The following is a 56,739-nucleotide window of genomic DNA, read 5'->3' on the forward strand; positions in this document are numbered from 1 at the left end:
AGCGCAGGAGGCGGAGGTTGCCACCGATGTGCAAGATGGCACTGCTCCGGTTGTTGCAGCCGCCGCTGGCTTGGGCAAAACAGCGATAAACGATGCCTCAGCCGATCAGCAGGACAATATCTTTGACGGCGACTATATCACTCTGGGCGTTGGTGCGCTGTATAGCCCCAGCTTTCAGGGCTCCGATGACTATGCTGTATTTCCCGCACCAGCCGTTGTCGGACGCATTGAAGGCATTAATTTTGTCAGCCGTGGCACCGGCATTTCCGCTGATCTGTGGACCAATGAAGAACGACGCAATGTTGACGTTATCCTGGGTCCGGTGGCCCGGCTACGCTTTGACCGCACCTCGCTGGGAAGCATCAATGATCCGGTGATTGAGACACTGGGCGATGTTGACCTGCCGCTCGAGCTGGGCATCAGCGCCGGGGTACAGCTCTCCAATGTGCTCACCCCTGTCGACACAATCGCGGCGGCTATCGAGGTCAAGCATGATGTTGTCGGCGCACATAATGGCCTGATCATTACCCCCAATATCACCTATTTTACCGCGCTCAGCCAAGGCGTGGTGGTCAGCGCCACGATATCAGGTGAAATTGTCAATGATGACTTCGCCGACACCTATTTCAGTATCGATGCCGCCGACAGCCTCGCCAGCGGCCTGCCGGTTTATCAGGCCGAGGGCGGTCTGAAAAACATCACCAGCCTGCTGCTTGTCGGCTTTGATCTTGATGGCAATCTCGCCAATGGCGGCTTCGCACTCTTCGGTGCGGTCAGCTATCAGCGCATATTGGGCGATACCCGCGACAGCCCGATTATTAGCGTCAGAGGTGACGCTGACCAATATGTCGGCGCTATTGGCATTGGATATACTTTCTGAAGTTCTCACAAACAAAAAATGTTAGGGAACCGTTTGTTCAGCAGTTAGTTATTGAACGGAGCGTAAGCGAACCCCAATCGAAGTCATCCTCATTCCCCACAATATAAGGATTTCAACCATGGCCCTTTCGAAGCCGAAGAATTTGCGTGGTCCAAAGTTTAGCAAAAGTAGCAGCTATGTCGCCATTGCGGCTACTGCGCTCTGCATCACTAGCCCGGCTTTAGCCGAGGATGAAACAGCGCCCCCCGAATTTCAGCAGGATGAGACGATAACCCCGGTAAATGTTGCTGATACGGTCATGTTCGCGGATCAGTCTGCGGACCCAATCACCGGTCTAAATCCCGCCACGCTGGATGCCATGGCCAGCAAGGCCCAGCAGCAGGGTCCGCTGACCAAAGAAGAAATCGAAATGATGAAGAATCTGGCGACATCTGTGTTCGCCGGAGACTTTCTCACCATTGGTGCCGGTGTCGGCATGGTACCGAGCTATCAGGGGTCAGACAATTATGTCCTTTTCCCCGCGCCGCAAATTGTTGGCCAGGTTGACGGCTTTCAGTTCGCCGCTGTCGGCCCCGGCCTCTCGGTTGACCTGATCCGCGAAAAGCCGCTGGACCGGATCAACATCATCGCCGGTCCGCTGATCCGCGGTAACCTGAACCGGGTGATCCGCTCACAGATCAATGACCCGGTTGTCGAGGCACTGGGGGATCTGGATGTGGCGATTGAAGTCGGTGGCCGCTTTGGCGTGGGTATAACCGGTGTGCTCAGCCGCTTCGATACGCTCAGCTTCACCACCAATGTCGCCTTTGATGTCGCCGGCGCGCATGGCGGCATGGTCGTCACGCCATCAATCAACTATCGCCGCCCGATCGGGAAAGCGACCTTCTTCCGCGCCAGCGTCTCCACCGAATGGGCCGATGGTGACTATACTGATTATTATTTCGGTATTGATGGCGCAGGCAGCATCGCCAGCGGCCTGCCCACCTTTACTGGCGGTAGCGGCTTTAACAGCGTCTCGGGCAATATTCTGCTGACCCATGACCTATCCGGCAATGCTTTTGATGGCGGTTGGGGCGTCTTCGGACTGGTCAGCCTGAGCCGCCTGCGCGAAGATGCTGCCGCCTCCCCGATCACCAGCATCCGTGGTGACGCTGATCAGGCCATTCTTGCCGGCGGGGTGACCTATACGTTCTAGGTTCAGGACCAATTAAACAGCCCCTCAATCTAGGCCATTACTCTGTCCTGGATTGAAGCAGATGTGAACAGCCATGGACAGCCGCAATAAATCCTCGTAACCCGCAGTAAATAGAGTTTAGCGGGTGGGGACAGGCGCAAGTAATGGCGGAAAATTATAATCTGACAGCCTTGCTGGCACTTGCCTTTGGTGCCTATGCGCTGGCTGCGGGCTTTGGCATGTTGCGTCATCCGCGCTGGGGCATGGGCATGATTGACGAGTGCGAACGCTCGGCGGCGCTGCGTTTTCTCGTCGGTATTGTGGTCTTTGTTTTGGGGACAACACTGGTGCTGGTGCATCCCATGGGCGACCATTGGCTGTCCATCCTGATCACCGTGCTCGGCTGGATCATCCTTGTCGAAGGGCTGGTATTGCTCGCCTTTCCCGGCCTGATCTGGCCGATTGCCAAGGCGATGCTGGCCTCAAGCAACACCATCTATGCGCTGGCGGCCATGGCTATTGGTATATTCTTTATCGTCGCCGCCTTCACCACCGGATTGCCGTTGCCTGTCAAAGGATAATGCCGGTCTGATCGGCTTCGGGATGATGCGGCTCATCGGGCCATAAGTCATTCGCATAAGCCGCGGGCATTGGGACCAGCATCCGGTATTTGATCATCGTCAATGCCATTTGCTATCCTCCCTCTTAACAACCAACGCAGAATGATGAGTCGGAGCATATCGATTCACACAATATGGGAGAGGCAAAGATATGGCGCAGCAGGCAGAGTTACAGGAGCAGGTAGCCGATAATCATGTTGACGTACTGATTGTTGGTGCAGGGATATCAGGGATCGGCTCGGCCTATCATCTGCAGCAGCAATGCCCCGGCAAGAGCTACGCCATATTGGAGATGAAGGACAGTTTTGGCGGCACCTGGGAGACGCATAAATATCCCGGTGTCCGTTCGGATTCCGATCTCTATACCTTTGGCTATCGCTTCAAGCCCTGGGTCGGCGCACCCATCGCCAGTGGCGAAGAAATCCTGAAATATCTGGGCGAGGTGATCGAAGAGAACGGCATTGATCAGCATATCCATTATGGCCACCGTATCACTGCATGCAAATGGAGCAGCGCGGATAATCTGTGGACCATAGAAGCGACCCGATCGGACGGCACCGATACCGTCTTCACCGCCAATTTCCTGTGGATGTGCCAGGGCTATTATGACCATGAGAACCCCTATATCCCCGATTGGGAGGGCCTTTCCGACTATCAGGGTGATTTCATCCATGCGCAGCAATGGGACCCGGACTATGACTATGCGGGCAAGCGCATAGTGGTGATCGGATCGGGCGCGACAGCGGCGACGGTGATCCCTGCTTTTGCCGAAAAGGCGCAGCACGTCACCATGCTACAGCGCTCCCCCACCTATTTCTTCTGCAGCGAAAACAAAAATGAACTGGCGGATCGCTTGCGCGAAGTCGGCGTCGATGAGCCGACGGTTCATCGCTGCGTCCGCGCGCAGGTGATGTTTGATCAGGATGTCCTCACCCGCCGCGCGAAAGAGGAGCCGGATGTCGTGTTTGAGGAGTTGAAAGCGCTGATCCGCGAATTTACCGGCAAGCCCGATTTCGAATTTGAGCCGCATTTCACGCCGCGCTATCGTCCTTGGCAGCAGCGTCTTGCCTTTTGCCCCGAAGGCGATGTCTTCAAGGCGGCGGTTGATGGCAGGCTGACGGTCGTCACCGACACGATTGACCGCTTCACCGAAAAAGGCGTGCGCACCAGTTCGGGTGAAGAGCTTGAGGCGGACCTGATCGTCGCGACCACGGGTTTTCAGCTTTCGGTGATGGGCAATATTCCCTTTGAGGTCGATGGCGAGGCGGTCGACTGGCATGAGACGCTCACCTATCGCGGCATGATGTTCACCGATATCCCCAATCTCGCCTGGGTGATGGGCTATTTCCGCGCCAGCTGGACCTTGCGGGTCGACATGCTGGGCGATTTTGTCTGCCGCCTGCTCAACCATATGGACGCCAAGGGCGTACAACGGGTCAACGTCGCACCGCGCGCCGAAGATGCCGATATGCAACTCCTCGACTGGATGGATGAGGATGACTTCAACCCCGGCTATATGCAACGCGGCATGCACCTGATGCCCCGGCGCGGCGCGAAGCATGAGTGGATGCACAATCAGGACTATTGGGCCGAGAAGGACGAAATTCCGTATATTGACCTCGATGGCAGCGAGTTTCTCTATGACGGCAAACGCGCCAGCAGCGCGGCGGAACCGGAAGTAGCAGCGGCTGAATAGGCCCAACAACGCCATTGCCCATCCGTGTCTTTTCGCGTAAACCCATGCCATTCCCCGGGGGGCCTGTATGCGATGACAGGCTGAGAGCGGACCATCCGCGACCCGTTGAACCTGATCCGGCTAACACCGGCGGAGGGAGGGAGCGGTTTAAGCCTTAATACCCTTGGCCCAAAAACCGTCCTTGCTCCGCAACCTGATGGAGCAAGACATATGGCAGATATCCCCGCAAAGACCGAAGTCAACGTCACCACCGGACCCATTCGTGGCAGCCGCAAAATCCATGTCGCCTCGCGCGGTGAACATTGCGTCCCCGTGGCGATGCGCGAGATTGATCTGGAGCCCAGCAGCGGTGAGCCGCCGGTGCGCGTTTATGATACCTCAGGGCCATACACCGACCCCGATGCGCATATCGATATCATGGCCGGTCTGCCCGCCTTGCGCCGCGACTGGATTATGGGCCGCGAGGATGTCGAGGAATATGATGCCCGCGAAGTAAAGCCCGAGGATAATGGCCAGCTCGGCCCGGATCGCTCGGGCGGCGTGCGCCCCTTCCCCAATGTCGTCCAGCGGCCGTTGCGCGCCAAGTCCGGCATGAATGTCACCCAGATGCACTATGCCCGCAAAGGCATTATCACGCCGGAAATGGAATATGTCGCCGAGCGTGAAAATCTCGGCCGCGCCCAGATGAAGGACCACATCCGCGATGGCGAAGATTGGGGCGCTGCCATCCCCGATTTCGTCACGCCCGAATTTGTCCGCGATGAGGTCGCCAAGGGCCGCGCCATCATCCCCAACAATATCAACCACCCGGAATCCGAGCCGATGGCGATTGGCCGCAATTTCCTGGTCAAGATCAACGCCAATATCGGCAACAGCGCGGTCGCCAGCGACGTCGCCTCAGAGGTCGACAAGCTGGTCTGGGCCATCCGCTGGGGCGGCGACACGGTGATGGACCTTTCCACCGGGCGCAACATTCATGACACCCGCGAATGGATCATCCGCAACTCGCCCGTGCCCATCGGCACCGTGCCCATCTATCAGGCACTGGAAAAGGTCGGCGGTGTGGCCGAAGACCTGACCTGGGAGATTTTCCGCGATACCCTGATCGAACAGGCCGAACAGGGCGTTGATTATTTCACCATCCATGCCGGTGTGCGCCTGCCCTATGTGCCGCTGGCGGCGAAGCGCGTCACCGGCATTGTCAGCCGCGGCGGATCGATCATGGCGAAATGGTGCCTGGCGCACCACAAGGAGAGCTTCCTCTACGAGCATTTTGACGAGATCAGCGAAATCTGCGCCGCCTATGACATCGCCTATTCGCTCGGCGATGGCCTGCGCCCCGGCAGCATCGCCGATGCCAATGACGAGGCACAATTTGCCGAGCTCTACACGCTGGGCGAGCTGACCAAGCGCGCCTGGGCGCAGGATGTGCAGGTGATGATCGAGGGCCCCGGCCATGTGCCGATGCACAAGATCAAGGAGAATATGGAGAAGCAGCTTGAGGCCTGTGGCGAGGCGCCTTTCTACACCCTCGGCCCCCTCACCACCGATATTGCGCCCGGCTATGACCATATCACCTCGGCGATCGGCGCGGCGCAGATCGGCTGGTACGGCACCGCCATGCTCTGCTATGTCACGCCGAAGGAACATCTCGGCCTGCCCGACCGCGATGATGTGAAAGTCGGCGTCGTCACCTACAAACTCGCCGCCCACGCCGCCGACCTCGCCAAGGGCCACCCGGCTGCCAAGGTCCGCGACGATGCGCTGTCAAAGGCCCGCTTCGAATTCCGCTGGCGCGACCAGTTCAACCTATCGCTCGACCCGGATACGGCAGAGGATTATCACGACCAGACGCTACCCGCAGAAGGCGCGAAAACCGCCCATTTCTGCAGCATGTGCGGCCCGAAATTCTGCTCAATGAAAATCAGCCAGGAAGTGCGCGAGTTTGCAGCGAATAATCCCAATGGCGTGCTAGGCGACTCCCCCCTCCCGCCTGCGGGAGGGGCCGGGGGCGGGTTAGATGACTCACGCAAAGACGCAAAGACGCTAAGTGAAGGCGAGGCGCAAGCGGGCATGGAGGAGATGGCCAAAGTCTATAAGGACAAAGGACAGGAGCTGTATCTTCCGGCAGACGCCGTGGATAACGAAACACCATAAACCACCACATCTCGTCATGCCGAACTTGGTTCAGGATGACGAGTAAAAGGGGCTTAGGAGGTCGTCTTGCCAACCGTGCTGCGGATCAAAGGCTATCGCTTCTATTTCTATAGCCATGAGCCCAATGAGCCGCCGCATATTCATGTGGATGAGGGGAGCAACGCGCTAAAGGCCTGGCTGGAGCCGGTTTCACTGGCGCGCAATATCGGCTTTCGCCCGCATGAGATTAATGGCATATTGAAGCTGGTCGAGGAAAACCGCACCGCACTGCTGGAGGCATGGCATGAGCATTTTGGCTAAAGTCAGCGATGAACGCGTCGCCAATGTCCAATGCACCGATGACAGCCTGATCGTCGACCTGATGGACGGGCGGACCATATCGGTCCCTCTGGCATGGTATCCCCGCCTGCACAGCGCAACGCCCGAGCAACGCGATAACTGGGAAATAGCAGGCGGCGGCTATGGCATCCACTGGCCGGATATTGACGAGGATTTAAGCACCGAGGGCTTGCTCAGAGGAGCGCCAGCGCCGAGGGCTGGGTGAGTTTACTGTATTTAGTGAACTGTCACCATAGCTTGAAGATCAGCCAGGAAGTGCGCGAGTTTGCGGCGAATAATCCAAATGCCGAACTGGGCACCATCCCGACAAGCGCGAAAGAGGCGGCCCGGGGTATGGAGGAGATGAGCAAGCTGTATAAGGAGAAGGGTGAGAAGCTTTATTTGCCGGAAGAATGACTGAGGGGTTGCCCTCAGTCAAACGCTCAATCAGTACCAAAAAGATCACCCTGCGCGGGAGGAACATCAGGAAACTTTTTTCCAGTCATGACCTCAGAGACCCGTCCCTGATTAATGCCGAACATCGATGCGATCTGATGGTTGTAAAGGCCTTTATTAAGTTTCAAATAGCGGATTTTTGCAGCCATTTCACGTGTAACAGGCGGAGAAGACTTAGGTTTCATTTTTCAAGTTCCAACATAGTAGCACAAAGGATTTGTGCTTTCATATGCGGGAGTCATCCAATGTCTTCCGTTTGTCCTTTCCACATATCATGACTTTAGCCTTTCTTCTTGGGAGGAATATGTGCAGTAGATGCAATAGTAGGAAGCATAGGGAGGTTAAGATTTGCCTCAGAAGAAAAACGAGATACGAGCGCCCTAAAGTAAGGATAAGCCGCAAACATACCTACAGTGCGGCAAAAAGCTCTCGCCGCTTCTTCTTTGGCGCCTACCTTAGTGCGATAGAATACTGCATATTCAGCTGCGCATTTTGCTGCATGCTTACGGCCATCTTTAGCGGTGAAATGATATTCGAAGATTCCTGCTACACTTCCTCCGTCTCCGTTGAAAGAGCAGTGTAAAAGTTTCCAACCATATTCAAGTTTCCAGCTTTCCCTATTTTGGAGGCATTCGGGATTCAAGTTAAAAGCACTTTTTTGAAGTATAATACCTTCTAGAAGTGCGCTCTTAGCAACTTCATTATATTCGTCGGACGCGAACCCACTAGAAGGCGCTTGGGCAGCTACTTCTCTAGAAATGTCATTCATTACGCCGCGACCCCATATCTTGCATTGACATCTCGGGTGGCGGCCAGACTCAAGAAAACGTTATCGTTTGCGTGAACTGCGTCTTCACTCAAATCCAGCGCTTGGAGTTCGCACCACTCACCAGGCCGCTTCGAGCCCTCGGTTTCTGGAAACTCGGATCGTCCAGCAAGATAATGTTCAAGGCAATCTTCGGATCCCACGTATGATACGACCGCCTCTTCACCGAGGGCAAAAAGTGCCCTTGCCCAAAGCCTAATCGTGAAATTTTTGCATTCATCAGAAAAAAGCTGCGTGACACGCGAACGCGAAACACCCATTGCTCTCGCCAAATCAGCGCGTGTCATGTCCTTCTCGTTCAAAAGCTCCTGAAGAAGGCCTTGAGCTTCCACAACAAGCGCTTCCTCGGCAAAAATAAGCCGTTCATCCTGGTTGTTGCTGTGAGCCATAATCATTCCTTTTCTCTTTCTAGTTCATCAAGAAGCGCATCTGTGCGCTGCTTTGCACGATCCAAAATCGGGCCTGCTTTATCCTGTTTTTTGGCACCATCTGCATCGATAATTATAAATGTTCGCACTCCTTTTATTTTTTCTTCAAATCCGTAAAGGCGCACCTTGAAAACCTTAAACGCTTGAACCAGCTCTTTATGTTTAGATGTGCGACCTTCGTTTGTGTTCATCATCTGTGGCGTTAGCGGTTTGTTCCGGCACCACCTCTTAAAAACAGCCTTAAGCCTAGCTCTTGGCCTCGTTTCGAACTTCTTGAATTCCTTGTGAGCACGTTTTGAAATCACAATCCTAGAACCCGTACACGACTCGAGTTCAACGAACTCTTGAACCAATACCGAATCAGTCTTTCCGTGTACCATAAGTCACATTGTTAACATATCTATTAACACATACAACCGGTTTGATGCTACCTCATCAATACTATTCGAGTCATAAGTAGGACAGTGAAAACCAGGCTTGATAGTGGAATCTTGGCCCTTGCAAATTGCATTTTCTGGTTGGAAAGGTAACTGGTCTAATTGGGTAACGTCACATTCGAAAGTTTATGAAATTACGCTGACCGCTTTCCTACATCGCCAAAAAACGGCATAAAATGGCGGATGACAGACACATCATCCCCCACCCCCTCGCTCGATCCACTCGCTTTTGACCCGTTCCGTGATGACACGGCGGAGGCCTATGTGCCGCCTTTGCCGCCGCTCGATCAGCCACCGCCTACACGCAAACAGCTATGGGCTTCCCGGCAGTGGACACCGAAAAAGATGATGGCCTTCCTCTCCATGCTCTCGGCCACCCATTCGGTGAGCGCGGCGGCGAAGTCGGTGAATATGTCGCGCCAGTCGGCGTACAGACTACGGGCCAAATTGAAGGGGCAGCCTTTCGATATCGCCTGGGAGACGGCGTTTCGCCATGGCTATGATGAACTAGCGCAGGCCGCATTGGAGCGCGCGCTGCATGGGGTGGAGATGCCGGTTTATTATCAGGGGGAGAAAGTCGGCAGCTATCGCAAATATGATGAGCGACTGACCATCGCGCTGCTGTCGATGCGCAGCAAGACCGAGATGCCGCTGCTTGGCCGCTATCGCGTCGCGGCGGAGTGGAATAGCGAGAATTGGGAAGACCTGCTCGAACGGATCGAGCGCGGCGGCGAAGAATGGAATTGGGGCCCCGATGCCTCTCCCATGAGCGACGATGCCCGGATCGAGTGCGGGATTACGGCGACATGGCGTAATTGATGTAGTCACCCTCCTTGTAGGAACGAAGTCATGCATGGTGCATGCTTCAAGCAAGGAGGATGACCGATGACGATGTATGCAGGTTTGGACGTATCTGACAAGGCGACACATATCTGTGTGGTGCGAGATGATGGCGAGATTGTTCGCCGTGATGCGGTAGCGAGTGATCCGGAGGTTCTGGCCAAATGGCTGGAGCGCCATGCTGGCGGTGTCGCGCGTGTGGTATTGGAGACCGGCCCCTTGGCGGTGTTTTTATATCATGGGCTGAAAGAGCGTGATGTGCCGGTGCTGTGTATCTGTGCACGTCATGCCAAGGGAGCGTTGTCGGCGCGGGTCAATAAATCGGATGTGCATGATGCTGAAGCGCTGGCGCATCTGGCGCGCACCGGATGGTTCAAACAGGTGCATATCAAGCAAGAAGGCAGCCATATCGACCGGGCGGCGCTGAAGATCGGGGGCCAGCTGGTGAGCAGCCGCAATGCTCTTGCCAACCAACTGCGCGGGATGCTCAAGCTGTTTGGTTTAAAGCTGGGCCGGGTGACAACCCCGGGCAAGCGGCGCGAACGGTTGCAAACACTGTTTGGCCAGCGCCCTGATCTGCGTGTGGTGTTTATGCCGCTGGCCGAGATGATCGAAGCGCTTGAGGCGCAGCTATCGCGCAATGCCAGACTGCTTGATGCCAGGGCCGCTGCTGACCCGGTGGCGGGTCGGCTGATGAGTGTCCCCGGCGTCGGGCCGATAACGGCGTTGACCTTTATCACCAGCATAGAAGACCCTGAGCGCTTTACCCGCAGCGCGAGCGTGGCCGCTTATGCCGGACTGGTGCCGCGCCGCAGCCAGTCGGGCGAGCGCGATCATAAAGGGCGTATCTCCAAGGCCGGTGATCCGATGCTCAGAAGCGCCCCTGCGCCCTGCAGCACTGGGGCAAAGCCCTGGCCCAGACCAGGGGCCTGAAACATGCCAGAGTGGCGCTCGCACGCAAACTGGCCATACTGCTGCATCTGCTGTGGCAGAAAGACACACAGTTTAGCTGGGCCGATCCGGCCAGCGGGCAATGACACTATGACCATATGATATGCCACGAAACCGGTGATCTCGGAAAAACTGTGGAAGCATCACTATGTGATGACTTCGCCGGTGACATGGAGACACCAACTCTAAACGCCTGACCGCGATCATGAGAATGCCTGCAAACCCATGGTCAAAGCCAGCAGCATATCTCGAAGACAACCATCGGCTAGCAGGCAAGCAAACAAGGCAGATATATGTTATCAATTAGACAACAGTTTACTGAATCCCCAAATTACTCAATTCTGAGGGTCACGCAGTGGTACTTCGGGGACAATTTTTGATAGTTACTCTCCCGTTTGAGCGCACTCACCACGAAACTGTCTCTCAAATACCCAAAACACCCCTGTATCAGCCCCTTGCCAAACCCATGCTGTATCACTACCTTAACACAGTACAAGATTTTGCAACGCGTTTCGCTTGAACCGTGTTTCATTTGCGCGCATTGTGCGTTGCAACCGGGTGCATAGAGAGGGACGGAAGAACGACATGGCCACGAACACAACAACGGCAACCGACGAGATCAGCCTCGATCTGCAGGCGCCCGATCCCGTTCCTGTTGTCGCGCCGGAAAAGGCAGCCGGGCTGGTTCCGGTCACCGATGAGCAGAAATCCAAGCTGGAGCAGAAGGTTGACGGCTTTATCACCGACCTGATCGCGCAGGATGCCAATTCGCCCGAATTCGGCAAGCGCGTCGACCAGCTGACCAATATGGGCCGCAAGGAAATCGCCGAAGCGGCGGGCCAGTCGAACCGTTTTCTGGATCGTCCGGTGCGGGCCATGGATGAGAATCAGGGTGTGGGTGCTGATCTCGCCGAGCTACGCCGCACGGTCGAAGACCTTGACCCTGGCAAGAAAGGTGACCTGCTAAGCCGGCGCAAGATTTTCGGTATTATCCCGTTTGGCAACAAACTACGTAATTATTTTGATAGCTACACATCCAGTCAGGACCATATCCAGTCGATCCTCGCCAGCCTGGCCAGCGGGAAAGATGAGTTGCTCATGGACAATGCCGCGATTGATGTTGAGCGGCAGAATCTCTGGGCCGCCATGGGTCGGTTGGAGCAGATGATCCATATTTCCAAGACCATGGATGCACGGCTGGAGGATGCCGCCAATGATCTCGACGCCACCGATCCGGCCAAGGCCAAGGCGATCCGCGAGACCGCGCTGTTCTATGTCCGCCAGCGGACACAGGATTTGCTGACGCAAATGGCGGTGACGGTGCAGGGCTATCTCGCGCTTGATCTGGTGAAGAAGAACAATGTCGAGCTGGTGAAAGGCGTTGACCGCGCCAGCACCACCACCGTTGCGGCCCTGCGCACCGCGGTTACCGTCGCACAGGCACTGGTCGGTCAGAAGCTGGTACTCGACCAGATTACCGCGCTGAACAGCACCACGGCAGGCCTGATCGACAGCACCGGTGACATGCTGAAGAACCAGACGGCGCAGATCCACGAACAGGCTGCGTCATCAACTATCCCACTGGAAACACTGCAACGCGCGTTCCAGAATATCTATGACACCATGGATCATATTGATGACTTCAAACTGAAGTCGCTGGAGACGATGAAAGAAACGGTCAACACGCTGTCTGATGAGGTTGAGAAGTCGAAAGGCTATATCGCCCGCGCTGAAGGTCAGGCTCAGGCTGCTGCGGCACCGGAAGTTGAGTCCATCTTGACCTCGTTGGAGAATTGATCCGCTGATGGCTACGTCAGACGAAATCATGGCCGATGCGCAAAATGCGCTCAACAATGTGCGCTATGCCCGCTCTATCGGCACCAAGTCCAAGGCACTGAAACGCAAGCATTGGTGGGGCAAGGCGGGCCGCATTGCCATTGCCGCTGGCGTGGTGATTGTCGGCGCGGGCATTATCGGCGCGATTATTGACGGCATTGGCATTTTGGGGGTTCTGGCAACCGGCCTCGCCATCGCGGCGACGACCCTCTTCTTCAGCCAATACCCGAAAATGCCGATCCCCAAGGCGGAGGACCTGTTTCGCGAAAATCTCGATGTGCTGGCGGGCAAGACAGAAATATGGCTCGAGCATCAGCGCCCGGCCCTGCCCGCACCCGCCGTGCCGCTGATCGACAGCATTGGCGTCCAGCTCGACCAGCTCGCGCCGCAATTGCAGCAGCTTGACGAGAAAGAGCCCGCCGCAATGGAAGTGCGCAAGCTGGTTGGCGAACATCTGCCCGAGCTGATCAACGGCTATAAGCAAATCCCGCCGCATCTGCGCAAGGAAGAGCGCAATGGCTCAACCCCGGATGAGCAGCTGGTCAATGGCCTCGGCGTCATCCGCAACGAGATCGACACCTTCACCCGGCAGCTGGCCAATGGCGAGCTCGACAAGCTGGCGGTGCGTGGCCGCTTCCTTGAACTGAAATACCAGGGTGCAGACGGCGGCTCCGACGGATAGCCCGATACAATTATTAACGTAATTGACGCCAATGCAGATTCTTGTAAACTATTCGCATGCCCTCTTGAAATAATTGTTGTTCACCCCATATTCATCTTATAGTAAGGGGAAATAATGAGCGCATTTTGGTTTGCTTCCGAAAATCTGTTTTTCACTGGCAGCCTGTTTGTCATGCTTCTTCTTGGAATGTTCCAGGCTATTGGCCTGGGCGATCTGTTTGGCGATGCTGACTTTGAAGTAGCAGATATTGATGTCGCTGATTTTGATGGAGAAATAGGGGGTTTCAGTGACGGGCTGCTTGGTCTTTTGGGACTGGGCAAAGTACCGCTGATGATTCTCCTCATTGTTTTACTTACGATATTCGGCCTGGTCGGCCTGGTCGGTCAAATGCTGATCGAAAGCCTGACCGGCTCCTATCTCACACCATGGCTGGCGATTCCGGCAACGGCGGCGATCGCCCTGCCGCTCACTGGCGCAACGGTGCGGCCCCTGGCGAAAATCCTGCCGCGCGACGAAACCACGGCGATCAGCCGCGATGCGCTGATCGGGCGGTTTGCCACTATCGAGATAGGCAAGGCCGAAACCGGCTCTCCGGCACGGGCGCGGGTGATCGACATGCATGGCCAGAAGCATCTGGTGATGGTCGAGCCCGACAATGCCGGTCAGGTGCTGGAACAGGGCGAGGAAATCCTGCTGGTGCGGCGCGAGAAAACGCTGTTCCGCGCCATCAGCCGCGGCGGCAAGAAGCTGCCAAGCCTGGAAAGCTGACCCACGAGACCAGAATGCGCACGACATGACAAAAGTTTACCTGTCGTCATGTCGCTTACAAAACACTGGCCTATAGAATGATCCGAAAGGCGCGAGTCCCCGGGGCCGGGAAATGCTGCGCCGCATAGAACAGAAAGAGAGAAGAGAAAGACATGAGTGACTTGCCTGAAGGGTTAATCAATATCGGCGTCATCGGCCTTATGGTGGTGGCCGCGCTGGTTTTCATCATCATTACCATCACCCGCCTATACAAGCGCGCGACCAAGGAAGTCGCCTTTGTCCGCACCGGCTTTGGTGGCGAAAAAGTCGTGATGAATGGCGGCGCGCTGGTGCTGCCGGTGCTGCACGAGACCATGCCGGTGAATATGAACACGGTGCGTCTGGCGGTGGAACGCAAAAATGCCGACGCGCTGATCACGCTCGACCGGTTGCGGATTGACGTGAAAGCGGAATTCTATGTCCGCGTGCGTCCCGATGCGGAGGCGCTGGCGATGGCGGCGCAGACACTGGGCCTGCGGACGATGCATCCGGAATCGCTGAAGGATCTGGTCGAGGGTAAGTTTGTCGACGCGCTGCGTTCGGTCGCGGCGGGCATGTCGATGAACGAACTGCACGAACAACGCGCTGACTTTGTCCAGAAGGTGCAGCAGGTCTCCTCGAACGATCTGGCGATGAACGGCCTGGAGCTGGAATCGGTCTCACTCACTGGCCTTGACCAGACCAGCATTGAGCATTTCAACGCCAATAACGCCTTTGACGCCGAAGGCCTGACCAAGCTGACCGAGCAGATCGAACTGCGCAAAAAGGCGCGTAACGATATCGAGCAGGAAACGCGGGTCCAGATCGAGACCAAGAATCTCGAAGCCGACCAGCGCTCTTTCGAGATCAGCCGTGACAATGAATTTGCCCGACTGGAACAGGAGCGCGAGGTTGAGGTGCGACGTGCGGCGCAGGCATCGGATGTTGCCAAGGAACAAGCCGTGCGCAACCGTGAGGCCGAAGAAGCCCGCATCGGTGCCAAGCAGAAGATTGACTCAACGCAGATCGAAGCAGACCGCGCGGTGAAAGAGGCCGAGATTGCGCAGCAACAGGCGATCGAGATTGCGCGGCAGGAACAGCAGATTGCGATCCAGAATAAATCGCGCGAGGAAAGTCAGGCCAAGGCCGAAGCTGATGAGGCACGGGCCAAAGCGGTCGCCGCCGAGGAGCAAGTGGCCACATCACGTGAAACCGAGGTGGCCGATCGTCTCAAGCGGATTGAGCTGATCGAGGCCAGCAAACAGGCCGAGCGTGAGGCGATTCAGGTCAAGGTCGAGGCCGAAGCCGAGAGAGAAGCAGCGACCAACAAGGCCGCTGCCATCCGTCTTGCCGCTGAGGGTGAAGCCGAAGCCGAAAAGCTGCGCGCCGAAGCTGCGCGGGTGCGCTTCGAAGTCGAAGCCGCGGGTCAACGCGCTGTCAATGAAGCCGCAAACATCCTGTCATCGGATCAGATCTCGCTGCAGACCAAATTGGCGCTGCTCAATGTGCTGCCCGAAGTGGTGCGCGAATCCGCCAAGCCAATGGAAGCAATCGACTCGATCAAGATCGTTCAGGTCGACGGCATCACCCCCAATGGCGGCGGCAATGGTAGCGCAGCCAATGGCGCAATCGCGGGCGGCGGCAGTGGCAATCTGGCCACCGATGCGGTCAGCGCCGCCCTCGCCTATCGCGCCCAGGCGCCGGTGATTGACGGCCTGATGAAGGAGCTTGGTCTGGATGGCGGCTCCTTGAACGGCCTGGTCGCCACAGGCAGCGATAGCGGCAATGACAATGGTGGCGATGCGTCTGGCAATGGTAGCATCACCGAAGGCGGCAATGATGCAGTGCTTCCCGGCAGCAATGTTGCTGCATCGGCCAATGGCAAACCGGCAGGCCCCAAGCCGACGCCAAAGAACCCATCACAGGATCGGCCATCGGCCTAGAGTGATCGAGGCACTTATGGGCGCGCAGAGCAAAAGCTTTGCGCGCCCTTTGTTTTGGGAGCGCTTGTCATCACCCACCCGCAACGCTAATCTTGGCCTATGGCAGAGAAAACCTACACTACATTCGCTGAATTCTGGCCCTTCTATTTGCAGGAGCATAGTAAGCCGCTGACGCGCGCATATCACTATGTTGGCACCTCGCTGGTGGTCGCGCTTGGCGTTTATGCGGTGATCACAGCACAATGGTTGCTGCTGCTGGGGATGCCGGTTGCGGGCTATTTCTTTGCCTGGATCAGCCATTGGAAAGTTGAGCGCAACCGCCCGGCAACCTTTACCTATCCGCTGTGGTCATTGGCAGCCGACTTTAAAATGTGGGCAATGTGGTTGACTGGCCGGCTGGGGCCGGAACTGGAAAAGGCGGGCGTTGCTCCGACGACGGCAAAGGTGCGTTAGAACACTTGATCTAGGCCCCGTTCGCCTCGAGCGAAGTCGAGAGGCCGGTGCCAGTGGAGAGCCGTGTCTCGACTACGCTCGACACGAACGGAGACTAACGCAATCTTAGGCACAGAAAAGTGTCAGGCTCTGTCCATAAACGCCGCGATCTCGCCGATTGCCTGATCCGCCTCTTTCATCGGCAGGATCATCCACACATGCTGCATATCGTGCCAGATATAGGTTTCCAGTGAGGCACCTGCCTCAGCCGCTTTCGCCTGCATCTGTTTGGCATCGACATAGAGAATATCATGCGTGCCGCTCCACATGCCCATGGGCGGCAGGCCGGTAATATCATGGTTGATCGGGCTGATCGGGAAGGCAGCGGGATCGCCGCCCTCGCCCGCCCACCAGCGGCCCATAGCCTGAATACCGCCAATGCCGATAATATGATCATGCGGCGCGATTTGCAGCTGCTCAGGGTCATCGCCGAGCGCGTTCAACCAAGGTGACAGCAGCACTATCCGCCCGGGCAGCGGTTGGCCCTCATCACGCAGCATCTGCGCCAGTGCCAGCGAGAAGCCGCCACCTGCGCTATCACCCATAAAACAGATATTAGCGGCGTCGGTCTCGCTCACCAGACCGGCATAGATTTTGGCCGCCATCGCATAGGCCGGTTTCCAGTCATGCTCCGGCGCCAGCGGATAAATCGGTACGGTCACCGATGCGCCGGTCACTTTGATCAGCTTGGCGAGATATTTCCAATGCTCGGGCATGATGTCGATGGCATAACCACCGCCATGGAAATAGAGCACGTGATGGTCCGAGCCGCCCGATTTCGGTGTGAGGTGATACACCAAATGCCCATCCACCTTTTCCTCGCTTATGTCGCACAGGGCGTGCAGCGCGCTATGTGGCTTGGCGGGACCGTTTTTGCGATTTTCCGCCACACCTTTCAGCGCGCCCTCTTCACTCGCAAAGACCTTCTTGATCCCACGCAAGCGCAGGATGATATTGACGATTTTTGCCGAGAGACTGGTCATAAATGGCCTCCATGTGCCAATTCAGTTTCATAAAAGCCACAAAGGAAAAAAGGAAAGAAGTGTCTTCCGTACGCTGCTGACTCGCCTGTTGGCAGATTGGTTTTTCCAAATACCCTTTTTATCTTTGTTCTCTTTTTTGCTTTTATGAAACCTTGTCACGCGCCCTAATTAGCAGTTTCATGCGGCCTTTTGCACAAACACCGTGCCCGCCGAATAGCCGGCACCAAAGGAGCAGATCAGGCCTTTTTCGCCCGGCTGAATATCATCCTGATGTTTGTGAAACGCGATGATCGATCCCGCCGAAGAGGTGTTGGCATAGGTGTCGAGCACTGTCGGGCTTTCATCGGCGCTGGCTTCATGGCCCAGCACCTTGGCCGCGATCATGCGGTTCATATTGGCATTGGCCTGATGCAACCACAGGCGGCGCAGATCGGTACTGTCGATGCCGAGGCGTTCCATCTGTTCCAGGATCATCGCTGCTACCATCGGTACCACTTCCTTGAACACCTTGCGCCCTTCCTGCACGAACAGCTTGTCGGCATCATCGCGGCTGTCGGGATGGGTGCGGTTGAGGAACCCGAAATTGTTGCGGATATTGTTGGAAAATTGCGTCTTCAGCTTGGTGCCGAGAATCTCCCAATGGGCGGCGGGCGCAATCTCTTTATCCTCGACCAGGATAGCGGTCGCGACATCGCCAAAGATGAAATGGCTGTCCCGATCGCGCCAATTGAGATGGCCTGAACAGATTTCCGGATTGACCACCAGCACCGAGCGTGCACTGCCTGAACGGATATAATCAGCCGCCGTTTGCAGGCCAAAGGTCGCCGAGGAACAGGCGACATTAAGGTCAAAGCCAAAGCCATCCTCCATGCCAAGCGCGTCCTGAATTTCGACGGCAATGGCGGGGTAAGCACGCTGCAGATTGGAACAGGCGACCAGTACCGCATCAACGTCTTTGGCATCACGCCCGGCATTATCCAGCGCCTGTTGCGCCGCCTTCACGCCGATTTCGGCGAGGACGGAAATCTCTTCATTGGGCCGCTCGGGCAGACGCGGGCACATCACTTCCGGATCGAGGATCGGCTCTTTGGAGAGGACATAGCGCGCCTTGATGCCGCTCGCCTTTTCGATGAACTCAACCGAGCTTTTCTCCAGCGCTTCCAGCTCTCCGGCCGCAATTGCCTCGGCATTACGCTCATTGTGGAGATCAACATAGCGGTTGAAACTCTCAACCAGCTCTTCATTGCTGATCGACTGTTCCGGCGTGAAGAGGCCGGTGGCAGAGATTACCGGGACGGGTTGGGTGGCAGATGTCATGGATGGTCCTGCAAGGCTTATCGGGAGGAAGGGTCAAACTCTGTATCCCGGTGTGACATGTGAAACAAGTGTTTCAGATGCACCTGGTCGAAGCCAATCATGCCATCGTCGGCCCCGCGCACGCGGGGCTAAGGCTTCTCTTATGGGACTCACACAAAGACACGAAGGCACAAAGGGGAGTTTTTGATACAAGCCCTTCGCGTCTTTGTGTCTTTGTGCGAAACAAGACGACTGTGCAAAGCCCCTTGCCTTCCCAAGCGCATCACAGCACAGTCCCGCCAAAGAAAGACAAGGAGAGGACAGAGAATGGATTTCAGCGGCAAGACGATCTGGATCACCGGCGCATCATCGGGAATTGGCGAAGCACTGGCGCGGGCCTTTGCTGCTGAGGGGGCGAAGCTGATCCTCTCCGGGCGGCGACAGGATGCGCTCGATGCATTGGCTAAGGAACTCGACACAGAGACCACCAGCATCACCTTTGACACCACCGATTGGGATGCGCTGCCGGGTGCCGTCGAAAAAGCAGTCGCTTGGCAGGGCCATGTCGATATCCTCGTCAACAATGCCGGGATCAGCCAGCGCAGCCTCGCCGTCGATACCGCACCGCATGTCTATGAGAAGATACTCGACACCGATCTGCTCGCACCGATCTGGCTGACCCAGCTTTTGCTGCCGCATATGGTCAAGCATGGCAGCGGCCATATGGTCGCCATCAGCTCGGTTGCGGGCCGCGCCGGGATACCGCTGCGCACTGCCTATTGCGCCGCCAAGCACGGCATTATCGGCTATTCCGACGCATTGCGCGCCGAAACGTCGCAGGCACATAATATCGGCGTCACCACGGTGCTGCCCGGATCGGTGCAGACCGATGTCGCGCGCAATGCGCTCACTGGCGATGGTGCGCGGCATGAGGCATCAGATGACTCGATTGAAAACGGGCTGACCCCGGAAGAATGCGTTCGCCAGATATTGGAGGGTATGAAGAACGGCGTACCTGAAATCGTGGTGGCGCAGGATATGGAGCGCGGCGTCGCAGAAATGCGCCATAACAACCCGGAGATGCTGTTCCAGATGACTGCTGCCATGGGCGCCAAGCTGGCAGGCGAAAGCGAGGGATGACGGGCGCGACTGCCACTGCTGATCTGAAAGACGTCAAGCTGGAGCAAGGCTGGAAAACCGCATTGGCGGACCAGTTTCGTGCGCCCTATATGGCGGCGCTCAAGGCGTTCTTACGCGCCGAGAAGGAGGCGGGCAAGCGCATCTTCCCCAAGGGCAGCCAGTATTTCCATGCGCTCGACCTGACTCCCATCGACAAGGTGAAAGTCGTGATTCTGGGGCAAGACCCTTATCACGGGCCGGGACAGGCGCATGGCCTGTGTTTCTCTGTGCCGCCGGGTGTCGCGCCGCCGCCTTCCTTGGTCAATATCTATAAGGAGCTGCAGCGCGATCTTGGTCTGGAACCGCCACGCCATGGCCACCTGACCTATTGGGCCGAGCAGGGCGTGTTGTTGCTCAACAGCGTGCTGACGGTGCAGGCGCATGAGGCAGCCTCGCATCGCGGACAGGGCTGGGAACAGTTTACCGATGCGGTGGTGCATGCGGTCAATGACAAGGTGGAGCCGGTCGTGTTTCTGCTCTGGGGCAGCTATGCCCAGAAGAAAGCGGCATTTGTCGATACCAGCCGCCATCTGGTTCTGAGCGCGCCGCATCCCTCGCCATTATCGGCGCATCGTGGCTTTTTGGGCTGCAAGCATTTCAGTCAGGCCAATGCGTTTCTGGAAGAGAAAGGCCGTGGCGCGATTGACTGGTCGCTGCCAAAAGAGGCTTAGTGCACAAAACCCCTCCGTCAGTCACCTTCACTGCGTTACGGTGCCTGCCACCTCCCCATTGCTGCGCAACGGGGAGGAGATTCACTTTATCTCCTCCCCGTCTCGAAGAGATGGGGAGGGGGACCGTCTGCCGAAGCTTTAGCGTAGGCGGATGGTGGAGGGGTATTAAGCATCTCAGCCAACTGACAAAGGCTGCGCCGAGAGGATGCCGATCACAAATGTCGCGAGGCCCAGGCCCAGCGACAAATGCCAGCGCAGCCGCATCCAGCCCGGCGGTAAGGCGATGCTCTGACCAATCGCACGGTCCACCAGAGGCGACGCGACCAGCATCCCGCCCAACGCGATCATGGAAGGTCCGGGCCAAGGTTGGCCATAAACCCAGGGCAACCATAGCGCCAGCGCGATCAGGCTGGGCAGGACTGACACGATAAACACCCATTTGGGCAATTCCGGCCGCACCATGGCCTGTCCCCACCATATGCCGCCAAGAAAGCTGAAGATCAGCGCAGCATAGCCAAAGGCGACGGCTTGCGCGGTCCATTCCGCACTGCCGCCCATCAACACCGCCACCAGACAGGCCAGTTGCGGCAGCAGCCCGGCATAGCCAAGCCACAAGGGAAGCGGTTTTATGGACGTATTTACCGGATCAGTCATGATGGGTGAAATAGGCATGTATAGGCAGGATTGCTAGCCTTCAGCCATCTCCGCCAGCGCCGCATCAATATAGGCAAATTCACGGTTGAGCAGGTCGGCGCTGTCCTCGATGATCATCGCCTCCACCAAGCTCGCCGCCAGCGGCACCGAACATGTTACCTCAACCGCCGCCTCACACAGCGTCCCGGCCTCGCCATCATGACGAAAGCGCAACCGCCCGCTGCCACGCGCCGGTTTGCCGATTGGATCAAGCGTCATTTTGGCGGTGACCAGCGCATCATCCTCACCCGCGCTTTCCACCCCGCTCCACTGGTTACGCTGATGCACGTCAACCCACTCACCGGTAATCATGCGGATCAGAGGTGGCGGATTGGCGGGCACAGTATAGCGCATATCAACCAGCGCCCGGTCATCATCCTGCGGCTCAACCGTGACTTCAATGTCCCGATTGCCGAGATCCGCCATCATCTGACACAGGAAATCGGCATCAAGAAACAGGCTCACCACATCGCCGAGCGGATGGCAAAAACGGTGTTGCAAACTCTGTTTCATTACAGGCCAAATACCTTAGAAGCTCGCCCCTAACCATGTCAGCGTTATACGGTTGCGCACCACCCAATCATCGGCATCGGGATTATCGATGAAGTGAACCTCTTTCAGCGTGGTTAGCGTATCGCCATCGCGCACGCTGGTCTCCTTGATCAATGCCGGGCGATTATCGTCCACACCCTCGCGCGTCGCGACAATCGTCCAGTGGGTCAGATCGGTAGCGCTCACCACCTGAAGGTTATTGGCATAGCTGTCCGGCTTTCGCCCCGGGCGATATTGGGTGAAATATTCAGTCTCCCCTTTGTCAGCGAGCATCGCCATGCTGGACGTGCGCACTTTGCCGCTTGCACCATCATCAAATTCGGCAAGCGTAATGAACGTTCGTGCGGTTTTGAGCCCGCCCGTCTCCACTTTCATAGGGATCGAAAACCAGCGATCATTCTGATAGTCGCGATACGCCAACTCTCCCGACCATTGACCCGTCATCGCGTGACGCAATGCCAAAATATCATCAGGGTGAGACAGCGGCTTTCCGGTCAGGCGGCACGATGTTTCCATGGTTCCATCGGACAAAATGCCGCTATCGTCGTCGGTCAAGGTGAACCTGACGCCCGCGCCATCATAATCATCCCGGCTCTGATAATAGGGCTTTGGGTAGGTCGCCGGGTCCTGATCAACGGCAACCGGCGGAGACTGGTCGAAGAGCATGACGGTTTCCAACCGGGTGCTGCCTCCCTCACCAGACGGGTTGCGCTGAACCAACGCCCTGCCTGGCATAGTGCCGACCAAGATAACCAGCGGAGACGCGTCTCCCATCGGCTCGCAGGCATATTCCTGATCGGGAGAAGCTAGGGCAGGAGCGACTAGTCCAACAGTCATCACAAAAGATACTGCCGATAGAGGCAACATTCGGTTATTTCGCATTATATTTCCCGTTTCTCCAGCGCCCAATAGCGAGCCTATCACAGCCGTTTAGAGCTTGCGAGTGCTAAACAGAAATGCATTATGGGCCGCGGAAAAGAGGACAAGGTACAGCATGGTAGCCACGCATGAAGGATCGCGGTTTCGCAGCCTGTGCCGCTGGCTGATGGTGATATTCTACTTTGCCGCCGGGGTGCTGCATCTCCTCAGCCCGGAACCGTTTCTGGCGATCACCCCGCCCTGGGTACCACAGCAGGAATTCATTATCGCCTTTACCGGTGTGGCAGAGATATTGGGTGCTATCGGCCTGCTTATCCCCCGCTTCCGCCGCGCCGCGGGTATCGGACTGGCGCTTTATGCGCTGTGCGTCTGGCCTGCGAATTTCTACCATGCCTTTGCCGGTATCTCGGTCGGCGGCGAGACACTGACCTGGGGCTATCACGGGCCGCGTCTGCTGGCGCAACCTTTAGTTATTGTCTGGGCGCTATGGGTTGGCGGGGTGTTTGATGGGCGCGCAAAATAGAGCGGAGCGGGGGTAATTCGGGGACAGTTTCTGCACCCAAGTGCCTGCACAAACAAATCCTCGACAAAACTGTCCCCGAATTACCCCTTATCACCCTCCACCAAATATCGCTCCACCATAGAGCGAATATCCACCTTCGCCTTTAACCGCGCCGCCAGCAGCGCAGTGCCGCTGATCTTGCGTTGCAGGAACAGCGCTTCAACCGGCGGGATGTGCCAGATGGCGCGGTCTTCGGCCATGGAACGGCCTTGCTCCGCCAGCACGCCGACAAAGGCACGGTCGCCAAAGTCGAACAGACCCGGGCGGTTGGCTTCCTCGACAATGATACTTACCATTCGGTCAATAATATCGCGGTGCCGCTCAACCGCTAACGGACTCATAAACCCGGCATTGAGCGCGCCCTGCAGCACTGCCTCATGGTCCTGCGCCAGCCCGGCCTTGAGCAGCGCGCGATAATTGGTCACCGCTTGCTGATCCACCTCGCGCGCCGCGCCAAAATCAAGCAGCACCAGCTGATTTGTCTCCGGGCGATAGCGATAATTGGCAAAATTTGGATCGGTTTGCATCCGGCCAAAAGCATACATTTCGCGCAGCACCAGCTCCATCAGCGCGGTCATCACCTGGTTGCGCTGTTCCTGATCGGCATCGGCCAGCTTCTCAATCGCATGGCCCTCCTCCCAACTCATCGCCAGCACCCGGTCGGTGGTGAATTCCTCATCCAGCACCGGCACGACAAAACGCGGATCATCGGCGAGCAGCGCGCCAAATTCGCGCATTTCATTGCCCTCGCGCAGATAATCGGTTTCCTCATGCAATTGCCGCTTCGCCTCTTCGAGCAGCGGCTGAATATCCAGCTCTTTGGGCAACATGCCGGAGACGCGCAGCAGCGTCGCGACATTGTCGACATCACTATCGATGCTGTCGGTAATGCCGGGATATTGCACCTTGATCGCCAGCTCGCGACCATCGGGTGTCGTAGCGCGATGCACCTGACCAATAGAGGCAGCGGCCACCGGATGCGCAGTGAAACGCTTGAAGCGGCGGCGCCAACCCTCACCCCATTGTTCGTTCAGCGTCTGCTGCAACTGTTTGGGCGGCATATGATAGGCCTTGTCGCGCAGCCGCGCGAGCAGCGCTGACAGCTCTTCGGGCAGCATATCGCCCGCGTCCATCGAGATCATCTGCCCCAGCTTCATCGCCGCGCCACGCAATTGCGATAGCTGATCGGCGACGCGGTTCACATTGCCTGGTGTCAGCAACATATCGCGCATCTTGGGCCGTTCACCGCGCGCCACGCGGCGTGCACCTTCGGCAACCACGCCACCAGCAATGCCGCCGGCCAACTGCCCAAAGCGCCCCAGCCGCGAAATACGTCCGCGCGGAACAGCACGCGATTCCGGCCTGGCTCGGCTGTCTTTCGGATTGTCGGTCAGGGGAAACTCCGTTTTCTCAATACCGCAAACACAGGCCATCATAGCCTTAATTGCATATGGAGATGAATGCCCTCCGCCGCAATCGCGACACTGGCAACCAAAAATATATATCCATATCGGTTTTGCTATTATCCATTATCGATCAGTGTCCGATTGGCGTGATTTTACGCTTACGTTACGCTTGTTACACGGAAGGAGATAAAGAGTTGCGGCTAGCCCGTATTTCTGAACACTACTCTCATTCTTTCCGAGAGCAGCGGATTCATTCGCTTCTCTTCAGGTTCCCATGAGCCAAGGCTTAGGGTCACGTCCCCTTCAGGTCGAGACCCTAGGCTGGCTCCGGCCCCGCCGCTTTGGATGGGACCGGAATAATCAGCGGCGCATGGCGCCAGCGCACCAATAGCTGCACCAGCGCCAGCCCGGACAGGCTGATCGTCGCGGTATTGCGCAGCGGGTGGACATTGACACGGGGCTGTGCGGTCAGGATTTCATCGATAACGATTTGGACTTTGCCAGCGCTGACATTCATCGCCGCCAATGGTGTTACCGATCCGGGGGTCACGCCGAGTATTTGTTCCATCTCGTCTGCGCTACCAAAGCTGTACCGCTTGGCCCCGGTCATCCGCCGCAACTGGCCCAGGTCAACACGCTTTTCGGCTGGCACGGTTACCAGCGCAAAATGGCCGTCGGCATCTTTGAGAAACAGGTTCTTCGTCGCTGCTCCTGCGATATTCTTTTCAATCTGGCTGCTGTCGAGCGTCGTAAAAACCGCCGGGTGATCGACCTGTTCAAAGGCGATCCCCAGCGATTTCAATTCTTCATGCAGTTTCTGCTCGGCAGACACTTATGCGGATCAATCCTCGACCCGGCTCAATGCGCACAGCTTGTTGCCATCGGGGTCACGCAAATAGGCGAGATACATTTTCATGCCATTGCCTTCGCGGATGCCCGGCGGATCTTCAATCGCGGTGCCGCCTGCCTCAACACCAGCAGCGTGCCAAGCATTGGCTTCATCGGGAGACATCGCAAAACCAATGGTCATGCCATTGCCTGAGGTCGCAGGCTCACCATCGATCGGCGGGGTCACCAGAAACATGCCGCCATTATGCATATAGAGCAGGCGTCCCTTGGGATCGACCATGCCTTCGCGACCACCAAAGGCCTGGAAAGTGGCGTCGTAAAATTTCTTCGAGCGTTCAATATCGTTGCTGCCGACCATCATATGGCTGTACATCAGGCTTCTCCTTTTTTGATTATGTCTGGGGAATCAACCGCGTCACCATGGCGCGGCTGACCCGAAAAGCGCAAGCGAATTTTTAGACTATTCAAGCCTTGCATTATCAAAGCTGGAGTCCGGAACCGGCACAGGCTCCGGCAGTGGTTCCTGGGCTGACTCGATGGTTCCAAGGTTAAGCAGCACCAGCAGCAAGATACCTAATGCGACGCGGTAAATGACAAACACCAGCATCGAGGCCCGTTTGAGGAACTGCATCAGAAACGCCATGGTGACAAAGGCCGCGAGGAAGGTCAGGCCGCCGACAATCAGCGCTTCCGTCACCAGCCCACCGCCTGCCTCCAATATGTCAGGCACGATCAACACCCCTGCGCCGGCGACAGCGGGGATCGAAAGCAGAAAGGAGAAGCGCGCCGCTTCCACTCTGCCAAAGCCGAGGAAGCGTGCCGCAGTCATGGTGACGCCCGAGCGGCTGGTGCCGGGGATCAACGCCAATGCCTGCGCCAGACCGACAATGACGCCATCGCGCAGGGTCATATCCTCATAGGTCTTGGTCGACGCGCCATAGCGGTCCGCCAGCCCCAGCAAGATGCCATAGACAATCAGGTTGATCGCGATTAGCTCGGCAAAGCGGAAACTCTCGAGATAATCGCCCATTTTGAGGAACAGCCCGAAGCCTGCCGCCGGGATGGTGCCGATAACGATCCACCAGAACAGCCGGCGCTCGGCGGGCGCCTTGCCGATGCCGATGGTCGCAAAGCCGCCGCGCACCAACCCCCAGCTATCGCGGAAGAAATAGGCGATAATCGCCAATAGCGAACCAACATGCGCCGCAACATCAATCAGCGGGCCCTGATCGGCATAGTCGGTGGCATATTGGATCAGGATCAGATGGCCGGACGATGATATAGGCAGAAATTCGCTGATGCCCTGAACAATGGCGATAATCAGCATTTGCAGAAATGACATGTAGTTCCTCTCGCACCGAGCTAATATTGCAGCCCCTAGAGCATTCTCATCCCTGATTAAAGCAAGTCATTGCGAGCGAAGCGGGCCGAAGGCGACCGAAGGTCAACCAATCCAGAGCAGCACCAAGCCGCACTGGATTGCTTCGCTTCGCTCGCAATGACGATTCATTCTGTCGCGCAGCATTATAGGTCCGGTTCGGCCGTTTAATGTCAGCTACACCTCCAAAAATATAAGGCGCGCGTCATGAGAAATCTATTTATGTCAGTATTACTGTCTTATATTGCAGTTTTTGCGTGACTCCATCGCCTTGGGGCGCTAAACGATGGCTGAACGGCCTCGTTGCACAATATTTTTGCGTGCTGTCCGGCTGACCCCCGTTTCACCAAGGATTATCCGACGCCATGTCCAAGCCTGTCACTGACCCCATGCTGCGCTTTGTCGATACCGATCAGGCTTATCCCGAAAAGCGTGACCCCAAATTGCGCACCGAGGATTTTCAGGAAATCGCCGACCGCTATCCCGAAGAAGCCGCCAAAGAACAGTCTGGGCGCTGCTCGCAATGTGGTGTGCCCTATTGCTCGGTGCATTGCCCGCTGCACAACCATATCCCCGATTGGCTGCGGCTGACCGCGGAAGGACGGCTGCGCGAGGCGTATGAGCTGTCCAACTCCACCTCGACCATGCCCGAGATTTGCGGCCGCATCTGCCCGCAGGATCGGCTGTGCGAAGGCAATTGTGTGATTGAATTTTCCGGTCATGATGCCGTCACCATCGGCTCGGTCGAGAAATATATTACCGACACTGCATGGGCCGAAGGGTGGGTTGAACCGATCTCTGTTGGCCCGGAAAAAGGCCAGTCGATCGGCATTATTGGCGCTGGTCCAGCGGGTCTGGCAACGGCGGAATATATGCGCATGGGTGGCTATGAGGTGCATGTCTATGACCGGCATGACCGCGCAGGCGGGCTGCTGACCTATGGCATTCCCGGCTTCAAGCTGGAAAAGCCGGTGGTGATGCGCCGCGTAGAACGGCTAAAAGAAGCCGATATCCATATCCATGAGAATTTCAGCGTCGGCGAGGATGCGACACTGGAGGAACTGCGCCAAAAGCATGATGCGATACTGATCGCCACTGGCGTCTATAAGGCGCGCGATCTCAGGCTACCGGGATCAGTACTGAGCGGTGTGCATGCTGCACTGGATTATCTCACCGCGTCGAACCGTATGAGTTTTGGCGATGATGTGCCCGCCTTTGAAGACGGCACACTCGATGCCAGAGACAAGCATGTGGTGGTGATCGGCGGCGGCGATACCGCGATGGATTGCGTCCGCACCGCCATTCGCCAGGGCGCGAAATCGGTGAAATGCCTCTATCGCCGCGACAAGGAAAATATGCCCGGCTCGCAAAATGAGGTACGCAATGCCGAGGAAGAAGGCGTAGAATTTGTCTGGCTGAGCGCGCCGGAAGAGCTGATCGGCGATGGCGGCGCGGTCAGCGGCGTCAAAGTCCAGAAAATGCGTCTCGGCCCGCCCGACTTTTCCGGCCGCCGCAGCCCCGAACCGATTCCCGACAGCGCCTATGAAGTCGAAGCCGATATGGTCATCAAGGCACTGGGCTTTGAGCCGGAAGAGCTGCCTCAATTGTTCGGCGCGCCCGAACTGGGCGTTACCCGCTGGGGTACATTGCGCGTCGATCACAAGAATATGATGTCCAATCTCGACGGGGTTTTTGCCGCCGGAGACATTGTCCGCGGTGCGTCGCTTGTCGTATGGGCAATACGCGATGGCCGCGATGTCGCCGAGCATATGCACGCTTATTTGAAGGCAAAGGCGCGTGCGGCCAGAGCGAAGACAACCGAACCACAGAAGGACGCCGCATGATCCGCAAATTCACCCTTCCCCTCACCGTTCTGGCAATGACAGCGACGCTGAACGCACCGACACAGGTTTTTGCCCAAGAGACAGAGGCGGAAGCCGAAGCGAGCGAGGCAACGGATGCCGAACTCGCCAAATTCCTCGAAATTTTCAAGGTCGAGGATGATGGCGCGCCGATCGAACCCGACCAGCTCGCCAGAGCAGAAACCGTCGCGGTAAAGCTGTTGCCCGATGGCAGCTATCAGAAAATGATGGCCGAAACCATGAGCACGGTGATTGAGCCGATGCTCGGTTCGATTGACCAGATGCCGTTGTCTGCAATCACCACCTTTGCCGGAATCAGCGAAGACGAAATATCACCCCCCGATGATGCCACGATCAAGGATCTGATGGAGATTGTTGACCCGCATTTCGCCGATCGGCAACAGGCGATGTTCAAATCGGTTTTCGATATCTTGATCGAGCTTTCCGATGAGGTTGAGCCGGCGATCCGCGATGGCCTCGCCAAAGCCTATGCCCGCCGTTTCACCGGTGAGGAGTTGGATGATATCTCCACCTTCCTCTCGACAGACACCGGCGCGAAATTCGGCGCGGAAAGCCTGGCGGTCTATTCCAGCCGTGAGGTCATCGGTGCCAGCATGGAAGTGATGCCCAAATTTCTCGAGCGCTTTCTTGGCCAGATGCAGAACGCGGAAGAGCTGATGGGCGATATCCCGCCGCAGCGGACCTATGGCGATCTTTCCGAACTGGAAAAGAAGCGGCTCGCACAATTGCTCGGGGTTGATGTCGAAGACCTGGGGCCGAGAGAGACAGGACAAGGCGATTATGAGACTGAGGCGGAGCCTGAGTCCTAGGCCTGAGAACGGAGTTACAGTTTGTTCAATAGACTTAGAGACTTAGCATCCATGCTTTTGTCGCTCTGCTTGTGCGCGACTGTCACTATTGCTTGTTCAGGGAATGCGCAAAAGCCTGCTGCGGATTTGGTAAAACACGCAAATCCCTATTGCGATAACTATGTTCCCTATGTGGTTAAAGACCCCAAGTCCAAATATACGCCAGAAATAAAGGAGATGCTGAGAGAAACCGGGCAAATCGCGAATGACAATGGTTATTCTAAGTTCTTGTATTGCGTAGATTTCCCTGGTTTTACCCAAACAATTTACAATCGTGCGATTGAGAGGCAGCGAAGCTCCTTGCTCTCTAATTTCCCAAATGATCAGGCTCTTGTTTTGGATTATTTGGAAAAGAACGAAGACTTTATCTCAGAGTTTATTACTCGGACAGCGATACTCAATACAACCAAAGCACAGATCTATCTTAAGAAAGGTGCTGAGCCTGATAACATTTACGGTTCTGGAGTCATTATAGATGAAGAACTCGTCAACTTTGCAATGACAGAACGCGCTCACGATATCGTTGAGAATACGCCTACACTAGCCAATTTTTGCTTTCAGAGTGAGCCCTATCGAGACGCCGTGCCGAATTGTGATTCAATAAGGGATACCGTTACCGCACTTGGTGTTTTTGATGATGATCTTTCGGAACGGTTTTTCAAGAAACTAATCTATTTGCGCAAGGCAGCGTTGGGCATCATGCAAATGAGTTTCCCAAGGGGCTTTGATAAATGGTTTAGCGACGAAGAACTGGAAGCCCATGGGTTGACCGAAGCCAAAAGAGCTAATCGTGGGGGGCATGGTGAGGCTTTAGATGTATTCACTCCAATTCCAACCCCAGGACCAATCTCGACGAGACCCGCACCGCCTTCAGGTAAGGTAATGACTGACGAAAACACTGGATCAACCAATAAAACACGCCCCCAGCAGTCTACCAATTAGGACGATAGGCAGAACCATGAACACCCATCACCCCACCTCCGAACATGCCCGCCTCGCCCGCGAAGGCATGTATCACCCTGAAACCGAGCGCGATGCGTGTGGTGTGGGGCTTGTGGCCGCATGTGATGGACAGCCATCGCGCCGGGTGGTCGAGGCGGCGATTGATGCGTTGAAAGCGGTGTGGCATCGCGGCGCGGTCGATGCTGATGGCATGACCGGCGATGGCGCGGGGATTCATGTCGATCTGCCGGTGCGTTTTTTCGATGATGCGATTGCAGATAGCGGTCATAAGGTGCTGCCCAATACGCTCGCGGTCGGCATGGTGTTCCTGCCGCGCACCGACCTCAATGCGCAGGAGACCTGCCGCACCATTGTCGAGGCCGAGATTATTGACGCTGGCTATACCATTTATGGCTGGCGGCAGGTGCCGATTGATGTCTCGGTTATCGGCGAAAAGGCGCATATCACCCGGCCCGAGATCGAGCAGATCATGATCGCCGGGCCAATGCCCGATGAAGAGAGCCATGACGAGTTTGAAAAGCGGCTCTATCTGGTGCGCCGCCGTATCGAGAAAAAGGTGATCGCGGCGCAGATCAACGATTTCTACATCTGCTCGCTCTCCTGCCGCTCGATCATTTATAAAGGCCTGTTCCTCGCCGAGAGCCTGTCAGTATTCTATCCTGATCTTGTCGATGAGCGGTTTGAAAGCCGGTTGGCGATTTTCCACCAGCGTTATTCGACCAATACCTTCCCGCAATGGTGGCTGGCCCAACCCTTCCGCACCTTGGCGCATAATGGTGAGATCAACACCATCCGCGGCAACAAGAACTGGATGAAGAGCCATGAGATCAAAATGGCAAGCCTCGCCTTTGGCGCGGAATCCGAGGACATAAAGCCGGTCATCCCGGCGGGCGCGTCGGATACGGCGGCGCTGGATACGGTGTTTGAAACTATCTGTCGTTCGGGCCGTGAGGCACCGACGGCGAAGATCATGCTGGTGCCTGAAGCCTGGCAATCCTCGCTCGGCGATGGCATTGGCGATGTGCCCGATAATCACCTCGCCATGTATCAATATATGGCGAGCGTGATGGAGCCATGGGATGGCCCGGCGGCGCTGGCGATGACCGATGGCAAATGGGCGGTGGCCGGCGTTGACCGCAATGCGCTGCGTCCGCTGCGCTATTCACGCACCGCCGATGGCCTGCTGATCATCGGATCGGAAACCGGCATGGTGGTGGTGCCGGAAAATACCATTGTCGAAAAAGGCGCGCTCGGCCCCGGCAAGATGATCGCGGTCGATCTGGAAGCGGGCGAGATTTATGACGACCATGCGATCAAGGACCGTATTGCCGCCGAGCAGCCTTATGAAGAGCTGGTCAAAGGCTTCCGCACCGTGGATGATCTGCCCGCAGCCGAGGGCGAACATGACTCGCTGCCCTGGGACAAGGCCGAGCTAATCCGCCGACAGGTTGCAGCGGGCGTGACGCTTGAGGATATGGAAATGATCCTCTCGCCCATGGCGGCTGCAGGCAAGGAAGCCATTGGCTCGATGGGCGATGACACCCCGCTTGCAGTGGTCAGCGCCAAACCGCGCGCGATCAGCGAGTTTTTCCGCCAGAATTTCAGCCAGGTGACTAACCCGCCGATTGATTCTTTGCGCGAACGCCATGTGATGAGCCTGAAAACGCGCTTTTCCAATCTCGCCAATATTCTGGAACAGGACAGCCAGAATGATGATGTGCTGGTGCTCGACTCTCCGGTGCTGTGCAATCGCGACTGGTTCCGGCTGAAACAGGCCTTTGGCAAACAGGCAGCCGAAATTAGCTGCACATTCCCGGCCGGTAGCGATGTCAAAGGAATGCGCGCCGCGATTAACCGCATCCGCAACGAGGCCGAACAGGCGGTGCGCGAGGGCAAGACCGAGATTTTCCTCAGCGATGATGCGATTGATGAGGACAATGTGGCGATGAGCATGATCCTCGCCACCGCTGCGGTGCATACGCATTTGGTGCGCCGGGGACTTCGCTCTTTCGCCTCGGTCAATATCCGCGCTGCCGAAGCGATGACCACGCATGATCATGCCGTGATGATCGGCGTCGGTGCCACGACGGTTAACGCCTATCTCGCAGAGGCAGCGATTGCCGACCGACATGGACGTGATTTGTACCCAAATCTCAGTCTGGAACAGTGTATCGCCAATTACCGCAAGGCGATTGATGATGGCTTGCTGAAGATTATGGCGAAGATGGGGATCTCGGTGATCTCCAGCTATCGCGGCGGCTATAATTTTGAGGCGGTAGGTCTCAGCCGCGCGCTGGTGAATGATCTCTTCCCCGGTATGCCAAGCAAGATTTCCGGCGAGGGCTATGCGTCACTACATGTCAACGCCACTGACCGGCATGATGAGGCGTTCGACTCATTGGTCGCGAAATTGCCCATTGGCGGTTTCTACAAACAACGTGCGGGCGGCGAGACACACAGCTATTCGGCACAGCTGATGCACCTCTTACAAAGTGCTGTCGCGGGTGACAGCTATTCGTCCTATTTGCGCTTCTCCGAAGGCGTGAAAGCACTCCCACCGGTATCGCTGCGCGATCTGATGGAATTCAATTACGCCTCTGAACCGGTGCCGCTGGACGAGGTCGAAGCCACCACCGAAATCCGCAAGCGCTTCATCACGCCCGGAATGTCCTTGGGCGCGCTGTCTCCCGAAGCGCATGAGACGCTCGCCATTGCGATGAACCGTATCGGCGCGAAGTCGGTGTCGGGCGAAGGCGGTGAGAGCAAGGAGCGGTACCAGCCTTATCCCGATGGCGACAATGCCAACAGCCCGATCAAGCAGGTGGCTTCGGGCCGCTTTGGCGTGACGGCGGAGTATCTTGGTGCCTGTGAGGAGATTGAGATCAAGGTCGCACAGGGTGCCAAGCCCGGCGAAGGCGGCCAGCTTCCCGGCTTCAAGGTCAGCGAGTTTATCGCCAAGCTACGCCACTCAACGCCGGGCGTCACGCTGATCAGCCCGCCGCCGCATCATGATATCTATTCGATCGAGGATCTGGCGCAGTTGATCTATGACCTCAAACAGATCAATCCGCGCGCGCGGGTGTGCGTCAAGCTGGTGTCGTCAGCAGGCATCGGCACTATTGCTGCCGGTGTTGCCAAAGCCCATGCCGATGTGATCCTTGTATCCGGCCATAGCGGCGGTACCGGAGCCAGCCCGCAGACCAGCATCAAGAACGCAGGCACGCCATGGGAAATGGGGCTGAGCGAGGCCAATCAGGTGCTGACGCTCAACAAGCTGCGCCACCGGGTGAAGCTGCGCACCGATGGTGGCCTGAAGACCGGGCGCGACATTGTCATTGCCGCGATATTGGGTGCCGAGGAATATGGCATCGGCACGCTCAGCCTCGTCGCCATGGGCTGCATCATGGTACGCCAGTGCCACAGCAATACCTGCCCGGTTGGCGTCTGCGTGCAGGATGAGCGGCTGCGCGAGAAGTTCACTGGAACGCCAGAAAAGGTGATCAATCTGATGACCTTTATCGCCGAGGAAGTGCGCGAGATACTGGCGCGGCTGGGCTATCGCACATTGGACGAGATTGTCGGGCGCACCGAGTTGCTGCGTCAAGTGAGCCGCGGTGCCGAGCATCTTGATGACTTGGACCTCAACCCGATCCTCGCCAAGGTCGATGCCCCCGATACCGAACGTCGTTTCTCACTGGAGGAGCATCGCAATCCGGTTCCGGACAGTCTCGACGCACAGATTATCCACGATGCCGCGCCGGTATTTGAACGGCGAGAGAAGATGCAGCTCACCTATAATGTGCGCAACACCCATCGCGCGGTGGGGACACGGCTTTCTGCCGAGATCACCAAGACTTATGGCATGAAGGCGCTGGCCCATGGCCATGTCCATGTGCGGCTGCGTGGAAGTGCGGGCCAGTCATTGGGTGCGTTTCTGTGTCAGGGTATAAGGCTGGAAATCTTTGGTGATGCCAATGACTATGTCGGCAAGGGCCTTTCCGGCGGCATTATCAGCGTGCGACCCACGGTCAGCTCACCATTGGTGACGCAGGATAACGTTATCCTCGGCAACACTGTGCTCTATGGCGCAACCTCGGGCTTTCTCTTTGCCGCCGGGCGCGCGGGTGAGCGCTTTGCCGTGCGCAATAGCGGCGCGCATGTCGTGGTCGAGGGTGTGGGTGCCAATGCCTGCGAATATATGACCGGTGGCGTCGCCGTTATTCTGGGCCAGGTTGGCCATAATTTCGGCGCGGGTATGACCGGCGGCATGGCCTTTGTGCTGGACCGTGACAATAATTTCGCCCGCCACGCCAATCCGGAATCCATCCTGTGGCAACGCCTCAACAGCGCCCATTGGGAGGAAGACCTGAAACATCTGATCGGCCAGCATGTGCGCATGACAGGCAGCCAATGGGCCGAGGAAATCCTCGCCAATTGGGATGTCTATCGCGATCAGTTCTGGCAGGTCTGCCCGAAAGAGATGGTCGAGCGACTGGACCACCCGCTCAATGATGACGAATCCGAAGCGGTGGCGGCGGAATAAAGATACAATAAACCCCTCCTCTTCAGAGGAGGGGCAGTGAGACTTAGGGCCGTAAGGCCCTTAGTCGCAGCGGGGTGGTTAAGCCATAAGCAAAGTGCTTAGTAACTCCACCACCCCAACCCCTCCTCTAAAGAGGAGGGGCTTAGCTGCAGCGCAATCAGAAATTCAGCTGCAGACCCGAGGTCAGACGAACACTGTCAAACGCGATGGTGTCGATACCAGCGCGGAAGGACAGATTTTCGTTCAACTGGAATTCGGCACCACCGCCGAGCAGATAATCACCATCGGTGTCATCAATATTGGGCGGATTGGCGACATTGAGCACATTGCCCAGGTCAAAATTGACCTCTTGATAACCGCCGCGAACAAACAGCTTGGTACGGTCTCCGGCATAGATACCCAGACGACCGGCAATACCATATTCGCTGTCAATCGCATTGGTGCCGAGATTGAAGTTACCTTCCAGACCAGCAAATACCTGGCCGCCGATCGGCACATCGACGCCGCCATAGACGCCATAGATAAAGCCGTCATCATCACCGATAAAGTTGGTACCAAGATCATGGTAACCCACCTGGGTGCCGACAAAGATCTCGGCATCGCCAGTGTCTTGTGCCATAGCCGGGGAAGCCATGGCTGTCGCTGCAGCGGCAGCTGCAATTGCGGCATATGTAAACTTACGCATAATAACCTCTACTTGCTTACTAAAATCAGGCGATCGGGATGACCGAACACCTGAGCTTCGGGTAAGCAGTGTAAAATAGCCGCAAGATGAATATGGCGCGCAGCCTGTCGAAAGAAACCGGCGGTTTATGACCTTATGGAGATTTTTGCCTTATATTACATGTCTTTATGCCATGTTGCCCAAAAGCCACAAGATTGATGAAAGCGCGAATTCTTCGCATTTTCATATTCTCGCCCCGGCATTTTAAGCGCACACAGCGGCTTTCCACCGAAAATTCGCTCTTGTGATACCCTGTTACTAGACCTTACCGCTTGGCTGCTGCATGAGACGGATTATGTGGCAACTCTATCAATTCCCGCTCTGCCCTTTTTCGCGCAAGGTTCGCTTGCTGATGAGCGAAAAAGGCATTGGCTATGATCTGGTCCGCGAAAATCCGTGGGAGATGCGCGACGAATTTCTCACCATGAACCCGACCGGGCGCACTCCGACCATGGTGCATGACGAACGCAAGCTGGTGCTGTCCGACAGCCGTGCGATCTGCGAATATCTTGAGGAGACCGAGGAAAAGACGCCAATGCTCGGCGGCACTGCTGCCTATCGCGCCGAAACCCGGCGGCTGGTGGCCTGGGCAGATGAGCATTTCTACGGCGATGTTGTCGCGCCGCTATTGCATGAGCGCATGACCAAGCGGCTGGTCACACGCCAGCCACCCGAAGCGCGGATATTGCGCGAGGCAATGCGCCGCGCCAACACCCATCTCGACTATATCGATTATCTGATCGACCATCGCAGCTGGCTCGCCGGCGCGACGCTCAGCCTCGCCGATCTGGCAACAGCGGCGCAGATTTCGGTGGCGGATTATCTGGGCGGCATTGACTGGGCCGGGCATGAACAGACCAAGGGCTGGTACAGCGTCTTCAAGTCGCGCCCCTCTTTCCGCCCTCTCTTGTCCGAGAGAATGGAAGTGATCAAACCGCCCGCCCATTATGACCAAGTGGACTTCTAACACCCGTGCAGGCGGGGCCTGTTTCGGCATATCCTCCCCGGAACGGGGAGGGGGACCGTCGCAGACGGTGGAGGGGCACCCTCGGCATGATCCAAGGCCTAGATAATCAGCGGTCTATCTTCACGTGGATGCTAACCAGCAACTGTATCTCAAGCATAGCCATATGCTGCCTGTGCCCCTCCACCAGCTTCGCTGGTTCCCCTCCCCCAAGGGGGAGGATTTACAGCGCCATCCGCATTTCGACCTTATCCATGCCGGGCGCATAGCCGTCCTTTTCGACCGGCCCTGCGACAAAGCCAAAACGCGCAAAGAATGGCGCAACTGCGGGCGTGGTCGAAAGGCGCACTTCGTCCAGACCGCTTTCGCGGCGGATCACCGCCAGCCGGTGCTCAGCCAATGCCTTGCCCAGACCTTCCTTGTGCCGCGCATTGTCCACCATACCCCAGGTGAACGTCACCGCCCGAGTGCCGTCGGCATCCGGTTCCTCACGCGCATAGCCACCACAGCCGACAGTATCCCCGTCAAGCTCCAGCACAAAATAAGGCCCGCGCGGGTCATCGAGAAAATCGCTGAATAACTGCCGTTCACTGGGATCGAAATAGCGCGGCACATTGCTATCAAACAGCGCCAGACAAGCAGCCTTGTCCTCGGATCGGTAGTCGCGAAACTGCACGGCACGTCTCATTCTGCGTGATGCAGGCAGGCGATATAGTTGAGCGCGATATTGTCGCTGAGATGCAGCCCCTTATCGGGCGAAAAGGCGATGCCGGTGACATGATCCATCGCCAGCCCCTGCTCGGCGAAGATCGCTTCCAGTTCTTCGGGCGTCAGAAACTTGTTCCAATCATGGGTGCCGCGCGGGATCATGCCCGACAGCTCCGCGCCTTCCACCAGCAATAGCCGCGACAGGTTGGTGCGATTGGGGGTGGAGACAATCATCAACCCACCAGGGGCCAGCTTGGCCGCAAGCGAGGCGGCAAAGGCCACGGGATCGGCAACATGTTCAATCACCTCAAGCGAGGTCACCAGATCAAAGCCATCGGTGTCCAGTTCCTCGACCGGCCGATGAAGATAATCGATGCTGAGCCCGCTCTGCTCGGCATGTGCCTTGGCCACCGCGATATTCTCCGCCGCCGCATCCAGCCCGGTGACATCGCCACCCAGCCGCGCCAGTGGCTCGCACAGCAGACCGGCACCGCAGCCAACATCCAGCACCTTCTTGCCCGCCAATGGCCTGCGGTCGCGCGGATTGCTCTCAAAATGGCGATCAATCGCCTCCCGAATATAGCCCAGCCTCACCGGATTAAGCCGATGCAGCATCGCCGAGGAGCCTTTCGGATCCCACCAGTCAGCCGCGAGCTTGCCAAAATGCTCGGCCTCGGCGTCGATAATTGATCCGGTTGTGGCTGTTCCTGTGCTTGCCATGTCTGGCACCTCTGATTATCAGCGTGAGAAATAGATATCACCCATATGGCAACCGATCATCCCGATGGGAAGCCATCCAATGAAAACAGGACGATAATACACCCCATGGCGCGTATCGTAATGAAATTTGGCGGCACGTCGATGGCGGGTATTGAGCGCATCCGCCGCGTGGCGCAGCTGGTGAAGCGTCAGGCCGATGCCGGGCATGAGGTCGCGGTGGTGGTCTCTGCCATGGCGGGCGAGACCGACAGGCTGGTCAATTTCTGTCGTGAGGCAAGCTCGCTTTATGATCCGGCGGAATATGATGTTGTCGTCGCCAGCGGCGAACAGGTGACATCTGGTCTGTTGGCGATTGCGTTGCAATCCATCGGAGCCAAGGCGCGAAGCTGGCTTGGCTGGCAATTGCCGGTGCGCACGATTGAGGCGCATAGCAAGGCGCGGATTGAAGAGATTGAAAGCGACGCGCTGATCAGCGCGATGCAATCGGGCGAGATTGCCATCATCCCCGGCTTTCAGGGATTGAGCGATGATGGTCGGGTCGCGACCCTGGGCCGCGGCGGATCGGACACCAGTGCAGTGGCGGTAGCGGCGGCGGTCAAGGCCGATCGCTGCGATATCTATACCGATGTCGACGGCGTCTACACCACCGACCCGCGCATCGTCGCCAAGGCGCGCAAGCTGAAGCAATTGACCTTTGAGGAAATGCTGGAGCTTGCCAGTGTCGGCGCCAAGGTGCTGCAGACGCGCTCGGTCGGCCTCGCGATGAAGGAAAATGTACGCATACAGGTGCTGTCATCCTTTACCGGCGATGATGCGCCGCCTGCGGACAGCCTGCCCGGAACATTGATCGTCAGCGATGACGAAGTGGAGGAAAGCGAAATGGAACGCCAGCTGATCAGCGGCATCGCCTATGACAAGAATGAAGCGAAAATCACCCTCACCCGCGTCCCCGACAAGCCGGGCGCGGTGGCGGCGATCTTTATCCCGCTCGCCGATGCGGCGATCAATGTCGATATGATCATTCAGAATGTCGGCCGCGACAAGGGCGAGACCGATGTCACCTTCACCGTGCCCCAGGCCGACCTGCCGCGCGCGCTTGACCTGCTCGATCAGGCCCAGGACGAGATCGGCTATAACCGCCTGATCCCCGATACCAATGTCGCCAAAATCTCGGTCGTCGGCGTCGGGATGCGCAGCCATGCCGGTGTCGCCAGCACCATGTTCTCTGCCCTCGCCGATCGCGGCGTCAATATCCAGGCGATCACCACCAGCGAGATCAAGGTCAGCGTGCTGATCGAGGAGGATTATACCGAGCTGGCGGTGCGGGTGCTGCACACGGCCTATGGGCTGGATGCGGAAGATTGATCATATGAAGGCAATAGGAGCGATTGTTGCGGCCTCTGCCCTCTTGATGGCAACATGGGTTGGCGCACAGGAAAGCGACCCCGCGCCAACGCAGGACGAAGATTACTATATCGCCCCTGATGTCGGAACCATGTGCGTCGCTGCTTTGATGACAACCGCTGTGACCGTGGGGGAAAAGTGCTTTCCCGATCAGTATGTGGAGAACAGGCAAGCGCTTAAGCAAACATTGTCCCTGCTGGACGCCTTCTTTCTCCGCGACCCGAAATGGAATGAGGATGTCTTGGCCCGGTTCAAACAGAGAATGGGGAACCAGGACGCCCATCCCGAGAAATTATGTCGAGGTGATATCAAGGCTCTGGGCGAGGTCTATCTGCAAGTGGATCAGCAGAAATTGCGGACCAGCGTCGAAGAACTTATCGCTGCATCGGACTCGCCTGCATGGGGAACCTGTCTCTAGGCAAGCTTAGCTGCGCTTTACCAATCTCCGCCAAGCTCCTTGATCGCCTTTAGCAACGCCTTTTTGCTCTCGGTGCGGCGCTGGCCGCTGTTGCGGGGGAGATCGGGCAGAGATAACTCTTCCCGGCGGAGCGCTATATAAGCGGCCAATTCCTACGGTGATGTCCAGGTCAGCACGCTGATCGAAGAGGACTATACCAAGTTGGCGGTGCGAGTGTTGCACACCGCCTATGGGCTGGATGCGGAGGATGGGGTCGCTTGGTTTTCAGGAACTGAAATAGGTTCTCTGGTGAGTGTATAGGTAGCGGTGCGGGTTTCCGTAACTGAGTTAACGTCTGTAATAATCACTTCGCTGGCCGTCACTTGCTTTAGCAGGCACGCATTTTCATCAATCCAGATATTTGCTGTCATTGTTCCGGCTATTGTTTCCTGACTGCGTCTTCCCATGGCCTCAGACAAAGACAGCTCTTCGCCGAGGATTTGGGCGCTGATTACATCACTTTCAGCTCTTGACTGACGAACCGCGTCGGCAGCGATGTCAGCCTGACCGCTCAGGTCGGGTCCGTCTCCACCACTATTGACACTCTCAAGTATAAGCTTCCCGACAATCAAAGGTAGGTCAAGGCTGTAGCCTTCTCCAAACTCGCACAGACCAGTATCATAGTCCTTTGCTATTGCGATAGCGGACTGGAGATCGCACTCTATCTTGAAGGCATTCCAGGTGAAAAAATAGGTACCACATGCCTCTCCCGGTATTTCGGCGGAAGCAAGCCATGCATCGCGGCGCTGTATCAACTCCTCGCTGCCGAGTAGCTGCCACTCCCCACTGTGCGGCCTGAATACGGAAAATGGAAATTGCCATTGCCACATTCGCGCATCTTCTGACGTTTCAGGCGGCAAATCATACTCGACAACCCAGCCATCACTCCTAATCGATACAATGCGTTGAATTAGTGCTGTTTGCCCACCAGAGCTGCCAGTAGAGCCATCGCTCGACTTTGATGACGTCTCATATGCATGGCTCAGGATATAGACATCACCTTCCTGAATGGTCGCCGTATCCGCCGCTAAGGCGTGATTGGCTCCTGCCAAATAAGGCATTAGAATAGTCATGACGGCTATGCTTCTGCCAAAATTCCTAGGAAAGCCCATTCTTTACCACTCTCCGCCAAGCTCCTTGATGGTCTTTAGCAACGCCTTTTTGCTTTCGGTACGGCGCTTGCCGCTGTTGCGGGGAAGATCGGGCAGAGACAATTCTTCGCGGCGGAGCGCAATATAAGCGGCCAGTTCCTCAAGCGTGATCACGTTTTCGTCATCAGTTTTCGAAGTCGCTGACCCCATAATCGCCTCCGCTCTCATATTTGATACGGTCGTCCATATAATCTTTATCTGCTTGGTCATAAAGCTTGAACAACAGTGCGGCTTGCTCACGCATCTCGGGCGCAGAGCCCGAAGCGAACTGCCCCATGCGATCTGCAATAATATCCTCCAGCGCAATAACCGCGACTTTGCCATCCATGTCCAGATCAACAAGCTTTACTCTGCCTCGATCCGCCATGCCATCTAGCAGTGTTGCCGAAACAACCTCGAACCCAAGCTTCAATTCGGGGTGAACCCATCCTCGCGTTGCAGTGCCAGCGCCGGAAGGTTTGGTAAAACCATGCTGCCGCAAGTTTTCCTCAAATACACCTTGCGCTCCGGTAACGATATCGAAATCACCGGTATTCAATTGGCTGAGACTATATAGTTCAACGGCGGCACCGCCGACCAGGATTGGCCTCTCATAGCCTTGATTTATCATCGCCTCGCTAACCCGCGCAAAAAGACGCAGGGCCGCTTCAAATTCCGGGCGATAACCAGTCATGAGATAAGTCTTGCCCGAAATAGAGAGATATCGCTAGAGCGCGCTTATGAACAAAGCAAAACACCTAATGCAACGCGGCACCGATTTTCTCGGTTGCGAAACCGCGATCCTATGTGGCGCGATGAGTTGGATTTCCGAGCGGCATCTGGTTAGCGCCATGTCCAATGCGGGCGCATTCGGCGTAATTGCCTGTGGTGCGATGACACCGGAATTGCTGGATACCGAGATTGCCGAGACCAAGAAACGCACCGACAAGCCGTTCGGCGTCAATCTGATCACCATGCACCCCGATCTGATGAAGCTGATCGACATCTGCGGCAAGCATGAGGTTGGCCATATCGTCCTCGCGGGCGGGCTACCGCCCAAGGGCAGCATTGAGGCGATCAAGGAAACCGGGGCCAAGCTGATCTGCTTTGCTCCCGCCATGGCGCTGGCGAAGAAGTTCATCCGTTCGGGCGTCGATGCGCTGGTGATTGAGGGCATGGAGGCCGGGGGGCATATCGGCCCCGTCGCCACCGGCGTACTGGCGCAAGAGATGCTGCCGCAAATCGCGCAAGATATCCCTGTCTTTGTCGCCGGCGGCATCGGTCGCGGCGAGGCGATTGCCAGCTATCTGGAAATGGGTGCAGCGGGCGTGCAACTCGGCACCCGCTTTGTGTGCGCGCATGAATGCATTGCACATGAGAACTTCAAAAAGGCGTTTATCAAGGGCAATGCCCGCGATGCGGTCGCCAGCGTTCAGATCGACCCGCGGCTTCCGGTCATCCCAGTGCGTGCATTGAAGAACAAGGGCACTGAGGAATTCACCGCCAAACAGCGCGAAGTCGCCAATATGCTTGATGCCGGCGAAGTCGATATGCAGGCGGCGCAGCTGGAGATCGAACATTTCTGGGCCGGTGCCCTGAAACGCGCAGTCATTGACGGCGATGTGGAAAACGGCTCGCTAATGGCCGGGCAGTCTGTCGGCATGGTGACTGAAGAGCAGAGTGTCGCCGAGATTATCGCCGAGCTGATGCAACAGGCAGAAGCAGCGCTGGCCGGACAAAAAGCCGCCTGATCCGCTTGCCCTCACACCAAAATCCCCTATTCTGCATGCAAAAGGAGATGCCGGGATGTGCGATGAGACAGATTTTGCCGAATGGGATCGTGCCGGGCTGACCCGGCGCAGCTTTACTGTGATGGGCGGCGCGGCGGTACTGATGGCCTGTACCGGCATGTCCAAAAGCGAAGCCGAGGAAAGCGGGTTGGTCGAACAGGATGTGGCGATCACCATGGCCGATGGCACTAACGACGCCTTTTTCGTCCATCCCGGTTCGGGCAAGCACCCGGCGGTTATCCTCTGGCCCGATATTGCCTCTCTGCGCGAGGTAAAGAAAATGATGGCGCGGCGGCTGGCGGCGGAGGGTTATGCGGTGCTGGTCACCAATCCCTTTTATCGTGACACCCCCGCGCCACAATTCGCCGATTTCTCAGCGTTCCGCAGCGAAGGTGGCTTTGAGAAAGTTGGCCCCTGGCGCCGGAAGCTATCCGCCGAAACCATCGGTTCCGATGCGAAGGCACTGGTGCAATGGCTCGATGGGCAAGAGGCAGTCGATACCAACCGGGGCATCGGCAATCAGGGCTATTGCATGGGCGGCCCGTTCACCGTGTGGAGCGCTGCCGCTGTCCCCGATCGGATCAAGGCCGCAGCCAGCTTTCATGGTGGCGGTCTGGTGCGTGAAGGCAATGCAACAAGCCCGCATGCACTGATCGGCGAAACCCAAGCGAGCTTCCTGTTTGCCATTGCGCAGAATGACGATGCCAAACAGCCCGAAGCCATGACGGTTCTAGCCCAGGTGGCCGAAGAAGCGCAGCGCCCAGCCGAGATCGAGGTCTATGCCGCGGACCATGGCTGGACCGTCCCCGACTCCCCGGTTTACGACCAGGATGAGGCCGAACGCGTCTGGAGTGCCTTGCTGAAACTCTACTCAGCAGCGCTATAGAGAAGCCAATACGTACTGCCTTGCAAATGTAATACACTCTTGCCATATCGCTTGGCATGACCAGCACTAGCGGAACGATAACCAACACGGCAGGAGAACTTGCGTCCGAGGCAGGGCTGACCAGCTCTGAAACACCGGACTATGGCCGCATCGGCGCGCCGTTGGAGGGCAGCTATAATCTTGGGCTCACCCCGTTGCATCCACCGCAGAAACAGGTGATCCGCATCAGCACAGCGATCATGTTCTTGCCAGTCCTTATCGGGCTTGTGATCGCCGATGCGGCCATTGCCAGCGAGGGCGGGACCTTTGGCCCAATCTCACTGGTCGCGTTGGTGCTTTATGCCCTGATCGTGGTGATACTGCCCGAGCGGAAATATCGCCGCTGGGGCTATGCCATGGAGGATGACCGGCTTCGCGTTCTGCGCGGTTTTCTCTTCCGCACCGATACCATTGTGCCGTTTAACCGCATCCAGCATATTGATGTCGGGCAAGGCCCGATTGAACGCATGTGCGGCGTTGCCACTTTGGTGGTGCATACTGCAGGCACGCATAACAATATCGTCAGCCTGCCCGGTCTCGAGCCCGGCACCGCAGATGCCATGCGCGAGGAGATGCGCCGCCATATACGCCAGGAAATGATATGAGCGATGCCGCCAATGCCGATATGGCATCTGTTGACTCAGAGCAGAAGCAGAGCGCGGCCGGTGCCGCAGGGGAACGCTTACACCCTTTGACCCTGGTTCTGGCGATGATTGCATTTCTGCCGCGCTTCGCCTTCGCCGCCATCCCGATCTATTTCGCCATGCGCGATGAAATGAGTCGGGCAATCGGCTTTATCGGCGGCTTCATCATTGTCTCCACCCTTGTTGCGCTTTTCTTCACCTGGCTGAAATGGTCGCGCTTCACTTTCAGCCTTGGAAACAGCGAAATCCGCATCACCAGCGGCGTGCTCTCCCGTAACAGTCGTTCCATCCCCTATGAACGGGTGCAGGACGTCAATATCGAGCAAAATCTGCTAGCGCGGATTTTCGGGCTTGCGACGGTCAAGCTGGAAACCGGCAGCGGTGGCGGTTCTGATGGCGAACTGGATTCGGTGCTGCTCGAGCGCGCCGATGCCATTCGTGACACAATAAGAGAGCGCAAGGCAGGTCAGGTGGCAGCCGAAATGCCGGCTTCTGCCGCTGGTGAGGCTGAACCCGATAGCGCTCCTACTGCCGTGGCGGAAGCCGATGGCGAGCTTATCTACGCCATGGATGGGAAGAGGCTCTTCATTCTCGGCATTTTCAGCTTCTCACTGGCGATCTTCGCTTTTCTGTTCGCCATCTTCCAGAATCTCGATTTCCTGTTGCCCGACGATATTATCGATGCGGATACAATCGTGGGCACAGTGACGGGCGAGAATGTCGACAGTCGCGTCGGTGCGATACAATCACAGGTTGGCGCGATTGGCAGAGCTGGCCAGATCTGCGTCACACTGGCAGGGCTGGCTGGATTGCTGCTCGTCGGCTTTCTCACCGGCATGGTTCAGGTAGTGCTGCGCGAATATGGCTTTCGGCTGGAGGATAATGGCAAGGCCTTCCGCCGCCGCCGCGGGCTGCTGACACTCACTGATGTCGCCATGCCACTGCACCGGGTGCAGACGGCGGTGACGATTACCGGGCCAATCCGCCGCCGCTTTGGCTGGCACGCGCTCAAATTCCAGTCGCTTGCCAGCGATGGCGATGAGGGTAGCGACCATGTCGTTGCGCCGCTGGCAACGCGCGATGAAGTCCAGTCCGTCGCCGCGCGCGCCGGAATAGATATCCAATTAGAACGCAATGCGCTGCATCCTGTGTCGCCGACATATTGGCTTGTGCCATTTATTCCGCTCGCACTGCTGCTTACCCTTGGTCTGTCGGTGCTGGTCTTTGTGTCGGCGCGACCCATATTGGGCGCACTCTTGCTGTTGCCGCTGCTGGTGCTACTTTTTGGATGGCTGCGATGGCGGCATCATCTTTACGCCAGCACCGACAATTATCTGCATGTGCATCATGGCTTTTGGCGCCAGCATCATACGGTGCTGCCGCTGAAGAAAATCCAGTCGGTCGATGTCAGCCAAAACATTGTCCAACGCGCCTTCGGTAAAGCCAGTATCACCATCGGCGTCGCCGGCGGCTCAACGGTGTTCCCACTGACGGTACACGCGATTGATGACGATAGTGCTTATGCGCTGCGCGGCTATCTTTTGGAGAGGATGACGTTGTGATTAGCCCCTCCTCTGAAGAGGAGGGGTTGGGGTAGTGAAGTTACAAAGCTCATTGCATTCCGCAGGACCACCCCGCTGCGACTAAAGCTCGCTCCGCTCGCTAAGTCTCACTGCCCCTCCTCTGAAGAGGAGGGGAGAGAGATTTATTGCAGCGCTGGAACATCCTGACTGATCAGCGTTTCACCATCGCTGCGGGTCAGGGTCAGCTTTACCTTTTTGCCGTCCCAATCAATATCGATCTGGCCGAAATTCTCGTCGCTGAAAAACCCGCCGACGCGGTGTTCATCCGGTTCGCGGTCGCCGGTGTCGCCGCTGCGGAAGGAATAGTTGAGCGAGCTTGAGGTCAGCTCCCATAACGGCTTGTCTTTGCCCGGCAATTGCGTGCGATACAGCCCGCCCGAATGACGATCACCGGAAAGCAATACGGCGTTGTCGATATTGTAAGCGGTCAACAGGCTATAGAGACGTTCCTGCTCCAGGGGGAAGTTGGACCAGCTTTCAAAGTCATGCGCTTTGGTGATGACCTGGATCGAGGAAAAGATCAGCCGCAAATCGGCCGGTTTGCGCAATTCCTGCGCCAGCCATTCCCATTGTGCATCGCCCAATATCGTCGCTTCCGGGTCGCTGTCTTCGGCATAGTTACCCATCGCCCAGCGTTCCATGCGATAGGGCTTGCGCAGCAGATCGGAGCGGAAATAGCGGGTGTCGAGCAGGATGATCTGTACCTTTTTGCCTTCCGGGCCAACCATCCGGCTTTCATAGACGCCGGGCCGTGCCTTTACCTCGCGCGGGGAATCCCAAAAGGTCTCATAAAGCCGCTCGGCATATTCCTTGAAGGCAAAGGCGCCGCCGGCATCATTGGCGCCATAATCATGATCGTCCCAGCTGGTCATCATCGGGATATTAGCGCGGAACTCCTGAAATTCGGGTGTCGCCGCCAGCTTGGCGTAGGAGCGCTGAACGCTGGGCAGATTCGCCGCCCAGTTAGAGCCTGTATCGCCATAGATATTGTCACCGATCATCAGGAACATATCCGGATCGGTCTTGCTGATCTGCCCCCAGATATCCGCCGGGCGATTCTCATTATAGCAGGAGCCAAAAGCGATCCGGGTCAGTGCCTTACTCTCGTCAAGCGCGGCATTGGGCCCAGCGACGGGCAGGCTGTCACGATCCAGCCCGGCATAATAGGGACGCAACGCCTCTTGCCCGGTTTCGGGGAAACGCAAGGGCGGCAGTTCCGCCTCGGCAAGATCGCCCTGCGGTGCATAATTGGCACTGTTGGCCGTGCAACCAGCCACGGCCAGCGCAGCCGAAATCGTCAATATTACGCGAAGCATTGTCTTCCCCTTTTGATCGCTACACGCCATGCAGTGCGGCTTTGACACAATGATGACAACCCATGGAAATGCGTATATCCCTTTGAAAAATCAATTTTACATTGGGGGATGACGGATGCGGAATCAGATATTTGGCAGGGCTCTGTCGGGAACAGCGGCTGTGGCGCTGGTTTTGGTTATGGGTACAGCAGCAAAGGCTGCGCCCGGAGATGATCTCGACCAGTTGATCGAGGAATCCTGGCAATATGCACTGAGCCAAAGCCCGGTCTTTGCCAGCCAGCTCGACGTTGCCGGATATGAGGGCAAGGTATCTGACCCGAGTCTGGAGGCACAAACCAGCCAGGCGGACAAAGCTAAGGAGTTTCTGCAGCGTCTTGAAGCGATTGATGAGACGGCGCTGACGCCGGAACAGAAGGTCAATTACGGCATACTGCGCCGCACACTGAATGAGACCATCCAGCGTGATTCCTTCGGCCAGCGTGTCATCAATTTCACCAACCGCTCCGGCTGGCATCAGAATTTCGCCAGCATGGCGATCAATTCGCCTTTTCGTAACGCCGCGGATTACAAAAGCTATGTCGACCGGCTGGCGCAATATCCACAGATCAACGATACCAATATCGCAATCGCCGATCAGGCGATTGCCGGCGGCTATACCCTGCCCTGTGACGCGATGCAGGGCTATGAGGTCTCGATCACCGGCCTGATTGCAGACGATCCCAAAGCGACGCGCTTCTATGAACCCTTTACCCGGCCCAAACCGGCAACCATGGATCAGGCCGAATTTGACGCGCTGGCGGCGCGCACAGAAACGATTATCAGTGATGTGCTGTACCCCGAACTACGCGAACATGCCGACTGGTATATCACCAGCTATGCCCCGGCATGTGCAGTCGAGCCGGGGGTATCAGCCCAACCGGGGGGCGACGCATATTACGCCTTTCGCATCGCGGAGATGACGACCACCGATCTCACCGCTGATGAAATCCACAATATAGGCCTCAGCGAGGTCGCGCGTATCCGCGCCGAGATGGAGGAGGTGGCGGCAGAAGCGGGATATGAAAGCCGCGAAGCCTTTATCGAGCATCTGCGCACCGACCCCAAATACTATGCCAAGACGCCCGAAGAGCTGATGGAGAAGGTCGCCCGCGTCACCAAGATTATCGACGGCAAAATGCCCACCCTGTTCTACCGCCTCCCGCGTCTGCCCTATGGCATCCGGGAAATCCCGGCAGAAACCGCCGAGGGCACCACCACCGCCTATTACAATCCCGGCTCGCCCGATATCGGCATATCAGGCACCTATTATGTCAACACATCCAAGCTCGACCAGCGCCCATTCTGGGAAATTCCGGCGCTCAGCGTACATGAAGCCGTACCCGGCCATCATCACCAGATCGCTTTGCAGCAGGAACTGGATATGCCTGATTTCCGCAAATATGGCGCGTTCTTTACCGCCTTTGTCGAAGGCTGGGGGCTGTATTCAGAGCGGCTGGGCATCGAGATGGGGCTGTATGATACACCGGCCAAGAATATGGGGCGCTTGTCCTATGAAATGTGGCGCGCCTGTCGGCTGGTGGTGGATACCGGCATTCATTCCAAAGGCTGGTCCAAGCAGCAAGCGGTGGATTTCATGCTCGACAATACCGCACTGACCGCCGCCAATATCGATGCCGAGGTCAATCGCTATATCAGCTGGCCGGGGCAGGCATTGGCTTACAAAATCGGCGAGCTGAAAATCCGCGAGTTACGCGGCAAGGCGGAAGAGACGCTGGGCGATGATTTTGACCTTCGCGCCTTTCATGACACGGTGCTGGAACAGGGCGCGGTGCCGCTGGATGTGCTCGAGGCACATGTGGCGGCTTGGATAGAAGCGCAGCGCGCAGATGATGAGGGCTAGGACTCCCTTATCCGCTATCGCTGGCATAGTGGGTGTGATGCGTTCCGATGCTAAGCTGACCTTCAATCCTTAACCAAGGATGCACCTAGCAGAAAGTCGTATTACCTCTGTTGCCTTCTGCTGCTAGCATGGTGCTTCCAGCGGCGGTGGGTATGATATGGAAGTTGAGGAAGTCCGGTCTTTTCTGGCGCAGTTTTCGCCTTTTGGCGCGCTTGAGGGTGCCGTTCTGTCGTATCTCTCAACCAAAATCCATATTCGCTATTTTCGCAGTGGCAGCACCCTTGTCGAGGCCGATGCGCCCAATCAGCTTTTTAGCATTGTCCGCTCCGGCGCGGTTGAGCTGCGTATTGGCGGGACCGAGTTGAACCATCGCCTGGGTGAGGGCCAGTGCTTTGGCTATCCCTCGCTACTGCGCGGGGACCGGACGCGCAATCAGGTGGTCGCGCTGGAGGATACGCTGGTTTACCAGCTTGATGCGGACGATTTTCTTGCGCTGCATAACGAGCACCAGGCGGTGCAGGATTTCTTCCATAGCGATGAAACCCAGCGGTTGCGGAAAGCGGTTGAGGCGTTGCGATCTGACAATGAGGGCAAGGCGAGCCAGCCGATGCTGGGCGTACCGGTGCGTAACCTGTTGCGACGCACGGAGGTCGCAACCGGAGGCCCGGTAATGAGTATTGCCGATTGCGCCGCGATCATGCTGGAGCAGAATGTCTCGACCCTGCCGATTTGTGATCATGGCAGGCTGGTGGGGATTATCACTGACAAGGATTTGCGCCGCCGGGTGGTGGCCAAGCAGTTGGCCTATGATCGCCCGGTCAGCGAAATCATGACGCTTGATCCGATGACGATCAGCGGTGCGGAGCAGGCGCTGTCGGCCAAGCTGATTATGTCGCGCTATGATATTCATCATCTTCCCGTGACCAATGATGCGGGCGCGATTATCGGGGTGCTAAGCGCCAATGATCTGCTCACAAGGCTGGGCATGAACGCGCTGCATGTGGTTTCCGAGATTAACGCCGCCGCTGATCCCGCCGCGGTCGCCCAAGCGGCGAAGAAATTGACGCAGGTGATTGTCCATCTCGTCGATAGCGGTGTCGATGCCGACCATATTGCGCGCTTTGTCTCGGCAATTGGCGAGGCAGCGCATAAGCGGTTGATTGAACTCGCCGAAGCAGCACTTGGCCCGCCACCGATTCCCTATGCGCTGGTGGTGTTTGGCTCATTGGCGCGCTCGGAGCAGGCGGGCGGATCGGATCAGGACAATGGCTTCATCCTCGACGACAGCTATGATGAAGCCCAGCATGGCGAATATTTCGCGGCATTGGCGCAACGGCTATGCGACGGGTTGAACAGTGCGGGCTATATTTATTGCCCCGGCGATATCATGGCGACCAATGACAAATGGCGCCAACCGCTGAAAAACTGGCTGGCGCGCTATCGGCGATGGATTGAAACGCCCGATCCCGACAACGTCCTTAACACCACGATATTCTTTGATATGCGCTGTGTTTCCGGCGAGGCAAAGCTGGTTGACACATTGCGCGAGCAGGTGCTGAGCTGGAGCAAGGCGAACCGGATATTCGTCTCCTTTATCGCCCGCGCCGCCGCGACGACGCGCATTCCTTTAGGCTTTTTCCGCAACTTCCTGCTCGAACATGATGAGCAGGAAGGTAATGCGCTTGACCTCAAGCATCAGGCAATTGCGCCGCTCGTCGATATTGGCCGGGTGCATGCGCTGGCGGCGGGATTGAGTCCGATATCCACCATCAACCGGCTGAGTGCAGCATGCGATGCTGACCAGATTAGCGGCGAGGGCAGCGCCGATCTTGCCGATTGCTTTGAGTTTGTCCGTGAAACCCGCTTCCGGCATCAGGCGCGGCAGATCAAGGCGGGCAAAGCGCCGACCAACAATCTTAATCCCGAGACGCTTTCCAGCTTTGAACGCGAGCATCTGAAAGACGCTTTCCGCCTCATCAAAACCCATCTTGAGAATATCAGCCGCCGCCATGCCGGGGGCATTAGTTGAGCCTTGCCGGGTCTTTGGGGCTGCCCGGCTGGCTGGCCGAGCCTTTATGGCAGCGGCAATGGAAAAAAGTGGTGGCTGAAGCAAAGGGCACCGCGATGCAAGGCTATTATGCCGCGCCGCAGCTCGCGCCGGATACGCCCTTGGGCGACGTGTCGATTATAGCGCTGGATTTTGAAAGCGATGGACTGGCTGAGGATGCGGCGCTGCTGGAGGTGGGATGGGTAACGCTGCGCAGCGGCGGCATTGCTCTCTCCGGCGCACGCAGACGGCGCATCCATGTCACCAAGGGGCTCGAAGCAAAAGCAGTGACCATCCACCAGATTACCGACAGTGCCGCCGCTGAAGGCGCGCCCGAGGCCGAGGTGCTGGGTGAATTGCTGGAGGCGCTGAATGGTGCGGTGGTGCTGGCGCATTTCGCGCAGATTGAGGCGCAATTTCTCAACACCGCCTGCCAACGGCAATTTGGTGTGCCGTTTCTTGGACGCTTCATCTGTACCAAACATCTGGAAGAACACTGGTTTCCGAAAGTGCGCGCCGCTGACGGGCTGCGTCTCGGCAAGCTGCGGGCCCAATATGGCCTGCCCTGGTATCGCGCGCATGACGGCCTGACCGATGCGATCGCCTGTGCCGAGCTGTTCCTGGCGCAATTGGCGCGCAAGGATGCGCCTTCGCTTACACTGGGTGATGTGCTGTGTCCGATGTGATCTAACCTGGATCAGGAACGTGTCATTGCGAGGAGCGAAGCGACGCGGCAATCCAGAGCAGCGCGACATGCCCTAGATTGCTTCGCTTCGCTCGCAATGACGAGACCATATTTAGTTTGCGCCAATCTCTAATACCAAAGTCGCGCTATCAAAATCCGTCTCCTGCTTTAGCTTTGGGCAAAATCAGGGGAAACCGCCCTGATCAGGACACGAGAAGGGGAGGTTCCAATGTCTGACAATGAAGGTGAAACCACTAAGGCGGAACAGGCCTATTGGAAGGAGAATATCCGTCTGTTGGTCACGCTTATGGCGATATGGTTCCTCGTCTCTTTCGGCGCAGGGATATTGTTCCGGCCGTTTCTCGATCAATTCGCGCTGGGCGGATATCCGCTCGGTTTCTGGTTTGCGCAACAGGGGTCGATCTATGTCTTTATCGGCCTGATCTTCTTCTACACCGTCCGTATGAAGCAGATCGAACGCAAATATGATCTGGACGATTGAGGGAGGCTGAGATGGATACCCAAACGCTAATCTACATCTTTGTCGGCGTCTCTTTCGCGCTCTATATCGGCATCGCCGTATGGAGCCGCGCCGGATCGACCAAAGAGTTTTATGTTGCCGGCGGCGGCGTCAATCCGGTGGTCAATGGCATGGCCACAGCAGCCGACTGGATGAGCGCGGCGAGCTTTATCTCGATGGCGGGGCTCATTGCTTTTCTCGGCTATGACGGCTCGGTCTATCTCATGGGCTGGACCGGCGGTTATGTCATGCTGGCGTTGCTGCTCGCACCCTATTTGCGCAAATTCGGCCAGTTCACCGTGCCTGATTTTATCGGCACGCGTTACTATTCCAAGGTCGCGCGTGTGGTCGCGGTGATCTGCCTGATCATGATCAGCTTCACCTATATTGCCGGCCAGATGCGCGGTGTCGGGATTGTGTTCTCGCGCTTTCTCGATGTCGACATTACCATGGGCGTGATCATCGGCATGGCGATTGTGTTCGTCTATGCGGTTCTCGGCGGCATGAAGGGCATCACCTATACCCAGGTCGCGCAATTCTGCGTGCTGATCTTCGCCTATATGGTTCCGGCCTTCTTCATCAGCTTCCTGATCACCGGCAACCCGATCCCGCAAATCGGCTTGGGTTCGCAGGTCAATGATGGCTCGGGGATGTATGTGCTGCAAAAGCTCGACATGGTGTTACAGGACTTGGGTTTCGGGGCCTATACTGAGGGATCGAAATCGACCATCGACATATTCTGCATCACCATGGCGCTGATGGTCGGCACCGCGGGTTTGCCGCATGTGATCGTGCGTTTCTTCACTGTGCCCAAGGCTTCGGATGCACGCAAATCAGCAGGCTGGGCGCTGGTATTCATCGCCCTGCTCTACACCACGGCGCCGGCTGTGGGTGCCTTTGCCCGGCTGAACTTCGTCGATACCGTCAACAATGTGGAATATAGCGAGAGCGCCGAATGGTTCCGCAATTGGGAGGCCAACAGCCTGATCGTCTGGCAGGACAAAAATGGCGACGGGGTGATGACCTATAGCTCTGGCGATGCGTTTGAAGGCAAGCCGGAATTTACCGGCGAGACCGGTGCCAATGGCGAGCGGCTGGTATCCAATACCAGCAATGCCGACAGCACCAATGAGGTCTATGTTGACCGCGATATCATGGTGCTGGCCAATCCGGAGATTGCCGATCTGCCCGGATGGGTGGTGGCGCTGGTCGCCGCTGGTGGTCTGGCCGCGGCACTGTCGACCGCAGCGGGTCTGTTGCTGGTGATCTCGTCATCGATCAGCCATGACCTGCTCAAATCGACCTTCGCACCGCAAATCAGCGAGAAGGGCGAGCTGCTGGCCGCGCGTGTCGCGGCGACGGCGGCGATATTGGTCGCGGGCTATCTCGGCATCTATCCGCCGGGATGGGTGGCGCAGGTCGTGGCCTTTGCCTTTGGTCTGGCAGCAGCCTCGCTGTTTCCGGCGATCTTCATGGGCATCTTCTGGAAGTTCATGAACAAGGAAGGCGCGATTGCCGGGATGATCAGCGGTCTGGTCTTCACCTTTGGCTATATCGTCTACTTCAAGTTCGTGGTGTCGCCCGATGCGAATGTCGCGGCCAACTGGTTGTTTGGCATCTCGCCTGAAGGCATTGGTGTGATCGGTATGCTGATCAACTTCGGTGTAGCGATAATCGTCTCGAAGGTCACGACATCGCCACCGATCGAAATCCGCCAGCTGGTGGACTCGATCAGAGTGCCCCGCGGTGCAGGAGACGCCGCTGCGCACTAAGCGGATGACAGCTTCCCGGTCTCTCCCGGGGTCGCAGGAGGAAAGGGGCATCTTCGGGTGCCCCTTTTCTTTATGCCGCAGAAAGACTAGGCTTGCCGCCATTATCGGCACCAGCGTCACAGCAAAGAAGCGCGGGCCGACAGGGGATAGGAGCTGGGAAGGATAGATGGCATGATCCTGGTGATCGCGCTGCTGCTGACGGCGGTCTATGTCGCCCTGCTCTTCTGGGTGGCGCATCGCGAAGACCGCAACGCCACAGAAGCGCCACGCGGCATCGCCTATGTGCATGCGCTTGCTATCGGCGTCTATTGCACCAGCTGGACCTTTTTCGGCGCGGTGGGTTCCGCCGCAGTTTCCGGCTGGCAATTTCTGCCGATCTATTTCGGGCCGATCCTGCTGTTTACCTTGGGCTATGGCCTGTTGCGACAAACACTGCGCGTCGCCAAGGCGCAGCACAGCACCTCCATCGCCGATTTTCTCGCCGCGCGCTATGGTAAGAGCCCGATTGTTGCAGCAACGGTAACGCTGATAGCCGCTATTGGCGCGCTGCCTTATATGGCGCTGCAATTGAAATCGGTTGGCGACGCTATGACGGCTCTGGCACCGCAATTGCTGAGCACCGACAGTCTGGTCTTTGCGGTGACCATTAGCATGGCGATGTTCGCTATATTGTTCGGCACCCGCCGGGCGCATATCAGCGATCAGAATCGCGGCCTTGTGGCAGCCATAGCGATTGAATCGGTCGTCAAACTGCTTGCTTTGGTGGCTATGGGGGTCTTTGCATTATGGCTGTTGCTGCCGGACAGCGCAGCCGACACTGCAAATGCCGGAAATGCGCCCCTATTTTCGGACGTTTTCAATCTCGGCCAGATTGATGCGCGTTTTGTGGTGCTGACGGTGATTGCCGCATCGGCGGCGCTGTGCCTGCCACGTCAGTTCCATATGACGATTGTTGAGGCTCCTAATGAGGGCTCACACCAGCCGATGCGTTGGGTCTTCCCGGCCTATCTGCTGCTGATCAGTCTGGCGGTCATTCCCGTGACCATGGCTGGGCTGACCTTACTGCCCAATGCCATGGCCGCGCCGGATATGATCATGATGACATTGCCGCTGGCTGAAGGCGCCGATGCGATGGCGGTGTTTGTTTTCCTCGGCGGCATATCGGCAGCAACCGGGATGATTATCGTCTCCACCGTGGCGCTATCGGGGATGATCGCCAATGATCTGGTGCTGCCGGTGATGCTGCGCTCGGTCGCCGACGGTAATCGCCGCGCCAGCCGCATTGCCACACTGGTGCAACCTTTGCGGCGCATTATCATGGTCGGCTTGCTGACGCTGGCCTATGGCTATTATCTGGTGGTGCAGGAAGGCGCATTGCTGGCCAGCCTCGGCACATTGTCTTTCGCACTGGTGACGCAATTTGTCCCCGGACTGGTGGGCGGGCTGGTCTGGCGCGGTGGCAAAAGACAGGGGATGTTGGCCGGGCTCGCAGCAGGCTTTGGCGGATGGCTGATGCTGTTGCTGCTACCCTCGCTCAATGGCGGCATCCCGGCCTTTTCCATTCACCCCGATCCACTGGTCTCCGGCGTCGTCCTTGCCACGAGCTTGAACGTTGCGCTCTATATCACCGTGTCGCTGCTGGCGCGCGATACAGTGGTGGATCGCGCCCAGGCGACCGCCTTCGCAACCGGGCTGGATATTCCCGAAGCGCTTGCCACCCAATCACAGCTTCGCGTTGCCGATATCCGGCTGTTGCTGCGTCAGTTTATCGGGCCGCAGCGTACCCATGATGTCCTCTCTGCCATGCGCGATGCCAATGGGCTGTTCTATGCCGACCGTGACCCCGCCGATGGCCCATTGATCCGTATGGCGGAGCGGCAGATTGCCGGGGTGTTGGGCTCAGCCTCGGCCGCCACTTTCATGCAATCGGTGCGCGATGGTGAACCTATACCACCCGAAGAGGTGCTGGCCCTGCTCGGCGAGACCTCACAAAAGCTGAAATTCAGCGGCGACCTGCTGCAGATTGCGATTGAAAATATTGATCAGGGTGTCGCTCTGGTGGACCGCGATATGCGGCTGGTGGCGTGGAATGAGCGCTATGTCGAGATGTTCGACCTGCCGGACAATCTCGCCGTGGTGGGCCAACCAATTGCGGCACTTATCCGCTTCAATCTTGAACATATTGGCACGGTTGAGGCGGAGATCGCGCGTCAGGTTGAGAAGCGCCTCGATTTCATGCGCCA

55 protein-coding genes and 1 riboswitch (2 of these 56 cut by a window edge) are annotated in these 56,739 nt (G+C 57.1%); of the genes, 35 read left to right on the forward strand and 20 right to left on the reverse strand.

The window, feature by feature from the left end; all coding sequences use genetic code 11:
• The 8 genes from RB602_RS13780 to RB602_RS13815 all read left to right on the forward strand — a co-directional run.
• Positions 1-880: the 3' portion of a MipA/OmpV family protein gene (locus RB602_RS13780; protein ID WP_317081308.1), read on the forward strand. The gene continues 65 nt to the left of window position 1, outside the view; the window shows 880 of its 945 coding nt (coding positions 66-945); its start codon lies off the left edge, out of view; the stop codon is at positions 878-880.
• Between the two features lie 118 nt (positions 881-998).
• Positions 999-2,075 (forward strand): MipA/OmpV family protein, encoded by a 1,077-nt coding sequence (locus tag RB602_RS13785; RefSeq protein WP_317081310.1) that lies wholly within the window; start codon positions 999-1,001, stop codon positions 2,073-2,075.
• Between the two features lie 143 nt (positions 2,076-2,218).
• Positions 2,219-2,635: a hypothetical protein gene (locus RB602_RS13790; RefSeq protein WP_317081312.1), complete on the forward strand. Its 417-nt coding sequence runs from the start codon at positions 2,219-2,221 to the stop codon at positions 2,633-2,635.
• Between the two features lie 190 nt (positions 2,636-2,825).
• The gene (locus tag RB602_RS13795; protein WP_317081315.1) at positions 2,826-4,370 is read left to right on the forward strand and encodes a flavin-containing monooxygenase; all 1,545 of its coding nucleotides are present in this window, start codon (positions 2,826-2,828) and stop codon (positions 4,368-4,370) included.
• Positions 4,371-4,415: 45 nt separating this feature from the next.
• Positions 4,416-4,525: riboswitch (TPP riboswitch) on the forward strand.
• A 55-nt stretch (positions 4,526-4,580) separates the two neighbouring features.
• Positions 4,581-6,527 carry a phosphomethylpyrimidine synthase ThiC gene (gene thiC, locus RB602_RS13800; protein ID WP_317081317.1) on the forward strand — a complete coding sequence of 649 codons (1,947 nt, stop codon included), beginning with the start codon at positions 4,581-4,583 and terminating at the stop codon, positions 6,525-6,527.
• Between the two features lie 75 nt (positions 6,528-6,602).
• Positions 6,603-6,827, forward strand: a complete 225-nt coding sequence (locus RB602_RS13805) for a DUF4160 domain-containing protein (RefSeq protein WP_317084564.1) — start codon at positions 6,603-6,605, stop codon at positions 6,825-6,827.
• Positions 6,811-7,071, forward strand: a complete 261-nt coding sequence (locus RB602_RS13810; RefSeq protein ID WP_317081319.1) for a DUF2442 domain-containing protein — start codon at positions 6,811-6,813, stop codon at positions 7,069-7,071. Before RB602_RS13805 ends, RB602_RS13810 begins: the two co-directional genes overlap by 17 nt.
• A gap of 32 nt (positions 7,072-7,103) precedes the next feature.
• A complete protein-coding gene (locus RB602_RS13815; RefSeq protein WP_317081321.1) occupies positions 7,104-7,262 on the forward strand; it encodes a hypothetical protein in 159 nt (52 codons plus the stop codon).
• A 26-nt stretch (positions 7,263-7,288) separates the two neighbouring features.
• Here RB602_RS13815 and RB602_RS13820 read toward each other — a convergent pair whose 3' ends face one another.
• From RB602_RS13820 to RB602_RS13835, 4 genes are all read right to left on the reverse strand, one after another.
• Positions 7,289-7,486 carry a hypothetical protein gene (locus RB602_RS13820; RefSeq protein WP_317081323.1) on the reverse strand — a complete coding sequence of 66 codons (198 nt, stop codon included), beginning with the start codon at positions 7,484-7,486 and terminating at the stop codon, positions 7,289-7,291.
• Between the two features lie 95 nt (positions 7,487-7,581).
• A complete protein-coding gene (locus tag RB602_RS13825) occupies positions 7,582-8,070 on the reverse strand; it encodes a hypothetical protein (RefSeq protein WP_317081325.1) in 489 nt (162 codons plus the stop codon).
• Positions 8,070-8,522, reverse strand: a complete 453-nt coding sequence (locus RB602_RS13830; protein WP_317081326.1) for a helix-turn-helix domain-containing protein — start codon at positions 8,520-8,522, stop codon at positions 8,070-8,072. The genes RB602_RS13825 and RB602_RS13830 overlap by 1 nt, the downstream gene beginning before the upstream one ends.
• Positions 8,519-8,749: a hypothetical protein gene (locus RB602_RS13835; RefSeq protein WP_317081328.1), complete on the reverse strand. Its 231-nt coding sequence runs from the start codon at positions 8,747-8,749 to the stop codon at positions 8,519-8,521. Before RB602_RS13835 ends, RB602_RS13830 begins: the two co-directional genes overlap by 4 nt.
• A gap of 426 nt (positions 8,750-9,175) precedes the next feature.
• On the opposite strand from RB602_RS13835, the gene RB602_RS13840 reads away from it, so the two are divergent.
• The 7 genes from RB602_RS13840 to RB602_RS13870 all read left to right on the forward strand — a co-directional run bounded on the left by RB602_RS13840 (position 9,176) and on the right by RB602_RS13870 (position 16,483).
• Entirely contained in the window at positions 9,176-9,811 is a 636-nt protein-coding gene (locus RB602_RS13840; RefSeq protein ID WP_317081330.1) for a hypothetical protein, read from the forward strand.
• Between the two features lie 66 nt (positions 9,812-9,877).
• The gene (locus RB602_RS13845; protein WP_317081332.1) at positions 9,878-10,765 is read left to right on the forward strand and encodes an IS110 family RNA-guided transposase; all 888 of its coding nucleotides are present in this window, start codon (positions 9,878-9,880) and stop codon (positions 10,763-10,765) included.
• 603 nt (positions 10,766-11,368) lie between these two features.
• A complete protein-coding gene (locus RB602_RS13850) occupies positions 11,369-12,580 on the forward strand; it encodes a toxic anion resistance protein (protein ID WP_317081334.1) in 1,212 nt (403 codons plus the stop codon).
• A gap of 7 nt (positions 12,581-12,587) precedes the next feature.
• A complete protein-coding gene (locus tag RB602_RS13855) occupies positions 12,588-13,301 on the forward strand; it encodes a hypothetical protein (RefSeq protein ID WP_317081336.1) in 714 nt (237 codons plus the stop codon).
• Between the two features lie 114 nt (positions 13,302-13,415).
• Positions 13,416-14,069 carry a YqiJ family protein gene (locus RB602_RS13860; protein ID WP_317081337.1) on the forward strand — a complete coding sequence of 218 codons (654 nt, stop codon included), beginning with the start codon at positions 13,416-13,418 and terminating at the stop codon, positions 14,067-14,069.
• Between the two features lie 200 nt (positions 14,070-14,269).
• Positions 14,270-16,030 (forward strand): flotillin family protein, encoded by a 1,761-nt coding sequence (locus tag RB602_RS13865; protein ID WP_406568422.1) that lies wholly within the window; start codon positions 14,270-14,272, stop codon positions 16,028-16,030.
• A 99-nt stretch (positions 16,031-16,129) separates the two neighbouring features.
• A complete protein-coding gene (locus tag RB602_RS13870; RefSeq protein ID WP_317081341.1) occupies positions 16,130-16,483 on the forward strand; it encodes an Mpo1-like protein in 354 nt (117 codons plus the stop codon).
• Between the two features lie 122 nt (positions 16,484-16,605).
• Here the strand turns inward: RB602_RS13870 and RB602_RS13875 are convergent, their stop codons facing one another.
• Both RB602_RS13875 and RB602_RS13880 read right to left on the reverse strand, forming a co-directional pair.
• Positions 16,606-17,505: an alpha/beta hydrolase gene (locus tag RB602_RS13875; RefSeq protein ID WP_317081343.1), complete on the reverse strand. Its 900-nt coding sequence runs from the start codon at positions 17,503-17,505 to the stop codon at positions 16,606-16,608.
• 177 nt (positions 17,506-17,682) lie between these two features.
• Positions 17,683-18,822, reverse strand: a complete 1,140-nt coding sequence (locus RB602_RS13880) for a beta-ketoacyl-ACP synthase III (protein ID WP_317081345.1) — start codon at positions 18,820-18,822, stop codon at positions 17,683-17,685.
• Positions 18,823-19,128: 306 nt separating this feature from the next.
• Between RB602_RS13880 and RB602_RS13885 the strand changes: the two genes are divergently transcribed.
• Both RB602_RS13885 and ung read left to right on the forward strand, forming a co-directional pair.
• Positions 19,129-19,941: an SDR family NAD(P)-dependent oxidoreductase gene (locus RB602_RS13885; protein ID WP_317081348.1), complete on the forward strand. Its 813-nt coding sequence runs from the start codon at positions 19,129-19,131 to the stop codon at positions 19,939-19,941.
• Positions 19,938-20,651 carry a uracil-DNA glycosylase gene (gene ung / locus RB602_RS13890; protein ID WP_317081350.1) on the forward strand — a complete coding sequence of 238 codons (714 nt, stop codon included), beginning with the start codon at positions 19,938-19,940 and terminating at the stop codon, positions 20,649-20,651. The genes RB602_RS13885 and ung overlap by 4 nt, the downstream gene beginning before the upstream one ends.
• A 174-nt stretch (positions 20,652-20,825) precedes the next feature.
• Here ung and RB602_RS13895 read toward each other — a convergent pair whose 3' ends face one another.
• The 3 genes from RB602_RS13895 to RB602_RS13905 are packed head-to-tail and all read right to left on the reverse strand — an operon-like array spanning position 20,826 to position 22,733.
• Positions 20,826-21,323: a DUF3429 domain-containing protein gene (locus RB602_RS13895; protein ID WP_317081352.1), complete on the reverse strand. Its 498-nt coding sequence runs from the start codon at positions 21,321-21,323 to the stop codon at positions 20,826-20,828.
• A gap of 15 nt (positions 21,324-21,338) precedes the next feature.
• Positions 21,339-21,857, reverse strand: coding sequence for a DUF2505 family protein (locus RB602_RS13900; protein ID WP_317081354.1), 519 nt, complete (start codon positions 21,855-21,857; stop codon positions 21,339-21,341).
• A 15-nt stretch (positions 21,858-21,872) separates the two neighbouring features.
• Complete coding sequence (locus RB602_RS13905; RefSeq protein WP_317081356.1) at positions 21,873-22,733, reverse strand: hypothetical protein; 861 nt, start codon at positions 22,731-22,733, stop codon at positions 21,873-21,875.
• 157 nt (positions 22,734-22,890) lie between these two features.
• Here RB602_RS13905 and RB602_RS13910 point away from each other — a divergent pair, with 157 nt between their 5' ends.
• A complete protein-coding gene (locus RB602_RS13910; RefSeq protein ID WP_317081357.1) occupies positions 22,891-23,298 on the forward strand; it encodes a DoxX family protein in 408 nt (135 codons plus the stop codon).
• 80 nt (positions 23,299-23,378) lie between these two features.
• Here RB602_RS13910 and RB602_RS13915 read toward each other — a convergent pair whose 3' ends face one another.
• From RB602_RS13915 to RB602_RS13930, 4 genes are all read right to left on the reverse strand, one after another.
• A complete protein-coding gene (locus tag RB602_RS13915; RefSeq protein WP_317081358.1) occupies positions 23,379-24,773 on the reverse strand; it encodes an ABC1 kinase family protein in 1,395 nt (464 codons plus the stop codon).
• Positions 24,774-25,059: 286 nt separating this feature from the next.
• Complete coding sequence (locus RB602_RS13920) at positions 25,060-25,575, reverse strand: prolyl-tRNA synthetase associated domain-containing protein (RefSeq protein WP_317081360.1); 516 nt, start codon at positions 25,573-25,575, stop codon at positions 25,060-25,062.
• 9 nt (positions 25,576-25,584) lie between these two features.
• Positions 25,585-25,965 (reverse strand): VOC family protein, encoded by a 381-nt coding sequence (locus RB602_RS13925; protein ID WP_317081362.1) that lies wholly within the window; start codon positions 25,963-25,965, stop codon positions 25,585-25,587.
• Positions 25,966-26,052: 87 nt separating this feature from the next.
• The gene (locus RB602_RS13930) at positions 26,053-26,934 is read right to left on the reverse strand and encodes an undecaprenyl-diphosphate phosphatase (RefSeq protein ID WP_317081364.1); all 882 of its coding nucleotides are present in this window, start codon (positions 26,932-26,934) and stop codon (positions 26,053-26,055) included.
• A gap of 401 nt (positions 26,935-27,335) precedes the next feature.
• Between RB602_RS13930 and RB602_RS13935 the strand changes: the two genes are divergently transcribed.
• Genes RB602_RS13935 through gltB form a run of 4 tightly spaced genes read left to right on the forward strand, consistent with a single transcriptional unit; the run spans position 27,336 to position 35,207 of the window.
• The gene (locus RB602_RS13935; RefSeq protein ID WP_317081366.1) at positions 27,336-28,814 is read left to right on the forward strand and encodes an NAD(P)-dependent oxidoreductase; all 1,479 of its coding nucleotides are present in this window, start codon (positions 27,336-27,338) and stop codon (positions 28,812-28,814) included.
• The gene (locus RB602_RS13940) at positions 28,811-29,662 is read left to right on the forward strand and encodes a DUF2059 domain-containing protein (protein ID WP_317081368.1); all 852 of its coding nucleotides are present in this window, start codon (positions 28,811-28,813) and stop codon (positions 29,660-29,662) included. Before RB602_RS13935 ends, RB602_RS13940 begins: the two co-directional genes overlap by 4 nt.
• Before the next feature lie 51 nt (positions 29,663-29,713).
• Positions 29,714-30,643, forward strand: a complete 930-nt coding sequence (locus tag RB602_RS13945; protein ID WP_317081370.1) for a hypothetical protein — start codon at positions 29,714-29,716, stop codon at positions 30,641-30,643.
• A 16-nt stretch (positions 30,644-30,659) separates the two neighbouring features.
• The gene (gltB, locus tag RB602_RS13950; protein WP_317081372.1) at positions 30,660-35,207 is read left to right on the forward strand and encodes a glutamate synthase large subunit; all 4,548 of its coding nucleotides are present in this window, start codon (positions 30,660-30,662) and stop codon (positions 35,205-35,207) included.
• A gap of 157 nt (positions 35,208-35,364) precedes the next feature.
• Here gltB and RB602_RS13955 read toward each other — a convergent pair whose 3' ends face one another.
• Positions 35,365-35,892, reverse strand: a complete 528-nt coding sequence (locus RB602_RS13955) for an outer membrane protein (RefSeq protein ID WP_317081374.1) — start codon at positions 35,890-35,892, stop codon at positions 35,365-35,367.
• A gap of 334 nt (positions 35,893-36,226) precedes the next feature.
• Between RB602_RS13955 and RB602_RS13960 the strand changes: the two genes are divergently transcribed.
• Positions 36,227-36,898, forward strand: coding sequence for a glutathione S-transferase family protein (locus RB602_RS13960; RefSeq protein WP_317081376.1), 672 nt, complete (start codon positions 36,227-36,229; stop codon positions 36,896-36,898).
• A gap of 220 nt (positions 36,899-37,118) precedes the next feature.
• Here the strand turns inward: RB602_RS13960 and RB602_RS13965 are convergent, their stop codons facing one another.
• Positions 37,119-37,571 (reverse strand): GNAT family N-acetyltransferase, encoded by a 453-nt coding sequence (locus RB602_RS13965; RefSeq protein ID WP_317081378.1) that lies wholly within the window; start codon positions 37,569-37,571, stop codon positions 37,119-37,121.
• 8 nt (positions 37,572-37,579) lie between these two features.
• Entirely contained in the window at positions 37,580-38,323 is a 744-nt protein-coding gene (gene ubiG / locus RB602_RS13970; RefSeq protein ID WP_317081380.1) for a bifunctional 2-polyprenyl-6-hydroxyphenol methylase/3-demethylubiquinol 3-O-methyltransferase UbiG, read from the reverse strand.
• 105 nt (positions 38,324-38,428) lie between these two features.
• Here ubiG and RB602_RS13975 point away from each other — a divergent pair, with 105 nt between their 5' ends.
• Both RB602_RS13975 and RB602_RS13980 read left to right on the forward strand, forming a co-directional pair.
• Complete coding sequence (locus tag RB602_RS13975) at positions 38,429-39,688, forward strand: aspartate kinase (protein ID WP_317081382.1); 1,260 nt, start codon at positions 38,429-38,431, stop codon at positions 39,686-39,688.
• 4 nt (positions 39,689-39,692) lie between these two features.
• A complete protein-coding gene (locus RB602_RS13980; RefSeq protein WP_317081384.1) occupies positions 39,693-40,145 on the forward strand; it encodes a hypothetical protein in 453 nt (150 codons plus the stop codon).
• Between the two features lie 227 nt (positions 40,146-40,372).
• Here the strand turns inward: RB602_RS13980 and RB602_RS13985 are convergent, their stop codons facing one another.
• The 3 genes from RB602_RS13985 to RB602_RS13995 are packed head-to-tail and all read right to left on the reverse strand — an operon-like array spanning position 40,373 to position 42,008.
• A complete protein-coding gene (locus tag RB602_RS13985; RefSeq protein WP_317081386.1) occupies positions 40,373-41,257 on the reverse strand; it encodes a hypothetical protein in 885 nt (294 codons plus the stop codon).
• Between the two features lie 42 nt (positions 41,258-41,299).
• A complete protein-coding gene (locus tag RB602_RS13990) occupies positions 41,300-41,485 on the reverse strand; it encodes a hypothetical protein (protein ID WP_317081388.1) in 186 nt (61 codons plus the stop codon).
• Entirely contained in the window at positions 41,460-42,008 is a 549-nt protein-coding gene (locus tag RB602_RS13995; protein WP_317081390.1) for a hypothetical protein, read from the reverse strand. The genes RB602_RS13990 and RB602_RS13995 overlap by 26 nt, the downstream gene beginning before the upstream one ends.
• Positions 42,009-42,054: 46 nt before the next feature.
• On the opposite strand from RB602_RS13995, the gene RB602_RS14000 reads away from it, so the two are divergent.
• Genes RB602_RS14000 through RB602_RS14015 form a run of 4 tightly spaced genes read left to right on the forward strand, consistent with a single transcriptional unit; the run spans position 42,055 to position 46,235 of the window.
• Positions 42,055-43,065, forward strand: coding sequence for an NAD(P)H-dependent flavin oxidoreductase (locus RB602_RS14000; RefSeq protein WP_317081392.1), 1,011 nt, complete (start codon positions 42,055-42,057; stop codon positions 43,063-43,065).
• Between the two features lie 55 nt (positions 43,066-43,120).
• Positions 43,121-43,990 carry a dienelactone hydrolase family protein gene (locus tag RB602_RS14005; protein ID WP_317081394.1) on the forward strand — a complete coding sequence of 290 codons (870 nt, stop codon included), beginning with the start codon at positions 43,121-43,123 and terminating at the stop codon, positions 43,988-43,990.
• Positions 43,991-44,046: 56 nt separating this feature from the next.
• Positions 44,047-44,634, forward strand: coding sequence for a PH domain-containing protein (locus tag RB602_RS14010; RefSeq protein WP_317081395.1), 588 nt, complete (start codon positions 44,047-44,049; stop codon positions 44,632-44,634).
• A complete protein-coding gene (locus RB602_RS14015; protein ID WP_317081396.1) occupies positions 44,631-46,235 on the forward strand; it encodes a PH domain-containing protein in 1,605 nt (534 codons plus the stop codon). The genes RB602_RS14010 and RB602_RS14015 overlap by 4 nt, the downstream gene beginning before the upstream one ends.
• A 143-nt stretch (positions 46,236-46,378) precedes the next feature.
• Here RB602_RS14015 and RB602_RS14020 read toward each other — a convergent pair whose 3' ends face one another.
• A complete protein-coding gene (locus RB602_RS14020; protein WP_317081398.1) occupies positions 46,379-47,572 on the reverse strand; it encodes an alkaline phosphatase D family protein in 1,194 nt (397 codons plus the stop codon).
• 115 nt (positions 47,573-47,687) lie between these two features.
• Here RB602_RS14020 and RB602_RS14025 point away from each other — a divergent pair, with 115 nt between their 5' ends.
• The 6 genes from RB602_RS14025 to RB602_RS14050 form a co-directional block, all read left to right on the forward strand.
• A complete protein-coding gene (locus tag RB602_RS14025; RefSeq protein WP_317081400.1) occupies positions 47,688-49,472 on the forward strand; it encodes a DUF885 domain-containing protein in 1,785 nt (594 codons plus the stop codon).
• Positions 49,473-49,629: 157 nt separating this feature from the next.
• Positions 49,630-51,501 (forward strand): DUF294 nucleotidyltransferase-like domain-containing protein, encoded by a 1,872-nt coding sequence (locus RB602_RS14030; RefSeq protein ID WP_317081402.1) that lies wholly within the window; start codon positions 49,630-49,632, stop codon positions 51,499-51,501.
• Positions 51,498-52,205, forward strand: a complete 708-nt coding sequence (locus tag RB602_RS14035; protein WP_317081404.1) for an exonuclease domain-containing protein — start codon at positions 51,498-51,500, stop codon at positions 52,203-52,205. Before RB602_RS14030 ends, RB602_RS14035 begins: the two co-directional genes overlap by 4 nt.
• Before the next feature lie 228 nt (positions 52,206-52,433).
• Positions 52,434-52,706: a DUF4212 domain-containing protein gene (locus RB602_RS14040; protein WP_317081407.1), complete on the forward strand. Its 273-nt coding sequence runs from the start codon at positions 52,434-52,436 to the stop codon at positions 52,704-52,706.
• 11 nt (positions 52,707-52,717) lie between these two features.
• Complete coding sequence (locus RB602_RS14045; protein WP_317081409.1) at positions 52,718-54,496, forward strand: sodium:solute symporter family protein; 1,779 nt, start codon at positions 52,718-52,720, stop codon at positions 54,494-54,496.
• A 171-nt stretch (positions 54,497-54,667) separates the two neighbouring features.
• A protein-coding gene (locus RB602_RS14050; protein ID WP_317081411.1) for a hybrid sensor histidine kinase/response regulator crosses the window boundary here: on the forward strand, positions 54,668-56,739 show its 5' portion. Its footprint extends 1,348 nt past the window's final position; only the first 2,072 of its 3,420 coding nucleotides appear in the window; it begins with the start codon at positions 54,668-54,670; the stop codon falls past the right edge of the window.

Source organism: Parasphingorhabdus sp. SCSIO 66989, assembly GCF_032852305.1.
GTDB classification, from domain to species: domain Bacteria; phylum Pseudomonadota; class Alphaproteobacteria; order Sphingomonadales; family Sphingomonadaceae; genus Alterisphingorhabdus; species Alterisphingorhabdus coralli.

What these genes read in the sequence shown, in the direction of transcription:
- RB602_RS13785 (WP_317081310.1), top strand. Translation starts at nt 999, where the DNA reads ATGGCCCTTTCGAAGCCGAAGAATTTGCGTGGTCCAAAGTTTAGCAAA.
- RB602_RS13790 (WP_317081312.1), top strand. Translation starts at nt 2,219, where the DNA reads ATGGCGGAAAATTATAATCTGACAGCCTTGCTGGCACTTGCCTTTGGT.
- RB602_RS13795 (WP_317081315.1), top strand. Translation starts at nt 2,826, where the DNA reads ATGGCGCAGCAGGCAGAGTTACAGGAGCAGGTAGCCGATAATCATGTT.
- thiC (WP_317081317.1), top strand. Translation starts at nt 4,581, where the DNA reads ATGGCAGATATCCCCGCAAAGACCGAAGTCAACGTCACCACCGGACCC.
- RB602_RS13810 (WP_317081319.1), top strand. Translation starts at nt 6,811, where the DNA reads ATGAGCATTTTGGCTAAAGTCAGCGATGAACGCGTCGCCAATGTCCAA.
- RB602_RS13820 (WP_317081323.1), bottom strand. Translation starts at nt 7,486, where the DNA reads ATGAAACCTAAGTCTTCTCCGCCTGTTACACGTGAAATGGCTGCAAAA.
- RB602_RS13825 (WP_317081325.1), bottom strand. Translation starts at nt 8,070, where the DNA reads ATGAATGACATTTCTAGAGAAGTAGCTGCCCAAGCGCCTTCTAGTGGG.
- RB602_RS13830 (WP_317081326.1), bottom strand. Translation starts at nt 8,522, where the DNA reads ATGATTATGGCTCACAGCAACAACCAGGATGAACGGCTTATTTTTGCC.
- RB602_RS13835 (WP_317081328.1), bottom strand. Translation starts at nt 8,749, where the DNA reads ATGATGAACACAAACGAAGGTCGCACATCTAAACATAAAGAGCTGGTT.
- RB602_RS13840 (WP_317081330.1), top strand. Translation starts at nt 9,176, where the DNA reads ATGACAGACACATCATCCCCCACCCCCTCGCTCGATCCACTCGCTTTT.
- RB602_RS13845 (WP_317081332.1), top strand. Translation starts at nt 9,878, where the DNA reads ATGACGATGTATGCAGGTTTGGACGTATCTGACAAGGCGACACATATC.
- RB602_RS13850 (WP_317081334.1), top strand. Translation starts at nt 11,369, where the DNA reads ATGGCCACGAACACAACAACGGCAACCGACGAGATCAGCCTCGATCTG.
- RB602_RS13855 (WP_317081336.1), top strand. Translation starts at nt 12,588, where the DNA reads ATGGCTACGTCAGACGAAATCATGGCCGATGCGCAAAATGCGCTCAAC.
- RB602_RS13860 (WP_317081337.1), top strand. Translation starts at nt 13,416, where the DNA reads ATGAGCGCATTTTGGTTTGCTTCCGAAAATCTGTTTTTCACTGGCAGC.
- RB602_RS13865 (WP_406568422.1), top strand. Translation starts at nt 14,270, where the DNA reads ATGGTGGTGGCCGCGCTGGTTTTCATCATCATTACCATCACCCGCCTA.
- RB602_RS13870 (WP_317081341.1), top strand. Translation starts at nt 16,130, where the DNA reads ATGGCAGAGAAAACCTACACTACATTCGCTGAATTCTGGCCCTTCTAT.
- RB602_RS13875 (WP_317081343.1), bottom strand. Translation starts at nt 17,505, where the DNA reads ATGACCAGTCTCTCGGCAAAAATCGTCAATATCATCCTGCGCTTGCGT.
- RB602_RS13880 (WP_317081345.1), bottom strand. Translation starts at nt 18,822, where the DNA reads ATGACATCTGCCACCCAACCCGTCCCGGTAATCTCTGCCACCGGCCTC.
- RB602_RS13885 (WP_317081348.1), top strand. Translation starts at nt 19,129, where the DNA reads ATGGATTTCAGCGGCAAGACGATCTGGATCACCGGCGCATCATCGGGA.
- ung (WP_317081350.1), top strand. Translation starts at nt 19,938, where the DNA reads ATGACGGGCGCGACTGCCACTGCTGATCTGAAAGACGTCAAGCTGGAG.
- RB602_RS13895 (WP_317081352.1), bottom strand. Translation starts at nt 21,323, where the DNA reads ATGCCTATTTCACCCATCATGACTGATCCGGTAAATACGTCCATAAAA.
- RB602_RS13900 (WP_317081354.1), bottom strand. Translation starts at nt 21,857, where the DNA reads ATGAAACAGAGTTTGCAACACCGTTTTTGCCATCCGCTCGGCGATGTG.
- RB602_RS13905 (WP_317081356.1), bottom strand. Translation starts at nt 22,733, where the DNA reads ATGACTGTTGGACTAGTCGCTCCTGCCCTAGCTTCTCCCGATCAGGAA.
- RB602_RS13910 (WP_317081357.1), top strand. Translation starts at nt 22,891, where the DNA reads ATGGTAGCCACGCATGAAGGATCGCGGTTTCGCAGCCTGTGCCGCTGG.
- RB602_RS13915 (WP_317081358.1), bottom strand. Translation starts at nt 24,773, where the DNA reads ATGATGGCCTGTGTTTGCGGTATTGAGAAAACGGAGTTTCCCCTGACC.
- RB602_RS13925 (WP_317081362.1), bottom strand. Translation starts at nt 25,965, where the DNA reads ATGTACAGCCATATGATGGTCGGCAGCAACGATATTGAACGCTCGAAG.
- RB602_RS13930 (WP_317081364.1), bottom strand. Translation starts at nt 26,934, where the DNA reads ATGTCATTTCTGCAAATGCTGATTATCGCCATTGTTCAGGGCATCAGC.
- RB602_RS13935 (WP_317081366.1), top strand. Translation starts at nt 27,336, where the DNA reads ATGTCCAAGCCTGTCACTGACCCCATGCTGCGCTTTGTCGATACCGAT.
- RB602_RS13940 (WP_317081368.1), top strand. Translation starts at nt 28,811, where the DNA reads ATGATCCGCAAATTCACCCTTCCCCTCACCGTTCTGGCAATGACAGCG.
- RB602_RS13945 (WP_317081370.1), top strand. Translation starts at nt 29,714, where the DNA reads ATGCTTTTGTCGCTCTGCTTGTGCGCGACTGTCACTATTGCTTGTTCA.
- gltB (WP_317081372.1), top strand. Translation starts at nt 30,660, where the DNA reads ATGAACACCCATCACCCCACCTCCGAACATGCCCGCCTCGCCCGCGAA.
- RB602_RS13955 (WP_317081374.1), bottom strand. Translation starts at nt 35,892, where the DNA reads ATGCGTAAGTTTACATATGCCGCAATTGCAGCTGCCGCTGCAGCGACA.
- RB602_RS13960 (WP_317081376.1), top strand. Translation starts at nt 36,227, where the DNA reads ATGTGGCAACTCTATCAATTCCCGCTCTGCCCTTTTTCGCGCAAGGTT.
- ubiG (WP_317081380.1), bottom strand. Translation starts at nt 38,323, where the DNA reads ATGGCAAGCACAGGAACAGCCACAACCGGATCAATTATCGACGCCGAG.
- RB602_RS13975 (WP_317081382.1), top strand. Translation starts at nt 38,429, where the DNA reads ATGGCGCGTATCGTAATGAAATTTGGCGGCACGTCGATGGCGGGTATT.
- RB602_RS13980 (WP_317081384.1), top strand. Translation starts at nt 39,693, where the DNA reads ATGAAGGCAATAGGAGCGATTGTTGCGGCCTCTGCCCTCTTGATGGCA.
- RB602_RS13985 (WP_317081386.1), bottom strand. Translation starts at nt 41,257, where the DNA reads ATGACTATTCTAATGCCTTATTTGGCAGGAGCCAATCACGCCTTAGCG.
- RB602_RS13990 (WP_317081388.1), bottom strand. Translation starts at nt 41,485, where the DNA reads ATGGGGTCAGCGACTTCGAAAACTGATGACGAAAACGTGATCACGCTT.
- RB602_RS13995 (WP_317081390.1), bottom strand. Translation starts at nt 42,008, where the DNA reads ATGACTGGTTATCGCCCGGAATTTGAAGCGGCCCTGCGTCTTTTTGCG.
- RB602_RS14000 (WP_317081392.1), top strand. Translation starts at nt 42,055, where the DNA reads ATGAACAAAGCAAAACACCTAATGCAACGCGGCACCGATTTTCTCGGT.
- RB602_RS14005 (WP_317081394.1), top strand. Translation starts at nt 43,121, where the DNA reads ATGTGCGATGAGACAGATTTTGCCGAATGGGATCGTGCCGGGCTGACC.
- RB602_RS14010 (WP_317081395.1), top strand. Translation starts at nt 44,047, where the DNA reads ATGACCAGCACTAGCGGAACGATAACCAACACGGCAGGAGAACTTGCG.
- RB602_RS14015 (WP_317081396.1), top strand. Translation starts at nt 44,631, where the DNA reads ATGAGCGATGCCGCCAATGCCGATATGGCATCTGTTGACTCAGAGCAG.
- RB602_RS14020 (WP_317081398.1), bottom strand. Translation starts at nt 47,572, where the DNA reads ATGCTTCGCGTAATATTGACGATTTCGGCTGCGCTGGCCGTGGCTGGT.
- RB602_RS14025 (WP_317081400.1), top strand. Translation starts at nt 47,688, where the DNA reads ATGCGGAATCAGATATTTGGCAGGGCTCTGTCGGGAACAGCGGCTGTG.
- RB602_RS14030 (WP_317081402.1), top strand. Translation starts at nt 49,630, where the DNA reads ATGGAAGTTGAGGAAGTCCGGTCTTTTCTGGCGCAGTTTTCGCCTTTT.
- RB602_RS14040 (WP_317081407.1), top strand. Translation starts at nt 52,434, where the DNA reads ATGTCTGACAATGAAGGTGAAACCACTAAGGCGGAACAGGCCTATTGG.
- RB602_RS14045 (WP_317081409.1), top strand. Translation starts at nt 52,718, where the DNA reads ATGGATACCCAAACGCTAATCTACATCTTTGTCGGCGTCTCTTTCGCG.